Origin of the sequence: Lysinibacillus sp. FJAT-14745, from assembly GCF_001275675.1 — a bacterium.
GTDB lineage: Bacteria > Bacillota > Bacilli > Bacillales_A > Planococcaceae > Lysinibacillus.
In genome coordinates, this window is the sequence record NZ_LITM01000006.1 from 180,382 (window position 1) to 229,789 (window position 49,408).

At 38.3% G+C, this 49,408-nt stretch carries 46 protein-coding genes and 2 riboswitches; of the genes, 39 read left to right on the plus strand and 7 right to left on the minus strand.

Translation table 11 applies throughout. From position 1 onward, the window contains the following. Positions 1–262: 262 nt before the first annotated feature. Positions 263–1,390, plus strand: a complete 1,128-nt coding sequence (locus AMS59_RS10875; RefSeq protein ID WP_053483777.1) for a DUF4261 domain-containing protein — start codon at positions 263–265, stop codon at positions 1,388–1,390. Between the two features lie 390 nt (positions 1,391–1,780). Here AMS59_RS10875 and AMS59_RS10880 read toward each other — a convergent pair whose 3' ends face one another. From AMS59_RS10880 to AMS59_RS10900, 5 genes are all read right to left on the minus strand, one after another. Continuing rightward, positions 1,781–5,278 carry a S8 family peptidase gene (locus tag AMS59_RS10880; RefSeq protein WP_053483778.1) on the minus strand — a complete coding sequence of 1,166 codons (3,498 nt, stop codon included), beginning with the start codon at positions 5,276–5,278 and terminating at the stop codon, positions 1,781–1,783. Positions 5,279–5,569: 291 nt separating this feature from the next. Beyond that, positions 5,570–6,406, minus strand: a complete 837-nt coding sequence (locus AMS59_RS10885; protein WP_053483779.1) for an energy-coupling factor ABC transporter ATP-binding protein — start codon at positions 6,404–6,406, stop codon at positions 5,570–5,572. Beyond that, complete coding sequence (gene cbiQ / locus AMS59_RS10890) at positions 6,406–7,176, minus strand: cobalt ECF transporter T component CbiQ (RefSeq protein WP_053483780.1); 771 nt, start codon at positions 7,174–7,176, stop codon at positions 6,406–6,408. The genes AMS59_RS10885 and cbiQ overlap by 1 nt, the downstream gene beginning before the upstream one ends. A gap of 5 nt (positions 7,177–7,181) precedes the next feature. Beyond that, positions 7,182–7,454: an energy-coupling factor ABC transporter substrate-binding protein gene (locus tag AMS59_RS10895; protein WP_053483781.1), complete on the minus strand. Its 273-nt coding sequence runs from the start codon at positions 7,452–7,454 to the stop codon at positions 7,182–7,184. A gap of 1 nt (position 7,455) precedes the next feature. Further along, on the minus strand, positions 7,456–8,202 hold the full coding sequence (locus AMS59_RS10900) for an energy-coupling factor ABC transporter permease (protein WP_053483782.1): 747 nt from the start codon (positions 8,200–8,202) through the stop codon (positions 7,456–7,458). Between the two features lie 242 nt (positions 8,203–8,444). Next, a riboswitch (cobalamin riboswitch) is annotated at positions 8,445–8,630 on the minus strand. A 228-nt stretch (positions 8,631–8,858) separates the two neighbouring features. Beyond that, a riboswitch (cobalamin riboswitch) is annotated at positions 8,859–9,042 on the plus strand. 138 nt (positions 9,043–9,180) lie between these two features. On the opposite strand from AMS59_RS10900, the gene AMS59_RS10905 reads away from it, so the two are divergent. The 25 genes from AMS59_RS10905 to AMS59_RS11025 all read left to right on the plus strand — a co-directional run bounded on the left by AMS59_RS10905 (position 9,181) and on the right by AMS59_RS11025 (position 32,429). Beyond that, the gene (locus tag AMS59_RS10905) at positions 9,181–9,552 is read left to right on the plus strand and encodes a ferredoxin (RefSeq protein WP_053483783.1); all 372 of its coding nucleotides are present in this window, start codon (positions 9,181–9,183) and stop codon (positions 9,550–9,552) included. A gap of 4 nt (positions 9,553–9,556) precedes the next feature. Next, on the plus strand, positions 9,557–11,227 hold the full coding sequence (gene cobJ / locus AMS59_RS10910) for a precorrin-3B C(17)-methyltransferase (RefSeq protein WP_053483784.1): 1,671 nt from the start codon (positions 9,557–9,559) through the stop codon (positions 11,225–11,227). A gap of 14 nt (positions 11,228–11,241) precedes the next feature. Continuing rightward, the gene (locus tag AMS59_RS10915) at positions 11,242–12,162 is read left to right on the plus strand and encodes a sirohydrochlorin chelatase (RefSeq protein ID WP_053483785.1); all 921 of its coding nucleotides are present in this window, start codon (positions 11,242–11,244) and stop codon (positions 12,160–12,162) included. Continuing rightward, a complete protein-coding gene (gene cobK / locus AMS59_RS10920) occupies positions 12,159–12,920 on the plus strand; it encodes a precorrin-6A reductase (RefSeq protein WP_053483786.1) in 762 nt (253 codons plus the stop codon). Before AMS59_RS10915 ends, cobK begins: the two co-directional genes overlap by 4 nt. A gap of 12 nt (positions 12,921–12,932) precedes the next feature. Beyond that, the gene (locus AMS59_RS10925; protein WP_053483787.1) at positions 12,933–13,592 is read left to right on the plus strand and encodes a precorrin-8X methylmutase; all 660 of its coding nucleotides are present in this window, start codon (positions 12,933–12,935) and stop codon (positions 13,590–13,592) included. Further along, positions 13,592–14,725, plus strand: coding sequence for a cobalt-precorrin-5B (C(1))-methyltransferase (locus AMS59_RS10930; protein WP_053483788.1), 1,134 nt, complete (start codon positions 13,592–13,594; stop codon positions 14,723–14,725). Before AMS59_RS10925 ends, AMS59_RS10930 begins: the two co-directional genes overlap by 1 nt. Beyond that, complete coding sequence (cbiE, locus tag AMS59_RS10935) at positions 14,682–15,902, plus strand: precorrin-6y C5,15-methyltransferase (decarboxylating) subunit CbiE (RefSeq protein ID WP_082337462.1); 1,221 nt, start codon at positions 14,682–14,684, stop codon at positions 15,900–15,902. Before AMS59_RS10930 ends, cbiE begins: the two co-directional genes overlap by 44 nt. Continuing rightward, the gene (cobI, locus tag AMS59_RS10940; RefSeq protein ID WP_053483789.1) at positions 15,895–16,602 is read left to right on the plus strand and encodes a precorrin-2 C(20)-methyltransferase; all 708 of its coding nucleotides are present in this window, start codon (positions 15,895–15,897) and stop codon (positions 16,600–16,602) included. Before cbiE ends, cobI begins: the two co-directional genes overlap by 8 nt. Further along, the gene (gene cobM / locus AMS59_RS10945; RefSeq protein ID WP_053483790.1) at positions 16,602–17,387 is read left to right on the plus strand and encodes a precorrin-4 C(11)-methyltransferase; all 786 of its coding nucleotides are present in this window, start codon (positions 16,602–16,604) and stop codon (positions 17,385–17,387) included. Before cobI ends, cobM begins: the two co-directional genes overlap by 1 nt. Continuing rightward, the gene (locus AMS59_RS10950) at positions 17,380–18,501 is read left to right on the plus strand and encodes a cobalt-precorrin 5A hydrolase (RefSeq protein ID WP_053483791.1); all 1,122 of its coding nucleotides are present in this window, start codon (positions 17,380–17,382) and stop codon (positions 18,499–18,501) included. The genes cobM and AMS59_RS10950 overlap by 8 nt, the downstream gene beginning before the upstream one ends. An 11-nt stretch (positions 18,502–18,512) precedes the next feature. Beyond that, positions 18,513–19,880, plus strand: coding sequence for a cobyrinate a,c-diamide synthase (locus AMS59_RS10955; RefSeq protein ID WP_053483792.1), 1,368 nt, complete (start codon positions 18,513–18,515; stop codon positions 19,878–19,880). Then, positions 19,873–20,511 (plus strand): bifunctional precorrin-2 dehydrogenase/sirohydrochlorin ferrochelatase, encoded by a 639-nt coding sequence (locus AMS59_RS10960; protein ID WP_053483793.1) that lies wholly within the window; start codon positions 19,873–19,875, stop codon positions 20,509–20,511. Before AMS59_RS10955 ends, AMS59_RS10960 begins: the two co-directional genes overlap by 8 nt. Then, complete coding sequence (cobA, locus tag AMS59_RS10965; protein ID WP_053483794.1) at positions 20,508–21,275, plus strand: uroporphyrinogen-III C-methyltransferase; 768 nt, start codon at positions 20,508–20,510, stop codon at positions 21,273–21,275. The genes AMS59_RS10960 and cobA overlap by 4 nt, the downstream gene beginning before the upstream one ends. Positions 21,276–21,315: 40 nt before the next feature. Further along, positions 21,316–21,876, plus strand: coding sequence for a nitroreductase (locus tag AMS59_RS10970; RefSeq protein ID WP_053483795.1), 561 nt, complete (start codon positions 21,316–21,318; stop codon positions 21,874–21,876). 14 nt (positions 21,877–21,890) lie between these two features. Beyond that, positions 21,891–22,427, plus strand: a complete 537-nt coding sequence (locus AMS59_RS10975) for a cob(I)yrinic acid a,c-diamide adenosyltransferase (RefSeq protein WP_053483796.1) — start codon at positions 21,891–21,893, stop codon at positions 22,425–22,427. Positions 22,428–22,544: 117 nt separating this feature from the next. Beyond that, a complete protein-coding gene (locus AMS59_RS25115) occupies positions 22,545–22,868 on the plus strand; it encodes a hypothetical protein (RefSeq protein WP_156304618.1) in 324 nt (107 codons plus the stop codon). Further along, positions 22,847–24,346: a cobyric acid synthase gene (locus AMS59_RS10985; protein ID WP_053483798.1), complete on the plus strand. Its 1,500-nt coding sequence runs from the start codon at positions 22,847–22,849 to the stop codon at positions 24,344–24,346. Before AMS59_RS25115 ends, AMS59_RS10985 begins: the two co-directional genes overlap by 22 nt. Next, positions 24,343–25,179: a class I SAM-dependent methyltransferase gene (locus tag AMS59_RS10990; RefSeq protein WP_053483799.1), complete on the plus strand. Its 837-nt coding sequence runs from the start codon at positions 24,343–24,345 to the stop codon at positions 25,177–25,179. Before AMS59_RS10985 ends, AMS59_RS10990 begins: the two co-directional genes overlap by 4 nt. 99 nt (positions 25,180–25,278) lie before the next feature. Further along, on the plus strand, positions 25,279–26,211 hold the full coding sequence (gene rnz, locus AMS59_RS10995) for a ribonuclease Z (protein ID WP_053483800.1): 933 nt from the start codon (positions 25,279–25,281) through the stop codon (positions 26,209–26,211). Between the two features lie 376 nt (positions 26,212–26,587). Then, on the plus strand, positions 26,588–28,582 hold the full coding sequence (locus AMS59_RS11000; protein ID WP_053483801.1) for a methyl-accepting chemotaxis protein: 1,995 nt from the start codon (positions 26,588–26,590) through the stop codon (positions 28,580–28,582). 98 nt (positions 28,583–28,680) lie between these two features. Continuing rightward, positions 28,681–28,911 (plus strand): hypothetical protein, encoded by a 231-nt coding sequence (locus AMS59_RS11005; protein WP_053483802.1) that lies wholly within the window; start codon positions 28,681–28,683, stop codon positions 28,909–28,911. Positions 28,912–29,201: 290 nt separating this feature from the next. Beyond that, complete coding sequence (cdaS, locus tag AMS59_RS11010; protein WP_082337463.1) at positions 29,202–29,822, plus strand: sporulation-specific diadenylate cyclase CdaS; 621 nt, start codon at positions 29,202–29,204, stop codon at positions 29,820–29,822. A gap of 98 nt (positions 29,823–29,920) precedes the next feature. Further along, positions 29,921–30,364: a MarR family winged helix-turn-helix transcriptional regulator gene (locus AMS59_RS11015; protein ID WP_053483803.1), complete on the plus strand. Its 444-nt coding sequence runs from the start codon at positions 29,921–29,923 to the stop codon at positions 30,362–30,364. A 52-nt stretch (positions 30,365–30,416) separates the two neighbouring features. Next, the gene (locus tag AMS59_RS11020; RefSeq protein WP_053483804.1) at positions 30,417–31,358 is read left to right on the plus strand and encodes a ring-cleaving dioxygenase; all 942 of its coding nucleotides are present in this window, start codon (positions 30,417–30,419) and stop codon (positions 31,356–31,358) included. Between the two features lie 15 nt (positions 31,359–31,373). Next, the gene (locus AMS59_RS11025; protein WP_053483805.1) at positions 31,374–32,429 is read left to right on the plus strand and encodes an LLM class flavin-dependent oxidoreductase; all 1,056 of its coding nucleotides are present in this window, start codon (positions 31,374–31,376) and stop codon (positions 32,427–32,429) included. Between the two features lie 199 nt (positions 32,430–32,628). On the opposite strand, the gene AMS59_RS11030 is transcribed toward AMS59_RS11025, so the two are convergent. Then, on the minus strand, positions 32,629–34,011 hold the full coding sequence (locus AMS59_RS11030; RefSeq protein ID WP_234007736.1) for a sigma-54-dependent Fis family transcriptional regulator: 1,383 nt from the start codon (positions 34,009–34,011) through the stop codon (positions 32,629–32,631). Positions 34,012–34,193: 182 nt separating this feature from the next. Between AMS59_RS11030 and AMS59_RS11035 the strand changes: the two genes are divergently transcribed. The 8 genes from AMS59_RS11035 (at position 34,194) to AMS59_RS11070 (ending at position 42,903) form a co-directional block, all read left to right on the plus strand. Continuing rightward, the gene (locus AMS59_RS11035; protein WP_053483806.1) at positions 34,194–34,970 is read left to right on the plus strand and encodes an SDR family NAD(P)-dependent oxidoreductase; all 777 of its coding nucleotides are present in this window, start codon (positions 34,194–34,196) and stop codon (positions 34,968–34,970) included. Between the two features lie 24 nt (positions 34,971–34,994). Continuing rightward, on the plus strand, positions 34,995–36,386 hold the full coding sequence (gene gcvPA / locus AMS59_RS11040; RefSeq protein WP_053483807.1) for an aminomethyl-transferring glycine dehydrogenase subunit GcvPA: 1,392 nt from the start codon (positions 34,995–34,997) through the stop codon (positions 36,384–36,386). Between the two features lie 21 nt (positions 36,387–36,407). Then, positions 36,408–37,982 carry an aminomethyl-transferring glycine dehydrogenase subunit GcvPB gene (gene gcvPB, locus AMS59_RS11045; RefSeq protein WP_082337464.1) on the plus strand — a complete coding sequence of 525 codons (1,575 nt, stop codon included), beginning with the start codon at positions 36,408–36,410 and terminating at the stop codon, positions 37,980–37,982. 45 nt (positions 37,983–38,027) lie between these two features. After that, complete coding sequence (locus AMS59_RS11050) at positions 38,028–38,780, plus strand: SDR family NAD(P)-dependent oxidoreductase (protein ID WP_053483809.1); 753 nt, start codon at positions 38,028–38,030, stop codon at positions 38,778–38,780. Between the two features lie 172 nt (positions 38,781–38,952). Continuing rightward, positions 38,953–39,771 (plus strand): ABC transporter substrate-binding protein, encoded by an 819-nt coding sequence (locus tag AMS59_RS11055; protein ID WP_053483810.1) that lies wholly within the window; start codon positions 38,953–38,955, stop codon positions 39,769–39,771. Positions 39,772–39,803: 32 nt separating this feature from the next. Then, a complete protein-coding gene (locus AMS59_RS11060; protein WP_053483811.1) occupies positions 39,804–40,469 on the plus strand; it encodes an amino acid ABC transporter permease in 666 nt (221 codons plus the stop codon). Positions 40,470–40,473: 4 nt separating this feature from the next. After that, positions 40,474–41,196 (plus strand): amino acid ABC transporter ATP-binding protein, encoded by a 723-nt coding sequence (locus AMS59_RS11065; protein ID WP_053483812.1) that lies wholly within the window; start codon positions 40,474–40,476, stop codon positions 41,194–41,196. 57 nt (positions 41,197–41,253) lie between these two features. After that, positions 41,254–42,903: a M20/M25/M40 family metallo-hydrolase gene (locus AMS59_RS11070; protein WP_053483813.1), complete on the plus strand. Its 1,650-nt coding sequence runs from the start codon at positions 41,254–41,256 to the stop codon at positions 42,901–42,903. A gap of 222 nt (positions 42,904–43,125) precedes the next feature. On the opposite strand, the gene AMS59_RS11075 is transcribed toward AMS59_RS11070, so the two are convergent. Beyond that, the gene (locus tag AMS59_RS11075; RefSeq protein ID WP_053483814.1) at positions 43,126–44,145 is read right to left on the minus strand and encodes a DUF2332 domain-containing protein; all 1,020 of its coding nucleotides are present in this window, start codon (positions 44,143–44,145) and stop codon (positions 43,126–43,128) included. Positions 44,146–44,266: 121 nt separating this feature from the next. Between AMS59_RS11075 and AMS59_RS11080 the strand changes: the two genes are divergently transcribed. The 5 genes from AMS59_RS11080 (at position 44,267) to AMS59_RS11100 (ending at position 48,742) form a co-directional block, all read left to right on the plus strand. Beyond that, positions 44,267–45,148 carry a LysR family transcriptional regulator gene (locus tag AMS59_RS11080; RefSeq protein WP_053483815.1) on the plus strand — a complete coding sequence of 294 codons (882 nt, stop codon included), beginning with the start codon at positions 44,267–44,269 and terminating at the stop codon, positions 45,146–45,148. A 426-nt stretch (positions 45,149–45,574) separates the two neighbouring features. After that, the gene (locus tag AMS59_RS11085; protein ID WP_053483816.1) at positions 45,575–46,030 is read left to right on the plus strand and encodes an SMI1/KNR4 family protein; all 456 of its coding nucleotides are present in this window, start codon (positions 45,575–45,577) and stop codon (positions 46,028–46,030) included. Positions 46,031–46,789: 759 nt separating this feature from the next. Continuing rightward, the gene (locus tag AMS59_RS11090) at positions 46,790–47,161 is read left to right on the plus strand and encodes a DUF5713 family protein (protein WP_053484147.1); all 372 of its coding nucleotides are present in this window, start codon (positions 46,790–46,792) and stop codon (positions 47,159–47,161) included. A 344-nt stretch (positions 47,162–47,505) separates the two neighbouring features. Next, a complete protein-coding gene (locus AMS59_RS11095; RefSeq protein ID WP_199777726.1) occupies positions 47,506–48,249 on the plus strand; it encodes a hypothetical protein in 744 nt (247 codons plus the stop codon). Further along, positions 48,236–48,742, plus strand: a complete 507-nt coding sequence (locus AMS59_RS11100) for an imm68 putative immunity domain-containing protein (RefSeq protein WP_053483818.1) — start codon at positions 48,236–48,238, stop codon at positions 48,740–48,742. The genes AMS59_RS11095 and AMS59_RS11100 overlap by 14 nt, the downstream gene beginning before the upstream one ends. Positions 48,743–49,408 lie beyond the last annotated feature (666 nt).

The window sequence follows — 49,408 nt, forward strand, 5'->3', positions numbered from 1 at the left end:
TCGCTTCGTTGGCACTACGCTTTCGCACAGACAAAACATGTTGCTGTCGCTTCGTTGGCACTACGCTTTCGCACAGATAACATTTGTTGCTGCCGCTACGCTTTCCTGAAAAAGACATTTATTAGTCTAAAGCCCCAGGCGGAATAGAAACAGAAATAGAAGTAAATTACTAATTTTTAGGGAAATTCTCGATTCATTATTCATCTTCCTAAAAGTTGGTAGTATAATTGTAGAATCATACATTCATAAAGGGGAGAAATTAATGACAGCTCAACAACAAGCAGCAATGCAATCCATGATTGATTGGCTAGCAGATGAACACGAACTTGGGCAAGAACCAAAGAAAATAGAAATTGCAGCAGAATTTGATTTACATGATATGCACTACTATATTTTCAAGTATAAAAAAACAATGCTTGGAAAATGGCTCCTTGGTGTATGCGGAGGCTATGAGGACCCGTCTGACACCGAGCATTGTGGCCATATATTTAGCGAGATGCAACCCTATGACCCTGCGACTGCAGAGCAAGAAGCTGTAAAGATGGTAGAATTAATCCGAGAATACTGGATGCAGCAGGCTGCAGCATATGAAGCTAGCCAATCCATGGAGGACGAGACGGAAACGCAAGACAGTGGATCTGGTATTTTTAATGGGTTCGTTCTGCTTAACTCTGCAGAATGTGATATTGATCAGATAAAAGCCAACCTTTTGAGTGATTGGGACATCTCTTGCTCATCGGCAGAGGATGAGGAAAACGACGAAGAAACAGAGGAAGGAACGTTGGTCTTTGAAGTGGATGACTGCATGTTAGCGGTTAGTTTTGTCGAGGCTCCCGTACCAGATGGTGAGGCTGAGTATTATGCACAGGGCAACTACATGTGGAAGGAAGCGGTGGAGGTGACTCAAACGCATGTAGCTCAAATCATACTGGCTGCATTTACTCGCTCCGGCTCCCCACTGGACAGTGGCAGGCTATACACGAAGCTGGCGGCCAGTTGTTTAAAGCTTCCTAACGCTATAGGGATCTATACATCTGGTACCGTATTCCAGCCTGAACTTTTTCAGGATATGGCTGAAATCATGAAAAATGATGACATGTTGCCTTTACTAAATCTTGTTTATTTCGGCCTGGTCGGAACGGAAAAAGGGGTAGATGGATATACCTATGGGTTAAAAGCCTTTAGTAAGGATGAAATTGAAATTCTGGACAGTCAAGCAACTCCTGCCGAGCTACGTGACTTTTTGATTACAATTTCCGGATATATTGTAGAAGAGAACGTCACTTTAAGGGATGGAGAAACGATCGGCTTCTCAGCAGAGCAAAAGCTGCCAATTTCCCGTTCCGAGGGAGTTTATGTCGATGGGGATACTCTTAAAATCAAATACTAATCTTATTCCAAAAAGGCGCCGTAAAGCTGAACTGCCTCCCAAAATAATAACATGCCCATTGAAATTGGTGTAATTTTCAATGGGCATATATTTTTATTGTCTTTCTTAGAAGCCCTCGTTATGTGAAGGGATAGGAGTGAAGACAGGGCAACTCCTTGGAGATAAGAGAACCAGTAGGGTAGGGGTGCCTTCTTTTAAAGGACTAATGTTCTTTTTTTAATATAAGTTGCTAGACGGGCTCCACCTGTGTTGAATGTATATAGAAAACACTAATGCATAATAAAAAAATCCCCTAGATTTTCATCATCTAGGGGATAATCCTTTTACACTATATTCAACTGAAAATTCTATTTTTCTACTAAGTTCATTTTTTCAGTCAAAAGGTATATCCTACTTTATTTCAAGTGTATACGGTTGAGTACTAGCTTTGCCGTAATATTCACTTACTTCAATATAGTATGTTCCTTTATCCAGTTCGACTGTTCCTACTTCATCATCACCAGCACCGTAAAGATCTAAAGTTTCTACTGTTTTTCCTGATGCATCAATAATACGGATGACGCCATCTAGTGCTTTTTCTGTTTTAAGAGAGAATAACACATCGCGTTTGCTGTCGTTTTTAAATTCAAAATAGTCTTTATCACCAAATGGAACACCTGCATTTAGATTTTGAGTAGCTACCCATTTATCGTCTTTTTTCGTAAGTACAGTTGGCTTTGTCGGAATACCGTTAACTAACTTGGAATCTGCATCTTCATCTGCATTTTTGTGATCAAACAACGTTAAAGTATATGGTTGGATTGATACTTGTCCAATATTGCTTCCGTTAAGAACAATAAAATATCCGTGATCTTTTTTTGCTTTAAAAGAAGTATTTACATCAGTAGTCCCTCCAAGACCGAGTAGCATTTGAATGAGATCTTCACCTTGTCCAAATGGAATTTCTGTTGCCAATTCTTCTGGATCAATATCCATATTACCATTAGTATCTTCAATAATGGAGCCTGAAAACTTTAATTCTTTTTGAAGTTCTTTAGGTAATTGATCTAGCTGTTCTTTTGTAAATGGTTCAGAAGAAACAAGAAGACTCATGACTTCATCTTTGCCCTTTTGTTTATAGTAGTAGAAATCAGTATCATCTTGATAAATGAGATGATCTTTATAAGCGATACCAGGTTTAATCGTTTTTGCAGCTATTGGTGTGTTATGATTTCTACTATCGTCTTCTGGAATTGCTGCCATTTTACTAGTTTTAAGTGTATATGGTTCAGCAGAACGGTCGCCAAGATTCATTACTTTTACAACATAGGTTTTGTCCTTTTTCAATGCAATTGTCTTAGCATCGTTTGGATCACTTGTTGATCCAAAAAGTAGACTCAGGAACCCCATATCATTACTTAATGAAGAAACTGGGATTAATCCATTTGTTTCCTCATCATATTCAAATATAGTACCAGCTGGTTTCTGGTTTATGCCTTTTTGAATTTGGAAACCATATATGGCATCTTCTTTAGCTGTAAATGTGAAGTAATCTTCATCATCTTCAGTTTGGAAGTATGCTTTTTGATCTTGACCAATATCAAAACGAATCGCTTGATCCATGATTTGGCCAACGTCTTCAGGTTGTCCCATAGCATCTGGGTTCATGAACATATTCATAAAATCATTTCGTTGATTACGTTTTTTTGTTTTATATTCAGTTAAAGGTAAAATATCCTTTTGTTTGTTGTTTTCTAGCATTCCTGCATTTAATGGAAGACCGTCTTCGTCTTTAGGAAGGGTAACGACTTCACCTTTTAATGTGTAAGGAATGATTGATTCACTAACAGTTTGTTCAGTATCAATACCGCCGCTAAAGAACATAGCAAGTGAAAAATTGATACGGTTTTTATTAGATACGTTTATTACATACTCTTCACCTGGCATAGCATCGACAACCAAGCTTACTCCATCGCCTTTATCCATACCATAAGATGCTCGGATTGGAAAGGCCTCATGTAAACCTTCAGCATTGTCTTCCTCTGTTGGTACATTCACTAAGTCTTCTTTTCGATAAAGCTCCATGGATGCTGTAACACCTGGAATACCAGATAGATCAAATTTCAATGTCGTTGGTTCATTCACTGAAAATGTAAAATAATCTTGGTCACCTAGGTGATCTTCAGAAAGTAGGGTATAGTTTTTCCCAGCTGTACTGAATGGGAATTTTTCGATTTTATCCATATGTTCCATATCTAATGCATCAATTGGTAATTTTTTAGTCGTTTGAGCTGTAAAAATGTAGTTAGATTCGCCCTTTGAGCTATAGCTACCATTATGATCTTTAACTCCAATCAGAAGGGTACCCTTTTGATCTGCTTCATATAGGTATCCTTCTTGCTTGCCTATGCGAACATCATTGACATTAATTGGTTTTACTTCTTCGTTGTGACCTTCAGGGTAGAAGTATAAATCAAATGCATAATCGTATTTGTTTGCACCTTTTAATGTCAGTTGAGCATATTCATTTGCGTCTAAATCAACCTTGTACCATTTCTTTTCGTCAGGTAACTTGAATTCACCTTTTTCAGTATTTAATGTATCTTTTTTCAGGACTTTTGCGTTTTTTAGACGCTCTTCTTTTGTTTCTGCATACTGTTTAGGTAGGTTTTTAATATTAAACTGTAATGCTTTCACAGGATCTACAAGGCCATGTCCATATGTAAGATCATAGCCCTTGTCACCTAAATCTTTTGCTGACATTTCGAGAATAGCTTCTATTTCATAAGGCTTTAAATCTGGATATTTTGATTTTAATAGGGATGCCACACCTGCAACTACAGGAGAGGCCATCGATGTTCCATTAAATTTTACAAAGGATGATCCTTTTTTCTCATCATGAACTGTACTGTAAATTTCTTCACCAGGCGCTACTAGGTCAACTGATGGACCATAATTTGAATAGCTTGATAGTTTGTTTCGATCATTCGTAGAACCAACACTTATAACGCCTTCGTAAGAAGCAGGGAAGGCGTAATTATCTGTCGATTCATTGCCGGCAGCAGCTACTATGGTAACTCCTTTATCAATCGCTTTCTGAACGGCTTCCCGCATTAATGGGTTATCACCATAGCCACCAAGGCTCATATTGATAACATCAGCGCCTTGCTCGATAGCGTAAAGGATTCCTTGTGCAATGGCGAAATCACTAGCACCATCTTTTCCGTTGAATACATCAATTGGAAGAATCTTGGCATTTGGATTAATCCCATGTCCTCCAATACCATTATCTTTTGCAGCTCCAACAATTCCTGCTACATGTGTTCCATGCTCATTAGGATAAGAAGTATTGGCAGGTGCTGCTGCATTATATGGTGGAAGCACTTGAGATTTTAAATCTGGATGTTTAAAATCCACACCACCATCGATAACTGCTACTTTTACCTCTTTGTTACCTGCTAATTCTAGTGCTTTATCAATTTGAAGAAGATTCAAATGATACATATCCTGTTTCTTTGGATCTACTTTAGTGCCAAAGGAATGATACACGTAGCTTGGGGATACACTTTTAACCCCTTTTTGCTGGGCATAATATGCAACTGCCTTTTCTAGATTTGTTCCTTTGTTAAGTTGGATTACATCGTAACCTAATGAAGGAATAGAGCGGATCACTTTTGAGCCAATTTTTTTGTGCACATTTTTATCAAGACCTGAATGTTTGACAATAATAGTATCCTGACTAATCCAGTCATTTTGATTCTTGACTGTTTGTTCCTTATTGCTAGCTAGTTTCACTAACTCTTGGTTCTTTGCTGTTTTTTGTGGCGCTTCAGCAAAGGCAGAAGTAGCAGGAACCATTAGTGCAGCAGATGCTACTAAAGCGATTGATTTTTTTGACCAGTTTTTCAACTGTTTCCCTCCTTGAGTGTTCCAAATATTTGTGACATCTATACTAATACGAATGAGTGATAGAAAAGTTTCGTAAATACATATATATTTTTACAAAAGTACCATTCTATATTTTACCATATTTGCCCCGTTTTAAAAATATGTAAAAGGGAGGTCAGGTCGAATATCCTCCCAAGACCAAAAAAGAGTCCATTTCCTTAATAAAGGGTACACTTCTACTCTATTTGTGAGATTGGAGTAGGAGCGTGGATTCAATCATAATTGAATAGTACCAACTTTGGTCAAATTGTCTTAAAGTAGCTCAATAAGTTTGTGTAAATCTTCCTTTGAACGAGGCATTTTGATGTTTTTCTCAAATAATTTTTTGTTTTGTAAGGCAATGGCCATTTCAAAGACCCATGGGCGTTCAAGATGGGCTCTTTCAAGCATATCCTCTTGAAAGAACATTTCAACTGGATCCCCATTATAAATAATTCTCCCAGCTTCCATCACGATTATTTGATCTGCCCATTCATAGGCTAATGGAATATCATGCGTAGCCAGTAAAATTGTTCGTTCACCGTTCTCTAACGTAGCTAAATACTGTAAAACTTGTGCACTATAATAATTATCTAGCCCAGCTGTCGGTTCATCTAATAATAAAATGGAAGGTTCCATTGCAAGTACTCCTGCCATTGCGACACGTTTTTTCTGTCCAACACTTAAAAAATGTATCGGTTTATCTAGCAAAGCTTCGACTTCGGTTTGAACGACAGCCCACGCAATTTTCTCTTCCACTTTTTCAGTTGACCAGCCAAGATTCAGAGGTCCAAATGCAATATCTTGCTTAACTGTGCCAGAAAAAAGCTGGTTGTCTGCATCCTGAAAAACAATGCCAACCTGTTGACGCAATTCTTTTAATGCTTTTCTACTATAGTTAAGTTCTTCTCCACAAAAGGATATACTTCCAGCAGTAGGCTTCAAAATACCATTTAAATGCTGGAATAACGTTGATTTTCCAGCTCCGTTATGTCCAAGTAAAGCGATTTTTTTTCCCTTTGGAATTTGAAGTGTAATATCGGTTAAGGCATGAGTTCCATCTGCATAAGCGTAGGATAAATGTGTTAAATCAAAGTATAAATCTGTCATCAGAAAAAACCTCCATAAATGATGAGGAGTATAAAAATAGCAGCAATACCAACCCAATTTTTCGTGTTATAGATAACATCATCTTGCCAATAGACAGTTTCGCCACCACGCGCTTCCATCGCATTGTTTAGCTCACGACTGCGTTGGAACATCTCGACAAATAAAGCTGCAATCAGCATTGATACCGAGCGAAGCCACTGCATAGGGGAGCTATATCCTAAACGAGCCTGCTGGGCAAGATGGATTTTTTGCATACTATCTAAAAAGATAAAAATAAAACGATACGTTAGCTCTACTAGCTCTACAAATAGAGTTGGAAGTCGCCATTGTCGTAGCACGTAACAAATAGATTGAACTGAGGTTGTGAGAATTAAAAAATACAAACAGCTAATGCTACCAAGGACAATGCAAAAAAGCTGTTGCGCTGTCACGAGGCTCGCACTGCCGATAAAAATCGTCCATTTATGAAGAGAAAATGACCAAATATTTGAAGGTAGATTGCTAGTTGTTGGCGCTATAGAAATTAAAATTGACACTAAACTTGATAGTAAAAAAAATCCAGGTAGCAATAGTAATTTTGCGTAATATTTTGTAGGGATTTTTGCACCTAAAATGATAAAAGCACTCATCACAATAAATGTAATGAGTGAAATTCGTTCATCTCTCATGATAAGCGACAAGATAAGCAGTCCAAGGGATAATGTCATTTTTTCTAACGGATGAACAGATGCTAATTTATTCATATAAGCATACTTATCAATGAGTAACATAGCGTTTAACCTTCTTTATGCTTGCCGCGCATTAAGCCGATGAAATAGCCGATAAATCCAGCGCCAATAGCAGCTTGTAGTGCGAATAATAAGCTTTCAATTTCACCGCTTGGTGGCTCCCATAAGCTTTCAAACCATGGCTCGTAGCTAGCATCTATTTCACCAATAGCTGCCTCCGCTTCGCCATCAGCCCCTCCGAATTCTGCGCCCTTTTGAATAAATAGGGGGACGATTGCTAGTAACACAACAATTGCTAAAAGCAGTAAGTTTTTTTTCATTTTAGTGTGCCTCCTTTGCTGAGAAAACACGTAGAGCTTTTAATTCACTCACATTGTATTTTTTCAGGAAGTTCATAACGATCACTGTTAAAATTCCTTCACTAACAGCTAGAGGGATTTGTGTTAACGCAAAAATACCAGCAAACTTTGTAAATGAAGCCATAAAGCCTCCGACCTCGGAAGGGAAGGCAAGAGCTAATTGGACAGAAGTGACAACATATGTACCTAAATCACCAAGCATTGCTGCTAAAAAGACAGCAATGGAAAATGATAGTCCTATTTTTTGTGAGCCCTTAAATACATAGTAAGCGATAATCGGGCCCATAATTGCCATAGAGAAGGTATTTGCCCCTAATGTTGTAAGCCCACCATGTGCTAAAAGTAAAGCTTGGAATAATAATACGATTGTTCCGATAACACTCATCGCTAATGGTCCAAAAAGAACTGTTCCCAGCCCAACCCCAGTTGGATGAGAGCAACTCCCCGTTACAGAAGGAATTTTTAAGGCAGATAGTACAAAGGCAAAGGCACCCGATAGCCCTAATATCATTTTTGTTTCAGGATTTTCATCAATGGTTTTACGAATAGAACGTAATCCTAAAATAATAAAAGGAATCGAAATGACCCACCAAAAAATCGCCCATTCAATTGGCAAAAAGCCCTCCATAATGTGCATCGCAAATGCACGATTTGGCACGAATAAAAATGCCAATAAAAAATAACTAAGCTTCCAACCTGAAAATTTCAAAAATCTCTCCTCCTCATATTAAAATTTTTAGAAATAGTATGCGTGACATCCGCCGGAGGCTTTTTTTCATTCAGTAGGTGTTTTGGTCCTGTTGGAACCATATCTGTACTCATCTACCACCTTGAGATGGCGTTACTTCTGAATAAAAAAAAGCACTTTTCCGATAGTGGAAAAGTGCATAGCTGAAAAAATGCAAATAAAATTCTAATTTGCTAAGCCGCACACCCATCCTCGTAGGTTGAAACGATCACATATTTTTCGGCAGGTCTCCTGGCTTTAGTTCAACGTTTTATAGGCCTTCCCATCCTTTGGACAGTGACATTATCTATAAAACTCTCTAGTACAGTGGCGGGACCGCGCCGGACTTGAACCGGCTTCCCTTTTAAGCGAAATGACGAACAATTCGCACCGAAAAAAGATGAAGTTGTGAGATTTCACGACAAAGTGTAACATGATTTTCCATATATACGCTATACTTTTTATAAAAAAATTTTCAATTGAGGATTTATGTCGAAAATTCGGATAAATCGACAATGGATGTGACTTTTTTCTCTAAAAAATTAATAAAAATGTCACAAATTAAAAAAGAAATATTGAATTTTTTAAATAATAAGATATGATAGAGACAGTTTTCTATTACATTAAATATCATAATTTCATATAAAACATTCATAAGTGCTTGAATATTTTCAAGATAATAGGGAAATCGGTGATAATCCGATACAGCCCCCGCTACTGTAATAGCTGATGAAATCGCGGATGCCACTAGTGAAAACTGGGAAGGCGCGAAAGTAAATGGAAGCTTAAGTCAGGAAACCTGCTTATGTGATGATGCATGCAAACTTTTCGGAGGGAGAAGTTGAAGCGAGAGCGAGTACCTGTATATATTCGTTTTTATTTGGCTTCTACTAAACCTTTACTCTTCGTCTAGAGTAAAGGTTTTTCTTTTTCTTAAAAGTAAATGAGGGGAGAACAACTATGACAACTTGGAATTTAGAGGGGATGAAAACACATCTTTTTATTTGCAATGGTAGTAGCTGTATGAAAAAAGATGCTGAAGATATTACACAGGCAATTCGAGATGAAATACAGTTGCTAGCGCTTGATCAGGAAATACATACAACAAGGACCCGCTGTAATGGTAGGTGTAAGGATGCTTGTGTTGTCATTGCTTATCCTCAGGGGAATTGGTACCGTGTGCCGACAACGGAGCATGCGAAGGCACTCGTACAAGATTTAAATCATGAAGCGTTACATAATGAGCATGTTTTTACATTGCGTGAAGGTTCGCTACAGCGTACAGCACAAACAACGGCCATTAAAGGCATTGAAAAGGTGAAAGAGGGGTAACAAGATGGCGCAAAAGGGTAAGATTTTCGTAGTTGGCTTTGGCCCTGGAGACTTTAAACATATTACGACTCGTGCTGTGGAGGCACTACAACAAAGTGATATGATCATAGGCTATAAAACTTATGTTGAACTAATTCAGGATTTAGTTAGTGCAAAGTCGATTATTAGTACTGGTATGACAGAGGAAGTTTCACGTGCACAGGAAGCGGTGCGTCAAGCAGAGGCTGGAAGTATCGTATCGGTTATTTCCAGCGGTGATGCCGGGGTTTATGGAATGGCAGGATTAGTGTATGAGGTATTAATCGAGCTAGGCTGGACGGAAGCAACTGGTATCGAGGTTGAAATTGTTCCAGGTATTTCTGCAATTAATTCGTGTGCAAGTTTACTAGGTGCTCCCATTATGCATGACGCCTGTACGATTAGTTTAAGTGACCACTTAACACCTTGGAATTTAATTGCAAAACGAGTAGAAGCAGCAGCGATGGCAGATTTTGTTATTGCTCTTTATAACCCAAAAAGTGGACGTCGTACGAGACAAATCGTTGAGGCACAACGAATTTTATTAGAATATCGTTCACCAGATACGCCGGTTGGACTAGTAAAAAGCGCGTATCGTGACCGTCAGGAAATTACGATGACTACTCTAGCAGAAATGCTTGAACATGATATCGGCATGTTAACGACAGTTATTATCGGGAATTCAACAACATTCTTTTATGACAATAAAATGATTACGCCACGTGGCTATCAGCGTAAATATACACTTGGTGAAGAAAAACAACCGTTACGACCACATCAACGACTTAAGGAAGAAAATGAACCGTGGGCAATGAATCAAGAAACAGGAGCGGCGCGTAATGATTTTGCGACCGATCCTAATGCCAATCGTATTAAGCCCAGTTTAGCCATAACACCAGAACCAAAGCCTAAAAAATCATCACTGGAAATGGCGACAGCTGCTCTTGCAATGGTGAAGGGAACGAGCGCTGTGAAGGTATCACCTAAGCGTGTTCAACAAAAAATCGAATCCATTTTTGAATTAGCGGTTAGTCCTGGAGTTGCCAATAAGTTTTTTACTCCTCAACAAATGATGACGTTAGCTGAGGTAGTTGGCGAGGAAGGGACGATGGAGTATACACCAGACCATCAAATTCATTTGAAAATTCCAACGTCTGATCCTGAAGAGATTACCGCTAAGCTTCGTGAAGTTGGCTTTTTACTAGCACCCCTTGGTGACGTGCTATCGTTAAAGGCTTGTGACTTCTGTTATGGAGAAAAATACGATTCGATTCCATATGCAGAAGAGATTCAAGAAAAGCTAGGTGGTATGTCGTTACCGAAAACATTAAATATTGGCTTTAATGGCTGCGGTATGGCGTGTTATCGAGCAGTATTCGATGATATTGGCATTGTGTATCGTAAAAGTAAATTTGATGTTTTTATTGGTGCCAAGCCGGTTGGTCGTACAGCACATGCAGCCCAGCCAGTTGTTGAGGGCTTAGAGCCTGAACAGCTCATACCACTTATCACCGACATTATCGAAGAATATAAAGCAAATGCACATCCTAATGAACGTTTGTTTAAATACTTCAAGCGTGTGAAAAAGATATTACATTTTACGTATCAGGATATGTCTTCAAAAATAAAAGTAGAGCCAGCTCCATGCGGCGACTAGTGAGGGGTAATGAGATGAAAGCAGTTTTATTTGTCGGCCACGGGAGCCGTTTAGCAGCAGGAAATGATGAGGTACGTACGTTTATCGAGCAAATGACACCTCGCATTGATGATAGCTTTTTAGTAGAAACTTGTTTTTTAGAGTTCGCTTCACCAAACATTGAAGAAGGTATTACGAACTGTGTGAAGAAGGGTGCTACAGAGGTGCATGTAATTCCGATTATTCTTCTTCATGCTGGACATTCCAAACTACATATTCCAGCAGAAATCGAACATGCACGTGAGCATTATCCAAATATAACGTTCACATACGGTCAAACAATCGGAATCCACGAAGAAATATTTGCTATTTTAGAAGACCGTTTAAAAGAAATCGGCTTTAATGCTGAAGAAGAACATCAGGATACTGCCATTTTATTAATTGCACGAGGCGGCAGTGACCCATATGCAAATGGTGATTTTTATAAAATAACACGTCTATTATGGGAAAAACTCCCGGTCAAGTATGTGGAAAGCGCTTTTATGGGTGTCACAGATCCACGTGTTGAAGAAGGAATTGAACGTTGTGTGAAGCTTGGTGCTAAAAAAATCATTATGCTACCGTACTTTTTATTCACAGGTATCCTAATGGAACGTATGAATGGCATGTGCAAGCAATTTAACGAAAAATATGCTGACTGTGATATTCAAATTGCTAATTATTTTGGCTATCATGAGCGTTTACAAAATGTGCTATTAGAGCGTATTGAGCAAGCTGTAAATGGTACATCAACAGGTATGCAAGATCTAGAAAATTATCGTGCTTATGCGGCAGTGCATGGACATGCGCATCATCATCACCACCATGAACACGATCATGACCATGACCACCATCACCACGAGCATGATCACGACCATGACCATCATCACCACCATGAAGAGGAGCCAGTGAAATGATTTTCATGTTAGCAGGGACGAGCGATGCTAGGAGTCTAGCACTTGAATTACAGTCAGCAGGTTATGCTGTGACAGCTACGGTCGTTACTGAATCAGCCGCTTCAAGCCTTGCAGAAGTCGGTCTTCCTCATTTAATCGGTCGTTTAACAGCAGAGGAAATGGCGACGATTATCACAGAGCAAGGATACCGTTTAGTTGTAGATGCCTCTCATCCATTTGCTGAAGAAGCTTCAAAAAATGCCATGGCAGCAGCTGAGCAAGCGAATGTTCCGTATATACGCTATGAACGTGCACATGAGCATTATGCCCATCCACTAATTACGGTTGTGAAGGATTATGAGGAGGCTGCCCATTTAGCAGCGGAAAAACGTGGTGTCATTATGCTAACGACGGGCAGTAAAACACTTGCAACCTTTACAAAGGTGTTACATGGCTTAGAACATACACGAGTGATTGCACGTATGCTACCTCGACTCGATAATATGGAAAAATGTGAAGCACTTGGTGTGGCACAAAGAGATATTGTTGCCATACAGGGCCCTTTTTCTAAGGAATTAAACGAAGCACTCTTTCGTCAATATGATGTGACATTGATGATAACGAAAGAAAGCGGCAAGGTTGGCTCGGTGGATGAAAAGCTAGAGGCTGCCCTCGCATGTGGCATTGAAACGATTTTAATCGCAAGACCAAATATAAAATACGGACAGCAATATTCTACATTTGAAGATGTATTACAAGCTGTACAAAACACACTTTAGGAGGCAATACAAATGGACTTTAAAACAGATTTCAAACCATTAACAGTAGACCCAGATAAAATTTACGATTACAGTTTTTCAATTATTGCAGAGGAAATGGGCGAGCATAATTTCTCAGAGGATGAGTGGAAAGTTGTACGTCGCATCATTCACGCGTCTGCAGACTTTGAATTAGGACGTAGCGTTATTATTACACCAGGAGCACTTGAGGCAGGTATTAAATCAATCCTTGCTGGTCGCCATGTCATTGCAGATGTGCAAATGATTGAAAGTGGTTCAGGGAAAAAACGATTCCAAAAGCATGGTGGCGATTTACACTGTTATATTGCAGATGAAGACGTATCGATTGAGGCGAAAAAACAAAACACAACGCGTGCGATTATCTCCATGCAAAAGGCAGCTAAATTACACGAAGGTGGCATTTATGCAATCGGTAATGCACCGACAGCATTGCTTGAATTAATTCGTTTAATTAAAGAAGGCTTAGCGAAACCAGATTTAATTATCGGTATGCCAGTCGGTTTCGTTTCAGCTGCTGAATCGAAGGAAGAGTTATTAAAACTAGAAGGTATTCCGTATATTACAAATGTTGGTCGTAAAGGCGGTAGTACAGTGACGGTTGCCGCATTGAATGCTGTCTCACTTTTAGCGGATGAACAGGCGAAAAAATAATGGAGCGGAAGCCTAAAAAGGATCCTAAGGACATGCGTCACGGTTATACAACAGGATCCTGTGCGACTGCAGTAACAAAGGCTGCATTACTTGCTTTAATTACAAATGAAGAGCAAGAGACTAGTACCATTCATTTGCCGATTGGGCGAGATGCGACCTTTACGATAGAAAAATGTACATTTCAGCAGGATGCTGTCAGCTGTGAAACGATTAAAGATGCTGGTGATGACCCAGATGCAACACATAAAGCACTCATTATCGGCACAGTAAGCTGGTCGGATATACCAGGTATTCATTTGGACGGCGGAATTGGTGTCGGGCGTGTAACAAAGCCCGGCTTACCAGTACCTGTCGGAGAAGCAGCCATCAATCCAGTACCACGGAAGATGATTCATAGTACTGTACAAGGCGTACTTGATGAATTTCAAATTAAACGAGGCGTTAACGTAGTTATTTCCGTCCCTAAAGGTGAGGAAATTGCTAAAAAAACGTTAAATGGAAGACTTGGTATTATTGGAGGCATCTCCATTTTAGGCACAAGGGGAACCGTCGTGCCTTTTTCAAGTTCCGCTTATATGGCTAGTATTGTCCAAGCGATTAGTGTTGCAAAAGAGGCTGGTTGTGAGCATTTAGTCGTTACGACAGGTGGCCGCAGTGAAAAGTATGCGATGGCACAGTACCCTCATTTGCCAGAGGAAGCGTTTATAGAAATGGGCGATTTTGTAGGCTTTACATTAAAGCATTGTAAACGACTAGGTATGAAGCAAGTATCACTTGTCGGTATGATGGGGAAATTCTCGAAGGTGGCACAAGGTGTCATGATGGTGCACTCCAAAAGTGCGCCTATTGATTTTAACTTTTTAGCGCAATTAGCAGTGGATATAGGTGCAGATGAAGAAACCGTTACGAACGTACGAGAGGCAAACACTGCTTCACAGGTCGGAGAAATTATGGCAGAAAAGGGCTATGATGCATTCTTTAACCACTTATGTGAAGCTTGCTGTTATTCATCATTACATCACATTAAGAGCGGTTTAACGCTTTCCACATCGATTTATTCGATGCAGGGACAATTATTAGGAAGGGCTGATGACATTGCATCGATCGATGAAATTGATTGGGATCGGGGATAACGGACTAGAAAGCTTGCTACCGCAATATGTACAGTGGATTGAAGACTGTGAGGTGCTTGTTGGTGGAGAGCGTGTTCTAGAATTTTTCCCGAACTTTACGGGTGAAAAAGTTTTGATTAAAGGTGGTCTTACAGCACTAGTTGAAAGATTATCTGCAGAAACAAGAAATACTGTTATCCTAGCGTCAGGTGATCCATTATTTTATGGAATTGGTGGTTATTTAGCGAAAAAGCTAGACATTGACGTTTATCCATATATGAGCTCAGTACAGCTTGCTTTTTCAAAGATGGGGGAAAGCTGGCAGGATGCTTATGTCACAAGCATTCATGGGCGCTCCATGAAAGGCTTAGCACAACGAATTGATGGTAAAAAGAAAGTGGCATTGCTAACAGATGCAGAGAATAACCCAAATGCGCTAGCAAGTTATTTAAAGCATTTTGGTATGACAGAATACCGTGCATTTGTGGCAGAAAATTTACAGGGTACAAATGAAAAATACGGCTGGTATTCACTTGATGAATTAGAAATGGCTGATTTTTCTCCGTTAAATGTTGTCATTCTACAGCAAACTTCAGTACCGAAACGCTATGCACTCGGTATCGCTGATGAAGAATTCTCACAGCGTAAGCCAGACAAAGGGCTAATTACGAAAAAAGAAATTCGTGTTTTAAGTTTACAAGCGATGCAGCTACAAAAGGATAGCACGATTTGGGACGTTGGTACATGTACGGGTTCGATGGCCATTGAGGCCGGCAAGCTTGCGCCTGAAGGTCAAATATTTGCAGTGGAGAAAAATGCTCCTGATTTAGAAAATTGTCTGCAAAATCAGCAAAAGTTCCGTGTAGATATTACAGCTATTCATAGTAAAGCGCCAGCAGGACTTGAAAACTTCCCTGATCCGGATGCGATTTTTATCGGCGGAACAGGAGGAGAAATGGTAGAGCTATTACAATTATGCTGTACACGCTTAAAGCCGAATGGTCGTATTGTCTTGAATGCTGCAACAATTGAAAATTTATATAAGGCAGTCGAAGCGTTTAAGTCTTGTGGCTTTGCTGTAGACATATTACAGGCACAGCTTGCGCGCAGTAAACCAATATTAGATATGACACGTTTTGTCCCATTAAATCCGATTTACATTATTTCTGCACATCGAAAGGAAGAAAATCATGAGTAATCTTGGTATTTTATATGGCTTGGGCGTAGGTCCTGGCGATCCAGAGTTAATTACAGTTAAGGCATTCCGCATCATTCAGGAATCGCCTGTTATTGCCTATCCGAAAAAACTAAAAGGCAGTAAAAGCTATGCCCATCGTATCGTAGATGTCTACATTAACCCAGAAGAAAAGGATATGCTTGGCCTAGTATTTCCAATGACAAAAGATGAGGCTGTATTAGAACGCGAATGGACGAAATCAGTGGAACTTGTCTATGAAAAATTAAAAGAAGGTAAGGACGTCGCATTCGTAACAGAAGGTGACCCATTATTATATAGTACGTTCATTCATATGATGAAGCTTATGCAGGACATGCACCCTGACGTTGAAATTCAAACAGTTCCTGGTATTTCTTCGTTCAATGGTTCAGCATCCCGACTTGGCATTGCGCTAGCAGATGGCGATGATCGTGTTGCGATCGTCCCTGCCCATGATGACTATGATGCAATGCGTGAAGCGATTGAAAGTCACGATGCAGTGGTGTTCATAAAAGTAGCGAAGGTTATTGATTTAATGCTTGAGGTGCTACGTGATTTAGATTTACTTGATAAGGCATCAGTCGTAACAAAGGTAACGTCAGACGAGGAAATTATTTGGGATGTACAAGAGCTAGACGGTGTCGATTTAGAATATTTAACGTTAATGGTGGTGCGTAAATAATGAAGAAAATATATATTGTCGGTGCTGGTCCTGGTGATCCAGATTTAATTACAGTTAAAGGTTTACATATGCTACAAACAGCAGACGTTGTAATGTATACAGATTCTTTAGTGAGTGAGGACCTTATTGCAAAGGCAAAACCAGATGCAGAGGTTATTCGTACAGCAGGTATGCATTTAGAGGAAATGGTAGCGGTCATGGTAGATCGTGTCAACGCGGGTAAAGTAGTAGCTCGTATGCATACAGGAGACCCTGCGATGTACGGAGCCATCATGGAGCAGGTGGCCCTATTAAAAAAAGAAGGCATTGGCTACGAGGTTATTCCTGGTGTTAGCTCTGTCTTCGCTTCTGCTGCGGCAATCGGAGCAGAATTAACAATTCCTGACTTAACACAAACACTTATTTTAACGCGTGCCGAAGGACGTACACCTGTACCAGAATTTGAAAAGCTACGTGATTTAGCGAGTCATCATTGTACAATTGCCTTATTCTTGAGCGCAACGCTAACAAAGAAAATAGTAAAAGAATTACAGAATGCTGGCTGGTCTGATGATACACCAGTAGCTGTTATTCAACGAGCTTCTTGGCCAGATCAAAAAATCGTACGTACAACATTAATTGAACTGGATGAAGCAATGCGTGTGAATGGTATTCGTAAGCATGCGATGATTTTAGCTGGCTGGGCATTAGATCCGACTATTCATGATAAAGATCAATATCGTTCGAAATTATATGATGCTACCTTTACACATGGCTTTAGAAAAGGCGTGAAGACAAGTGATTGAGTTACAAGAGGGTGTATTACCAGAGGTTGACCAACGAAATCCTTATGCGGTTGTAGCCATTACAAAGCACGGTGTTCAAATCGGACGTCGCTTGCAGCATACTTTTGCTGCGAGCGATTTATATTACATGAGTAAATTTGAACAGGGTGATGAAGCAGAAAAGCATATTCAAATGTTTACAGGTACTGTGCGCTTACTGCTGCCTACTCTTTTTAAGCAATATAAAGGCTTAATTTTAATCATTTCACTAGGTGCAGTTGTACGCATGATAGCACCGATTTTAAAGGATAAAAAGACGGACCCAGGCGTAGTTGTCATTGACGACCGTGGAGAAAACGTGATTAGCGTGTTATCGGGACATTTAGGTGGCGCGAATGAACTGACACATGAAGTAGCTGCAGCACTTGGAGCAAATCCAATTATTACGACAGCCTCAGATGTACAAAAGACCATTCCTGTTGATTTATTTGGTGCCCGTTTTGGCTGGGTATGGGATAGTGCCGATAAACTGACACCTGTCAGTGCCTCGGTTGTCAACGAGGAGCACGTTGCAATCGTGCAGGAAACGGGGGAACTTGACTGGTGGATGCGTGATACAGCTATGCCGGAGCAAATTAAAATGTATCCTTCAACTTATGCTGCAATTGAAGCAAAACCACACGCGACATTGCTAATTACTGATCGCATCATTGATCCAGAAGAAGAAGTACTTCTTGAAAATGGTGTTATTTATCGACCAAAATCGGTCGTGCTTGGCATGGGCTGTAATCGTGGGACATCAGTGGAAGAAATTGAGCAAGTCATTGATGAAACCCTTGCAGAGCTGAAGCTTTCGAAAAAAAGTGTGAAAGCGCTATGTACGATTGATTTAAAGAAGGATGAGCAATGCTTCCTAGAAATAACAAAGAAATACGATTGGGAGTTTGTAACATATTCACCGGCGGAATTAAATGAAATTGATTTCCCATCCCCTTCGGAAACTGTTTTTAAATATACAGGAGCATACGGGGTGAGTGAGCCTGCAGCAATGCGTTATGCGCAGGTGAAGTCGCTTGTGCTAGAAAAGAAAAAATCGGGCAATGCTACAATCTCTGTTGCTAGATTAACATTTTAAGGAGGAAGCCTATGCAAACAAATCGTTTTGTACTTGCAGGTACTGGCAGTGGGGTTGGTAAAACAACCTTTACCATTGGACTCATGAAAGCATTACAAGAAAAGGGCAAAATTGTGCAGGGCTTTAAATGTGGTCCCGATTATATTGACCCTACCTATCATACTGCCGTAACAGGAAGGGTATCGCGCAATATCGATAGCTGGATGTTTTCACAGGAAGCAGTGCGTGAAATTGTCGCGCGCGCAAGCAAAGATGCTGATGTTTCCATTATTGAAGGAGTTATGGGCTTTTATGATGGCAAAAGTCCGCTATCGGATGCTGGCTCTGCAGCAGACATTAGTGTTGTCACAGAGAGCCCTGTTATTTTAATTGTCAATTGTGCAAGTATGGCACGAAGTGTAGCAGCAGTTGTGAAAGGTTTTCAATTGTTGTCGGATCAACCGAATATCGTTGGTGTTATTGCCAACCAAGTTGGTAGTGTCGGTCACTATGAGATTGCGAAGGCTGCTATTGAGCAGGAATGTGGAATTCCTGTTATCGGCTATTTGAAGCGTGAGGAAGGGATTGATATTCCTAGTCGTCATTTAGGATTAGTCCCTGCAATCGAACGAGGAGAACTCGATACATTTTTTAATAAGCTAGGCTCTTTAATGGCAGAGACCATTGATTTAGATCAATTGCTTGCATTAACAAAGGCTCCTGTTCTACAAGAATCAGGACAACTATTTGCGGAACAACCATCTCAAAATATTTGCATTGCCGTAGCAAAGGATGCCGCGTTTAACTTTTATTATGAAGAGAATTTGGATTTACTGCGTGCAAAAGGAGCTAAGCTGCAATTTTTCTCCCCACTTGCGAATGAGCCTGTCCCAGCTGAAGCAGACGGATTGTATATAGGCGGAGGCTTCCCAGAGGAATTTGCAAATATTTTGGCGGAAAATTCGGAAGTTAAAAAGTCTATTCGTGAAGCAGTTGCCAAAGGTTTACCAACATTAGCTGAGTGTGGAGGCTTTATGTATTTGACGGAGGCTATTACGAATAGTAATGGTGACCGTTATGACATGGTTGGTGTTATTCCGGGAGAAGTAGCGATGCAAACAAAACTAGCGGCTCTCGGCTACCGTGAAATTTTTGGCACACCAAATAATTTTTTAATTGGTACGGATGAAGAAGCAAAGGGGCATGAATTCCACTATTCAAAATATAGCGGGGCACATAATACACCGGCCTATGAAACGAAGGGGCGCTTTGGTAACAAACAAGAGGGTTACCAAGCAGGTAATTTAGTAGCTGGCTATACGCATTTTCATTTTGTATCTAACCCAAAGCTTGTTGACAATTTGTTAACAGCTTGTAAGAAGGTGAAAAATCATGACTAATTATTTTCCTATTCATATTAATGTTGAATATAAAACTGTAGTAATTGTTGGTGGAGGTCACGTTGCAACACAGAAGGTAGCATCATTGCTTCCAGCTAAAGCAAATATTGTCGTTGTTAGTCCAACTCTAGATGAATCATTACTGCCTCTTGCTGAGTCAGGGCAAATTACGTGGCGTGAAAAAGAATTTGAAGCGCGTGATTTAGATGATGCATCACTCATCATTGCGGCGACAAATGATACGTCAGTAAATGATGCTGTACAAGAAGCAGCACAACATTGGCAGCTCATCAACCGCGCAGATGCACAGGCTGAAAGCGACTTTATAACGCCAGCAACAGTGCGCCGTGGTCCTTTAGTGTTAACAGTTTCAACGTCAGGTGCCAGTCCAGCATTAGCGCGTAAAATCAAAGCTGATCTCGAAGAGCAATTTGATGACGTTTATGATGACTATGTATGCTTCCTACAGCAAGCACGTTTAATGATTGCTGCGAAGTTTGAAAAAGGTCCAGAAAGACGTAACGCTTTACAAGCATTACTTGAACCAAGCCTACTAGAATGGACACGTAATGGAGAGATTGATAGACGTGAAGCATTTTTACAACAAATACTGATGGGAGAAACGCGATGAAAGACGGAATAGTGTATTTAGTTGGAGCTGGACCAGGAGATCCAAAGCTCATTACAGTGTACGGGCTCGAATGTATTCAAAAGGCTGATGTCATTGCATACGACCGTCTTGTGAACCCGAAATTGCTAGAGTATGCGAAAAAAGATGCTGAGCTTGTGTACTGTGGTAAATTACCTGGTAAGCATCACTTAATTCAAGATGAGATTCATACATTACTTGTCGAAAAAGCGCAGGAAGGCAAGATTGTCACACGTTTAAAGGGTGGCGATCCATTTGTTTTTGGTCGCGGTGCAGAGGAAGCGGAAATCTTAAAAAATCATGGTATTGCATATGAAATTGTACCTGGTATTACAGCAGGAATTGCTGCTCCGGCGTATGCTGGTATTCCTGTAACACACCGTGATTTTGCAACGAGCTTTGCCCTTGTAACGGGGCACGGTCGTGAAGAAAAAGGACAGGATTTTTTAAATTGGCCTGCCCTTGCAACAGGTATCGATACAGTCGCCTTTTATATGAGTGTTGGCAATATTGCTTATATTTCTAAAAAGCTCATTGAAAATGGTCGTAAAGCAACTACTCCTGTCGCCGTTATTGAGTGGGGAACAACAGAGCAACAGCGTACCATTACAGGACAGCTTGATGAAATTGCTAGCATTATTGAACGAGAAGGCTATCATAATCCTTCCATGATTGTCGTTGGCGAAGTCGTCAAAGTACGTGAGAAAATTCAATGGTTTGAAGAGCGAGGACTTACCTTATCATAAAGGGGTAAAATTCAAAGTTTGAGCATAGGGAGGAAACAACATGACAGTAATTGAGGCTTTAAAAAATCGTCGAGCGATTCGCAATTACACGACACAGCCTGTTGAAAAAGAAAAAATCGAGCAAATTTTACAAGCAGCAACTTATGCTCCAAATGACCGTATGCGTGAGCCTTGGCACTTTTATGTAATTCAAGACGATGCGATGAAACGCTATGAGGAAATGGCAAGTGCTTATTTACAGGAGCGATTCCCTACAAAGCCCAATTTAGTAGAAAGCTCATTAAAGGTTGTTCAAACAACGCCTGTTGCCATTGTAGTTACTGCAGATATTGTAGAAGGCGATGCAGATGCGACAGCAGATAATGTCTTTGCTGTAAGTAGTGCCATTATGTCTATGTGGCTTGCCGCCGAGGAGCTAGGGCTTGGCTTTGTATGGCGTACACGCGGAGTAGGGCTTGTTCATGATCCACGTATGCATACATTCATAGGTGCAAACGACTCACAAAAGGTAGTAGGAACGATCTTTATTGGCTATCCAGAAGAGCAGGAGCTTAAAGACAAGAAACGTACCCCGTTTGAAGAAAAAACAACATGGCTTTAAGGGAGGCTTGAAGAATGGCAAGAAAAGGCTTGTTTTTAGTTTACACAGGTGAAGGGAAGGGCAAAACAACGGCTTCTCTTGGCGTCACATTGCGCGCAGTTGGTCGAGGACTTAATGTGCGTTACATGCAATTTATTAAATCACCAGAACGTACATACGGAGAGCAAATTGCTCTTCGTAAGCTAGGCGTAGAAATGGAGCAAATGGGTATCGGCTTCACTTGGACAAAAACACCCGAGGAGCATCGTGCTGCGTTAGCAAAGGCATGGAAAAAAACAAAGGCCGCCCTGCAAGACGACAGTATTGATGTACTCGTATTAGATGAGCTCAACAATGCGCTTGCTATAACAAAATTCCCAATCGATGATGTGCTCCCATTAGCCGAAGTCATTGAAGCTATTCAGCAGCGCCCATCTACAATGCATTTAGTTGTAACAGGACGTAGCGCCAATCCAGCGCTAATTGCAATGGCCGATTTAGTATCAACAATCGATGCGACAAAACATTATTATGAAGAAGGAATTCCAGCTGTTAAAGGGCTAGAATTCTAATTTGATTCTCTCGTATCGGTGGGTACTCGCGCTTTCGGGGGAAATACCCGCGAAAGCAAGAAGAATACCCGCGCTTTGGAGGGAAATACCCGCGGAAGCAAGGAGAATACCCGCGCTTTGGAGGGAAATATCCGCGGAAGCGAGGAGAAACCCCGTCGCTTTGGAAGGAAATACCCGCGGAAGCAAGGAGAATACCCGCGCTTTGGAAGGAAATACCCGCGAAAGCAAGAAGAATACCCGCGCTTTGGAGGGAAATACCCGCGGAAGCAAGAAGAATACCAGCGGAAGCAAGGAGAATACCCGCGCTTTGGAGTGAAATACCCGCGAAAGCAAGAAGAATACCCGCGCTTTGCAGTGAAATACCCGCGAAAGCAAGAGAAACCCCGCACTTCAACTATAAATAAAGGAGGGAAAAGACTATGCCAGCAAAATCTATCATGATTCAAGGAACGGCTTCTGATGTAGGGAAAAGTATGATTTGTACTGCGCTGTGCCGTATTTTATCTGATGATGGGCTAAAGGTAGTACCGTTTAAATCGCAAAATATGGCCCTTAATTCGTTCGTAACTCAAGATGGCGGAGAGATTGGCCGTGCACAGGGTGTACAAGCAGAGGCAGCACGTGTTGTCGCAACTACTGATATGAATCCTATATTGCTTAAACCAAAGCAGGATATGGTATCGGAAGTAATTGTTCATGGCAGACATTTTTTAAATATGGACGCCAAAAGCTATCGCAATCAATTCGTACAAGAAGCGATGCCGATCGTTGAAAAGTCTGTACGAACTTTACAAAATACATATGATGTTATTGTCCTTGAAGGAGCGGGAAGCCCGGCAGAAATCAATTTAAAGGATCGTGATATTGCAAATATGCGCATGGCTCATTTAGCAGATGCAGCTGTTGTGCTAGTTGCAGATATCGATCGAGGTGGCGTATTTGCATCGATTGTTGGAACACTCGCATTACTTGACGATGCAGAGCGTGCACGTGTAAAAGGGCTGATTATTAATAAGTTTAGAGGGATGCGTGAATTACTTGATGATGGTATTGAATGGGTAGAGCGAGAAACTGGCATTCCTGTACTTGGTGTTGTGCCGTATGTAGATGTCAATATTGAGGCTGAGGATTCGCTAGCACTATCTTCCTTACGCTTTAAAAAGCCAAAGTCTGGGGAATTCTCAGTGGATGTAGCTATGATTCGCTTGCCGCGCATTTCCAACTTTACGGATGTGGATCCATTTTTTGATGAGCCAGAGGTTGGTGTACGTTTAATTGGCAATGTCAATGAGCTTGGTACGCCTGACTTACTTATACTACCTGGAACAAAAAGTACGATGGATGATTTAGCGTGGTTAAAGGCACAAGGCTTCGATCAAGCGATAACTAATTTACGCGAACGAGGCACAAAAATTATAGGTATTTGTGGTGGCTTCCAAATGCTTGGCGAAACGTTACTAGACCCAGATGCAGTAGAAGGAAATGGTGATTCAGCGCAAGGTCTAGCATTATTACCAATGGAAACTGTTTTTATTGGCGATAAAAAAACAGTGCAAATGACAGGAACAAGAGGACGAGATACGTTTACTGGCTATGAAATTCATCTTGGACGTACAAAAATTTTACGAGATGAAGTTTCACCATTTTTACAGCTTGCAGATGGGCGGGTAGATGGGGCAGTGAGTACTGATGATCAAGTGATCGGAACATATTTCCACGGCTTATTCCATAATCGCATCTTTACACGACAGCTCATCAATGACATTCGCGTGAAAAAGGGGCTCGCTACTTTACCAAGCGATGTAAAAAGTGACGCAGAACGTAGAGAGGACGCTTACAATATGCTGGCAAAGCATGTGCGTGCGAATCTCGATATGAAAAAAGTATACGAAATCATGAATATAGAGGTACCTGTATGACAAGAAAAGGACCGTTAGCCATTAATTATGAGGCATTATGGCAGGAAGGTATGAAGGATTGGCATGGTCATATGCCTGAAAGAATGGTCAATGATCAATTAGAGGAGCAGTTTTGGGCGCAGTCAATCGCACGTAAAAAGACAGGACAAACAGATCCTTATGCTGCAAAAATTTTTCAAGAAATTAAAAAAAGTATTCAACCAGAGCATTCGGTATTGGAAATTGGTCCAGGCTGGGGCAATTATACATTTCCATTAGCTGATCATGTGCGAAAGCTAACGTGTGTAGATAGCTCAGAAAGTATCCTTAGCTATTTAGAAAATTGCATGGAGGATCAGCAACATGTGTCTTATATACATGCAAAATGGGAAAGCCTTGCTGAAGATGAGGTAGAAGCGCACGATATAGTCATCGGTGTCAATTGCTTTTATCGTATGTATGAAATCAAATCAGCACTTTACCATATGAATCGTCTAGCTAAAAAGCGTGCTATTATTGGCATGACAACAGGACCGATTCAACCCCATTATGAAATTTTGTACGAAAAGTATGGCTACGATATTAAGTTTCCACGAAGAGATTATATAGAATTTTTAAACTTGCTCTATGAAATGGATATTTATGCAGATTGCAAAATCATCCCATTACAACGAGTGTATGAATATGAAAGCTATGAGCAGCTTGTTACAACACAAAGTAAAAAAATATTAAATAATACTTTTAATAGAGAGCATGTTGAGGAATCGCTCTTGCCGTTTATTGAGGAAAAGAACGGGCGTTATTATTATCGTCATGATTTCCATGCGGCACTCGTATCATGGGAGCCGAAATAATTATGAAACCTTTGGACAAAACTAGTGACCAAAGGTTTTTTTTATTAGGAGCGATAGGGTACAATAAAGCGATATAGATATAGAAGTGAGGTGGCATATGTGCAACTACATTTTTTAGGAACAGGCGCAGGAATGCCTTCAAAGGACCGAAATACAAGTGCCCTAATGGTAAAGCTTTTAGATGAAGTGGGGGAAATGTGGCTTTTTGATTGTGGAGAGGCGACCCAACATCAAATTTTGCATACTTCGTTAAAGCCACGTAAAGTAACGAAAATATTTATTACACATTTACACGGCGACCATATTTTTGGATTACCTGGCTTTTTAAGCTCTCGTTCATTTCAAGGTGGGGATGAGCCATTAACGATATTTGGCCCACAAGGTTTACAGCAATGGATTGAGCAAACCTTAGCCTTGTCAAAGACGCATTTAACCTATCCATTACAATTTGTTGAAGTCCATGAAGGTGTAATTTATGAGGATGAACATTTTACAGTGAGTGCAAGTGAATTGCGACATGTAGTTCCATGCTTCGGTTACCGTATTGAGCAAAAGGATTTGCCTGGCGAACTGTTAATGGAAAAAGCACAAGCTCTTGGTGTTCCGAAAGGTCCTATGCTAGGACAATTAAAAGCTGGGAAAGATATTGAGCTCGCGGATGGCACCATTGTTTATGCGAAAGATGTTGTCGCTCCACCGAAAAAAGGCTTTACGCTCACTATTTTAGGAGATACTAAATACTGTCCAGAGGCAATTTCATTGGCTAATGGAGCAGATATCGTTATTCATGAAGCGACCTTTGATGGTACTACGACAGATTTAGCAGCGAACTATGGACACGCTACAAATGTCGAGGCGGCAAAGGTGGCACAACAAGCAGAAGCCAATTATTTACTGCTAAACCATTTAAGTGCCCGCTTCCTACCTCGCGATTTACCACTATTTTTAGCGGAAGCACAAAAGATTTTCCCACAGACCTACTTAACATCCGATCAATTAGTGTTTACATGGCACAACAATAAATTATCCTAGAATAATATTGTCAATCAGAAAGAACCTTTTAGATGATACGTCATGTAAAAGGTTCTTTTATTATAAATAGCACTATAAGACTAGTGTATTTATTTCATTTATTATTAAATCTTTTTGTTTAAAGGCGTATTAATTATGGTGCTCTATTGTCTTTATACACTTTATTCTCTTTTGAGGAATTGTTTATATTATAGTCTTTTTTATCTAAGCTTTTTCTCCTGATTCTAAAAATAAAACAATTGTTACGAATTTGTGACGATTTTTTTTATTATTAAAAATTATTATTGTAAATTCATAAGAAAAGTAATGAAACATTTAAAATTGATATTGTATGATGAAATGGAAATAATCGCATATTTTAGGGGGAATTGTCGAGATGGGAAAAACAATGAAATGGAAAATGATGCTAGAAATCATGTGCATTGTCGTAATTATTATCGGTGCATTTTCTATTTACATTTATCAAGCGACATATAAAAGTGTAAAGAATAACGGGGAGGCGCTCGCTAACGCCATTGTTATGGGAATGGAGGGTGCTATTCAATCAAGAGAAAAAGCGGAAGAAATAATGGAAAAGGAAATGATTGCTGAATCAGTAATGGCTTCTTATATTCTCGATAAAGGCGCTACATATGAAGATTTGAAGAAGATTGCTGAACGCGGCGGCATTGATGAAATATGGAGTACGGATGATAAAGGAAATACAACTGTCACTTCTGTAGCACCGAAAATTGATTTTAACTTCGGTTCTGATCCAAAAGGACAAGCGGCAGAATATATGCAGCTATTAGATGGACGTGCAAAAGAAATTGTACAGAAGGCGGAAATACGTGATGTAGACGATAAATTTTACAAGTTCGTAGGGGTAAGTAGTTGGAATCCAGCAACACCTCAAATTGTACAGGTTGCTCGACAAGGACAGCAGCTATTAGATTTAGAGGCTAGTATCGGTAGTGAATATTACATTAATCAGCTTAAAGAATCCTTATCCTCAACGGTCCTTTTTGCAGCTATTGTGAATGACAAAGGAGAAACAATAGCAGCTACAGAGGACAGAAATCTAGCAGATATTGGTTTTTTACCAGCGGAATTTTCATCGCAAGAAGCATCTGACTTTTCGGGACGTTATGATGGAACACGTGTTACGCAATACGTAAAACCGTTATCAAATGGTACATATTTAGCTATCACTGTTTCAAATGAAGTACTTTCACATATTTTAGTGGGAACAATTGTTGCTTCATTAATCGTTGTCTGTGTTATTTTCTTCATTACTGGATTTTCTATTTCTAAACAGGTTTCTCGAATTATAAGTGTACGCGATTCACTTGAGGAAATTAGTAAGGGCGAAGCAGATTTAACAAAGCGAATAAACGTAAACTCTAAGGATGAGATTGGACAATTAGTAGCATCATTTAACGGAATGATGGAGAACTTTCAATTCATAATGCGTGAATTGAAGCAGGAAGCTAGCCAAATTAAGGAGGCAACATACATAATTCAAGAAAATGCTCATCATACACTTGATTCATCCGAAATCATTCAGGGAGAATCTAGTCAGGTTGCTCAAGCATCTTTTGCGCAACAGCAAAATACAGAAGACAGTGCACATTCGATGGAAGAATTGGCAAGTAGTATCCAACATATTTCCGAATCCATTGTTGAGATTTCTACCATTTCTCGCAATACAGAAGAAAATGCGAATAATGGCTTACAAATTATGAACAAGTTACAAAAGCAATTAGTAGAAGTTCATGAAAAGACAAATCTTTCAGTAGTAAGTACACAGGAATTAGAAAAATTATCTGACATGATCGGTGAGTTTACAAATGTCATTACTGGAATTTCAGAACAAACAAACTTATTAGCGCTAAATGCATCTATTGAAGCGGCACGAGCTGGTGAAGCGGGTAAAGGATTTGCTGTAGTAGCAGAGGAGGTTCGCAAATTAGCAGAGGATTCAAAACTAGCGGCTGAGCGTATTTCTCAAGTTGTGATGAATGTACAAAGGGAGACAGCTAACATTGTATCGGTCATTTATTCTACTGCTGATGTATTAAAGGCTGGTCGATCTATTGTCCATGAAGCACAGCAATCTTTTGAAGGCATTAATAATAGTGTCCAAGTAATAGCAGACCAAGTAGATTTAGTATCGAGTTCAACAGAGGAAATCGCAGCCAGCACTGAGGAAGTCACGGCAACGATGGAAGATGTATCATTATTGGCAAAACAGACTTCAGCAAGTGTTGCCGATGTCGCGCAAAAGGCTAAAAATCAAGCAGTAAGTATGAATGAAATGACATCGATTATTGATATGTTAAATGCAACAGCAGACAATTTACAACAATCAGCAGGCAAATATAAAGTCTAAATGAAATAGATAGTGAAAACGAAAATTTGGAATATTAAAGAAATATAATGCGATTAATAGTAGATTTTCGTATAATTGAATAAAGGGGTGTGGTTTATATGAATCAGCAAAAAATGCCACCAGCACTATTACGTTTAATCGTTATTTTTCCAAATGTGCTGAGTTATTTATTACTATTTGGACTTATTGTTTTTGTTAAAACTAATTATGACACATTAAAAGCAACCGACAACTTAACGGTTTGGCTTATTTTTATCGCAGTGCTTGCACCAGCTGCTGCCTACACAACATTCAGCATTGTGAAGAAAATTCGTGCTGGACATATGTAAGTTAAATTACAACACGTGTATTCGTCAGATATCTAATGGCTACACGTGTTTTTTTTCCCTATACGCTAGCTCTCTGAGGTATATATTAATCTAAAAAAGAGGAGATATGCGAAATTAAGTAAAGGTAATTTCACGATTCCTTTTTTTGTGTGTTTGTCAGGTTACTTTATTTCATGAGGACTACATTTTCGGAACGTAACTATGTTTATCTAATGCGAATAAAAAAATTCCAGCTAGGGAAACTAAAGAGAAGAGGAGTTTCATTACATTTATAGAAAGGGGTGTTTTATGTGGATCCAACAAATTGCGATTTTTCACCAATGAAACAAACATTAAAGGAAGAGCTTCTGCAGGTCATTCAATCATTACAGCAAAGTGTAGAAGCAATGGATACTGATGCAAACTGTCTTCTTGGGAATTTTGAAAAAATTAAAGAGAAATATGTAATGATTGAAATGAAAGCTGCAACATTTTATTTAAATTGCTATCTTTCTCCGTTTACTGAAAAATATCCTGAGCTTTCAGATTGCGTACAAAATATGTCTAAAAAGAGACACGGTGGACTAATTGTTATTGAGCGGGAGGATTCTGTGGCATCGATTATACAGCCTGGTATTCATATTGGCGCAGAAGTAACGCATTCATTATTAGAATCTATATTTTTTCCTGGAAATCCACTTCATGATGGGGCAGTTTTAGTAAGCCAAAATCTAATTGAGTCAGCAGCAAATGTACTGCCACTGTCAGAGATATATACGGGGGAAAAGAAATTGGGCACAAGACATCGAGCAGCATTAGGGTTAAGTGAAGTAAGTGATGCGCTTGTCCTAGTAGTGTCTGAAGAAACAGGGAGAATTTCGTTTGCCTTTAAAGGAAACTTATATCCAATTACGACGCATGGCATTATATAGTGTGAGCTTCACACTGGAAAATATCTTGAATTCGAGATATTTTTCTTGCTCATTTATCATTTGCCATGTAAAGTGATGAATGAGAGGAGGAGGAAGCGATGCGAAAACACACACTCGGATCACTGACATGGATTCGGATGATGCGCTTTACAAATCAAAGTAACCAGCTATCCAATGAGTTTTTAAAGCGCTTTGACTTAACGACTGCACAATTTGATGTCCTAATACAAATAAAGACATATGCACCGTTAACGCAATCCCAATTAGCAGAAAAAGTGATAGTGACGCAAGGTGGTATGTCTCGGATGCTTGCTCGTCTTGAAAAAGAGGGACTTATTGAACGCAAGCAAAAGTGGAAGACTAAAACAATCTCACTAACAGCGAAAGGCGAGCAAATGATTGATGCGGCAACTCCAAGTCAGCTACAATTTCAATCTTCATTGTTTGAAGAAGTATTAACAGAAGAAGAAATAAAAACTTTAAATATATTAATGTCGAAATTAGAGAAGCATAGTCGTGAAAAAAAATTACCGCCAGCGTGATTTTTTTACACTATCACTTGCTTAGTCAAGTGAAAACGAGGAGGAAACATTCATGAACAAATTAAGTGGTCATCATCATATATCAATGCTAACGAAAAATGGTAAACGTAATAATGATTTTTATACAAAAATTCTCGGCTTACGTCGTGTAAAGAAATCAGTAAATCAAGATTCGCCTTCCATGTATCACTTGTTTTATGGAGACTTAACAGGAGCACCGGGTACAGAATTAACATTTTTTGAAATGCCCGTAGCAGGACGTACAGTTCGAGGTACAAATGCCATTACACGTATTGGATTACTAGTGCCAAGCTATGACAGTCTGCAATATTGGAAAAATCGCTTTCAACAGTTAGACGTTGAACATAGTGAAATTACCACATATGCAGGTAAAGATGCCCTGTTTTTTGAGGATCATGAAGGGTTACGAATGGTGCTTTTAAATCATCATGGTCAAGAAACGCCAGCCGATTGGCAATCATGGGACGGCTCCGAAATCCCTGCAGAACATCGCATTTTAGGGATGGGTACAGTTGAAATGACAGTTCGTTATTTGCAACGCACAGTAAGCTTATTAAAAGAGCTATTTGACTACACAGTTGTTGAAGAAAGTGAAAAAGAAGCAGTATTGCAATCCATTCCTGGTGAAGTACTAGGAGAGATTGTTGTCAAAGAATTAGAAGGGCCAAGTGAGAAGCCCGGTCGTGGTAGCATTCATCATCTTGCGCTACGTGTTGCAAACGCCCAGGAATTACAGGAATGGGATGCCAAAATTAAGGAGCGGGGCTTAGATAGTACAGGAGTAGTGGATCGTTATTATTTCCAAAGTCTTTATTTCAGAGATCGTAATGGAATTTTATTTGAAATGGCAACAGATGGCCCAGGGTTTACGGTTGATGCGGCAGTAGAGGATCTTGGTAAAAAGCTCGATCTTCCACCATTTTTAGAAGAAAGACGTGCTGAAATTGAGGCTATTTTAGAGCCATTAGATTAAGGAGTGAACTACTACATGGAAAAATATCGTATTGATCAATCGAAAGGCATCGAATTTGGCTTGTATTCACTAGGGGATCATATTCCGAATCCATTAACAGGTGAACGTATTTCAGCTCAGCAACGTATTCAGGAGCTAATAGAAGCCAGTCAGCTAGCAGAACAAGCAGGTATTGATGTCTTTGCTGTTGGTGAAAGTCATCAATCATACTTTACTACTCAGGCACACACTGTTGTTTTAGGAGCGATCGCACAAGCTACATCAAAAATCAAATTAGCAAGCTCCGCGACGGTACTAAGTGTCTCTGATCCAGTACGTGTATATGAAGATTTTGCGACGATCGATTTAATTTCAGATGGACGTGCAGAAATAGTCGCAGGGCGTGGCTCTCGAGTTGGTGCATATCAATTACTAGGTATTGATTTAAAGGATTATGAAGAAATTTTTGAAGAAAAATTAGAGTTACTGAAAAAAATAAATGACAATGAATTGGTCACTTGGGAAGGACAATTCCGTGCGCCACTTCACAATGCGCAAATTTTGCCACAGCCTAAAAATGGCTCGTTGCCAATTTGGCGAGCGGTCGGTGGACCACCTGCAAGTGCCATTAAAGCAGGTTACATGGGCATTCCAATGATGCTAACGACTTTAGGTGGTCCTGCAGTTAACTTTAAGCCATCAGTAGATGCCTACAGAGAAGCAGCAGAGAGAAGTGGCTTTGATCCGCAAGAGTTACCGATTGCTACAACAAGTTTATTCTATGTTGCTGATACGACAGAAGAGGCACTACAAGGGATGTACCCCCATTTAAATGGGGGATTCCAAGCAATTCGTGGCGCAGGTTATCCAAAGCAACAATTTGCGGAAGCACCAAATACACGAGACGCCTTAATGGTCGGCAGTAAGGAGCAAATTATTGAAAAATTACTGTATCAATACGAGCTCTATGGCATGCAGCGATTTATGGCACAAATTGACTTTGGCGGTGTGCCATTCGATAAATTAATGAAAAATATTGAAATTATAGGGCACGATATTTTACCTGCCATCAAAAAATATACAGCAAAATAAAAGCGATTTATGTAGCAATCCCTAATATATGTATAAATCCAAGAGGTGTGGAAAAACTGTTTTTTGCCTAGTGTTACTGTTGGATTCAGCACATGATGTCAAATCCGCATCAATTGTTGAAACCCCTCACTTACATTTATAGTAGATTAGTAGGTGAGGGGTTTCTTATTGAAGTAAACAAAGTTAGGCGACTGTTAATTCAAATAGTGTAGGTTTGAATCTTTCTATACAATGAACGAACACTTATACCTAAATCATCCGCTACTTTTTGCTTGCCAGCACGATCAGAGCCATATTCATTTAACTTTTGAAGGATCAGTTCCTTCTCTGCTTGTTTCAGTGAATTAGCAGGATTTTGTTGAGGCGTATGTTGAGTGCTTTCTAAAATATAAGGTGGCAAGCTAGCAATTGAAAGCTCCATCGAGTTCTCCATAATCATGCTGTATTCAATAACATTTTCTAACTCTCTTATATTCCCGGGCCAATGATAACTTTGAAGCAGTTCAAAGTAGGTAGGGCTATAACTTCGAATAAATTTACCAGTACGATTTTGAAGCTTGTCCATTAAAGTGTTCACTAAATCGTGCAAATCTTCTTTTCGATTCCTTAATGGAGGTAGGGAAAGAGGAATAACATTTAAACGATAATATAAATCCGCACGAAATTCCCCCTTTTTCACTAATTCCTCTAATGGACGATTGGTGGCTGCGATTATTCTAATATTTACTTTTTTAAAGTTTGTACTACCGACTCGTCTTATAATGCCATCTTGCAATGTCATTAATAGTTTAGCTTGGAGATGGATAGGCAACTCGGTAATTTCATCTAAAAACAATGTCCCTTTATCGGCTAATTCGAAATAGCCTAGTTTCCCTTTTTTACGTGCACCAGTAAATGATCCTTCTTCATAGCCAAATAATTCACTTTCAAACAATGACTCTGGAATACTCGCACAGTTAATTTCAATAAATTCTCCTTTTTGCACCAAACTATGCTCGTGAATGTATTTTGCCAATAGACTTTTGCCTGTTCCTGTTTCCCCAGTTATGAAAATTGACGAAGCACTGTTTCTAATATTTTTTAATGTCGTGTGAATGTGAGAGAAATTATCTCCAAGTATATAAGGGATAGCTTTAAGCGTGCGTTTTTTTAGTGGTTGATAATGTCCAAAGCTTTTTTGTAAATCAATCAGTATATCTCCTAGTTTAGTTAACCAGTATTGATAGGTACTTTGTTGACTAAGTAATTGTGTTTCCCCATCAGACGTAAAACTTACAAAATTGAGATAACCGTAGTGATTTTCATCTTGAATAAGATTTTTTAATATTTCAACTTTCGAAGGACAGTTATTTTGAAAATGGCAACCTTTACACATACTCATATGTCCAGGCTTTTTAACATCAATAAATGAGTCAGCTTTATATTTTTGAAAGTATGGAAGGTGTACCTTTATGCCTTTTTTTTCTTTATAAGCAGTTGTAGCTACGAGAAGTTCTCCTTCTGAACTAAAAAAAGCAATGTCAATCATTAATAATTGAGAAAAAGTTTCAATTATTTTTGAAATAGTGTTATAGAATGTCAAAAATAATCCCCCCTATACGTATTAAAAAACATTTTAAGTCTGAATATTCGAAAATGTCAATGTTTTGACGAGAATGACAATTGTTGGACCTATAAATATAAAGGAAGCCTAGAAATAGCTGAAGAAAGAATTTGGCATGGTTTTTGCTTATATAGTTAGTAACAAACAGAAAGGAGAATGGAATGATTAATCACTATTTTAAATTACATGACAAGGTTGCAGTCATTACAGGAGGAGCATCTGGAATAGGCTTTGCATCAGCCAAACGCTTAGCTGAAGTTGGAGCGAAGGTAGTGTTACTAGATATTGATGAAGAAAAAGGGAATGATGCTGCATCCAAATTGCAAATGGAAGGATATCCAGCTTGGTTTGTTAAATGTGATGTAACAAATGCAAGAGATTGCGAGACAGCAGCAAATTATATCAAAGAGCAATTTCAAAATGTGGATGTGTTATTTAATAATGCAGGCATCATTCGGCGTAAAACGGTTGTGGAATTAACGGAGAGTGAATGGGATGCAGTTATAAATGTGTCATTGAAAGGCGCTTTTTTACTATCTAAATATGTGATTCCACTGATGAGTGAAAGTGGTGGTGGCAGTATTATCAATACTGGCTCAGGTTGGGGACTAAAAGGTGGAGATAAGGCGGCCTCCTACTGTGCAGCAAAAGCTGGAGTAGTGAATTTAACGAAGGCAATGGCTATTGATCATGGACACCAAAATATTCGTGTGAATTGCATTTGCCCAGGCGACACTGATACGCCTCTTTTAAGAGGTGAAGCAGGGCAATTAAATATAGAAGAACGTGCATTTTTGAAGGATTCAGCCATTAATCGTCCCCTAGCGCGACTTGGTACACCAACTGATATTGCCAATGGTGTATTATTCCTTGCGAGTGAATTGTCTAGTTGGGTAACAGGAACAACGTTGACCGTAGATGGCGGAGGATTAGCATAAATAAAAATTTTAGGAGGTTATTGAATGACTAAAAAAGTCCATCCATATATCCCAAATATGGTATCAGAAGTAAAACAAAAAATGTTAGAAGAAATCGGTGTAAATTCGATAGAAAATCTATTTGAATGTATTCCTAAAGAACTTCGGTATCAAGATGATTTGAATATTCCAAAGGCATTAACAGAATACGAATTACGACGTCATATTGAAGGTTTATTAAATAAGAATATAAGTTCAACTGAATACTTAAATTTCTTGGGAGCTGGATGTTCGCAACATTTTGTACCGGCAGTGTGTGATGAAGTAAATCAACGGTCTGAGTTTTTGACAGCATATGCAGGCGAGCCCTACGAAGATCATGGTCGCTTTCAAGCTCTTTTTGAATATCAAAGTTTGATGGCTGAGTTAGTAGATATGGATGTTGTAAGTGTACCAACATTTGATTGGGGCCAAGCTGCTTCGACGGCTATTCGAATGGCTAGCCGTGTTACCAAAAGAAATAAAGTGTTACTTGCGAATACTGTTTCACCAGAAAGAAGAAAAATTATAACAAATTATGGTACTCCACAATTGTCGTTTAGTGGGGTGGCGTTTGATATTAATACGGGGTTATTAGATTTGGAAGATTTAAAAAGTAAATTATCCGATGAAGTGGCTGCCATTTATTTTGAAAATCCATCTTATTTAGGATTTATAGAAACTCAAGGACAAGAAATTTTTAAATTGGCTAAAGATTTCGGTGTATTAATTGTCGTTGGAGTAGATCCCATTTCGTTAGGTGTTTTAGTACCGCCAAGTCACTATGGTGCTGATATTGTATGTGGGGATTTACAGCCTCTAGGCATGCATATGAATTATAGTGGCGGTCAAGCAGGGTTCATTGCTACACAAAATGAGGAAGTCTTTATTAATGAATATCCTTCAAGATTATTTGGGATTGTTCCTACAAAAAAAGAAGGAGAGTATGGCTTTGGTGATGTAGCATATGAACGGACATCCTTTGCTTTACGAGAAAAAGGAAAAGAATCCGTTGGTACACAGACGGCATTATGGGGCATTACTGCTGGTGTATATCTCTCTTTGTTGGGACCTGATGGGATGTATGAAGTAGGACAAACAATTATGCAAAATAGTCAATATGCAGTGCAACAGTTAAATCAGATTGAGGGGGTAAATGGATCGCGTATTGTTTCTACATTCTTTAAAGAATTTATTGTTGATTTTAATGATACAGGCTTAACAGTAGCACAAATTAATAAAGAATTATTAATAAGAAATATCTTCGGTGGGAAGGATTTATCAGAGGAATTCCCAGAGTACGGACAAAGTGCATTATATTGCGTAACTGAAATTCATACAAAAGAAGATTTAGATTATTTAGTAGCCGCAATTAAGGAAATTGTAGAGCAACAATAAGTGAGAGGAGAGAAGATAACTGTGAAAAAAATAAAAAGATTAGCGTTGAAAGTAGATTTTCATCAAGCGAAATGGAATGAGCCCATTATATTTGAATTACATCAAGCTGGTGAAAGAGGGGTAGAGATTCCTTTAGCTTCAGAACAGGTTGTAAAGGCAGTTGGTGATGGCCTCTCTACACTTCCTCACAACATGTTACGTGCTAATAAGGTGAATCTTCCCGAAATAGCGCAAGCTCGTGTGTTACGCCATTATGTTAGATTATCACAAGAAACACTAGGCTCAGATTTTAATGTAGAAATTGGCCAAGGCACATGTACGATGAAATACATTCCTAAAATAAATGAGCTATTAATTCGAAATCATAAAATAATGGAGTTACATCCATTACAGGATATCAGTACCGTGCAAGGAATGCTTGAAATTATTCATAATTTAGATTTAGCTATGCGAGAAATATCAGGATTAGACTTTTTTTCATTTCAGCCAAGTGGAGGAACGCAAGCCTTATTTGCGATGGCATCTATCGTACGGAAATATCATGAAGCACGTGGAGAAGGGGATCAACGTGATGAAATTATTACAACGATTTTTTCACATCCATCGCAAGCTGCTACAGCTGCAGTAAAAGGATATAAAATCATTACCTTGTATCCTGACAAAGATGGCTTCCCGGATATTGATAGATTGAAGGAAGTACTTTCTGAACGGACTGCAGGTTTTGTTGTTGCTAATCCAGAAGATACAGGGATTTATAATCCTAAGATTAAAGAATTTACAAAACTTGTCCATGAAGCAGGTGGAATTTGTTATTACGATCAGGCCAATGCAAATGGCTTATTAGGCATAACAAGAGCGAAAGAAGCTGGATTTGATATGTGCTTTTTCAATTTGCATAAAACATTTGCAGCACCACATATGTGTGGTGGACCAGCGACAGGTGCATTAGGTGTTACGAGAGAGTTAAAAGAATACTTACCTGGTCCAATCGTTGAGAAAAATAAAGAGGGTTATTATTTAAATGATACTTTGACACATTCTATTGGAAAAGTAAGGGCCTTTCATGGCGTAGCACAAACTATTCTACGATCGTATGCTTGGATTAGATCCTTAGGGCCGTCTGGTTTAAAAGCTGTGGCACAGACTGCTGTGTTAAATAATAACTATCTATATAGCCGTGTTCAGAAAATTCGAGGAGCAAGTGCACCTTATGTAAAAGGGCAACGTTTAGAGCAAGTACGGTATAGTTGGGAGCAGTTGACACAAGAGACAGGTATAACGACAGAAGACGTCCAACGAAGAATGACTGATTTTGGCTTACATTATTGGACAAGTCATCATCCTTATATCGTCCCAGAGCCATTCACATTGGAGCCGACAGAGTCTTACTCCAAGGCAGATTTGGATGAATATATTGCGGCTCTTGAGCAAATTTCCAGAGAAGCATATGAAACACCGGAAATTGTTAAGAATGCCCCATATAATAGCACCATCCATCAGCTAGACGAACAAGATTACTTGGATAACCCAGATAAATGGTGTCTTTCGTGGCGTCTTTATCAAAAGAAGACCCAAGAAGTGAATGTCCTGAAATAAATTATTTGTCTAGTTATAAAACTATAGCTGTGTGGGAGGCAGTTGATGAATAAAGATGCATTTTTCGATAGTTTAGCAACTAAAAGAGTAGTAATCACTGGAGCAGCAAGTGGTATTGGGCTAGCTACAGCAAAACGGTTTGTTGCTGAAGGAGCAAAGGTAGTAATTCTAGATATAAATAAGGAAGCCATTCAAGCTACGCTATCAGAAAACCCAGGTATTTTCGCAGGTTTTTCAGTAGATGTTAGCAATGCAGAACAAGTGAATGAGATATTTAATAAAATCGTAGAAAAGATGGAGGGAGTAGATATATTTATTGCGAATGCTGGCATTAGTGTTCGTGCAAATTTTCTAGATATTTCACCAGAGCAGTGGAACAAAGTGATAGATATTAATCTTACTGGCGTGTTCTATACAAGCCAAGCAGCTGCTAAATTAATGATACAACAAAACGCTGGTGTCATCTTGATGACAGCTTCAACCAATGGGATAACAGGTCACCCCTATTATGCTGATTACAACGCTTCAAAAGCAGGAGTCAATCTATTGGCTAAGACAATGGCACTAGAGTTGGCTCCGACGATTCGTGTCAACACAATTTGCCCAGGATATGTCTTAACGCCAATGCAAAAGGCTGAGTATACTCCAGAAATGTTAGAGCAAGTAAATGCCGGTATCCCGTTAAAGCGACATGCACTACCAGAAGAAATTGCAGCCCTATATGCATTCTTGGCTTCAGATCAAGCAGCTTATATTACCGGTCAAAATATTTCGATAGATGGTGGAGAACTGGCATAAGCATGGTAAAACAAAACCGACAAATGCCTTTTGTTAGGGAGCTCGGTTTTGTTTTTCAAAACAATAATGATCCTGATGAAAACGCTTTACTACATGATTATCCGTTTCACCGAACAGTATGATAAGTGGGTTATGTGAAAACAAAAACTAAAAGGTAGATGGAGGCGTAAGGATGAAAATTAACTTATTGAAATCTGGATATGTAGTAGCCATATTTATTATAGTGTTAACACTTCTAGGATGCGGACAAAAATCGGACAAACAAGTAGCGACTAGTACAGAATCGAATGGAAATAAAGAGATGCAATTGGTGAACGACGGAAAATTAACATTTGCCATGAGTGGATTATTAAAACCATTAAATTATAAAGAGAATAATAAATTAGTTGGTTTTGATGTTGAAATAGGTGAAGAAATTGCTAAGCGTATAGGTCTTGAAGCCAATCCTGTAACCAACCCATGGGAAACGATAATTCAAGGTTTAAAGGGCCATAAGTACGATGCCATTATCGGGAGTATGACAGCAACAGAGGAGCGTGCGAAACAAGTAGATTTTTCAAAACCATATTATATTTCAGGTGCCCAAATTTTTGTGGGGGAAGATAACACTACTATTCAAGTAAAAGATGATTTAAAAGATAAAAAAATTGGTGTAATGCAAGCGAGCACATATGAAGAGGATGCAAAACAATATACATCATCCATTAAACTTTTTTCTAGTGATATTTATGCTTTACAAGATATCCCAACTGGTCGTCTAGATGCAGTGATAACAGATCGTATTGTTGGTTTGTCCATTATGAATGAGACAGGATTAAAGGTAAAAGCTGTAGATGACGTAATCAAACGAGAAGAAATCGCAGTTGCGGTGAATAAAGGAAATGAAAAACTCCTAGAAGCGATTAATCAAGCTATTGCTGATATGGTTGAAGATGGAACTTACGAAAAAATTAGTATGAAATGGTTTAATGCTAATTTACTAGAAAAATAACTTTCACTATACTTTAACGTTGGAGTGATGTTATGGAATTTATAGAGAAAATACTCTATATATTTGAGAAGCATGGGATTGAATTTTTAAAAGCTGCGTGGATTACGATTGAATTAACTTGTGTGTCCTTAATTATTGCGACAATGATTGGTTTATTATTTGCTTTCTTTAAAGTCTCAAATATGAAGATTCTAGAAAAAATCGCAGATGTTTATATTTTTATTGTTCGTGGAATGCCTTTAATTGTTCAATTAATGTTCTTATACTATGGGATATCGAGTGTATTTGTCCTTTCAGATTTTACAGCTGGCGCATTGGCGTTAGGAATCCATTCTGGCGCATATATCGCAGAAATCTTTAGAGGTGCCATTCAATCCATTGATCGAGGGCAAGTGGAAGCTTCACGCTCATTAGGAATGTCATATATGCTGCTTATGAGGAGAATCATTTTACCGCAGGCATTTAAACGTTCTATACCCTCTTTATGTAACCAATTTATCATAGGTTTAAAGGACTCTTCTTTAGTCGCCTATATAGCTGTTTCAGAATTGTATAATCATGCATTATCGGCTCAAGCCTCCAACTATATGCCACTTGAAACATATTTCGTAGTGGGTATCTATTATCTGATTCTCGTTTTAATATTTACTCTTATTTTCAAAAAGGTAGAAAGAAAATTAGATGTAGGAAAGAGATGATAAGATGATTAAAATAAAGAATTTACAAAAGTCATTTGGTGATTTGCAAGTCTTAAAGAATATTACATTGGACATTCAATCATCACAAGTGGTTGTATTAATTGGCGCCAGCGGATCGGGAAAAAGTACCTTGCTTAGATGTATGAACTTTTTGGAGGTGAAAGATGCTGGTACAATTGCCATTGATGGAAAGGAGATTAATGCGGAAAAGGATAACTTGAATTTGATAAGGCGAGATATGGGGATGGTTTTTCAACACTTTAATCTATTTCCTCATCTATCCGTTATTCAAAATATTATAGAGGCTCCTGTACAAGTGAAGAAAATCAAAAAAGAAGTGGCGATTGAGCGAGGACTAGCATTACTTCAAATGGTAGGGTTAGCAGATAAAGTAGATTATTATCCAGATCAATTATCAGGAGGTCAAAAGCAAAGGGTAGCAATTGCTCGTGCTTTAGCTATGGAACCCAAAATCATGCTTTTTGATGAGCCAACTTCAGCACTCGATCCTGAACTCGTAGGAGAAGTTTTAGAAACGATGAAAAAATTAGCGAAAGAAGGGATGACTATGGTTGTTGTCACTCATGAGATGAGTTTTGCTAAAGAAGTGGCTGATCGTGTTATCATGTTATCTGAAGGAGAAATTATTGAAGATGGTTTGCCGACGGAAATTTTTACTAACCCTAAACACGAAAGAACAGCTAAGTTTTTACAACAAGTTTTATGAGGAATTGATAGACATATACTCAAAAAATACTGAAAATTCAGAAAGTGGGTTGTGGATGTGTTAAAAAGCTATGAGACAGTCTTAGAGGTAACAAATAACTTAGTACAGGTTGAGAGTGTAGTAAACACTCGGGGTGAAATTGAAATTGCCAATAAATTGTACAACGAGATTGAAAACCTAGCATACTTCAAAAATAATCCTAGTCAAACTTTCATCTCACAAACACGAAATGATGATATTGAAAGATATAATGTTTTTGCTTATGTTAAGGGGACCAAAGGTAAATCCAATAAAACCGTTATATTAATGGGGCATATTGATACAGTTGATATTGAAGATTATCATCATTTAAAAAGTAAAGCTTGCTCACCAAATGCATTAAAAGAGGCATTGAAAAGTGAACACTTACCTGATTTAGTGATGGAACACGTACATTCTGATAATTGGCATTTTGGTCGAGGTGTACTAGACATGAAGAGTGGTGTTGCTAGTCATTTTTATCTGTTGAAGTATTATGCTGAACATCCTGAAGAGCTTAATGGCAACCTTGTGTTTTTCGCAGAATGTGATGAGGAAGATAGTTCGAATGGTGTTTTATCAGGTTTACATGACTTAAAGAGATTGAAACATGAACAGGGCTTTGACTATGTTGCTCTTATCAATTCGGATTTTGTAGCGCCACGTTACGTTGGAGATCCCAATCGCTATATTTATAAGGGGTCTGTCGGGAAACTGTTACCTTCTTTTTTGATTATAGGTGCAGAGACACATGCTGGGTCAAGCTTTGAAGGGTTAGACCCGAATTATTTGGCTGCTGAATTAACTTCCCATATAAGTTATAATCCTATTTTTTGCGATCTATCAAAAGGTGAAGCACCGATGCCACCCGTGTCATTAAAACAAACGGATTTTAAACCAACTTATACCATTCAGACAGCATTATCTACTTATGTGTATTACAATTTCTTCATACAGTCGTGGACACCAAGGCAAGTATTATCCTTGCTGAAAGAACAAGCAAAGATTGCATTTGATCAAGCATTATTAAAATTGAAACAACGACATAAAATCTACTGTGAACTAAGTAACAGTCCGTATGTTGAACTGCCTTGGAAAACGAGAGTCATTTTGTATGAAGAAATGCAACAGCAATTAGTCGCTGAGTACGGTTCAGAATTTACGAAACATATGCAGAAATTTAAAGAAAATTTACTATTAGATGAATCATTAGATGTAAGGATGTTTTCTGCTAAAGTAGTGGAAGAGGAATGGAAATGGATGAAAGACAAGAGTCCTGCTATGATTCTTTTCTATTCCTCATTGTATTCGCCTCGAATAGATTTAGATGATTCAAACAACAAAGAGGCAAATTTAATACATGCATTAGATCAGGCAATTAAAAACGTACAACCATTTTATCAATACCCGATAACAGCCAAAAATTATTTTCCTTATGTATGTGATATGAGTTGTGTGTCTATTAATGATGATGAAAAAGGGATTGAGGCCGTTATGGATAATAATCCAAGTTGGGGCTCGAAACATTTTGTAGATTACGATGCGATAAGAGAGCTAAATATTCCTACTATTAATATAGGGCCATATGGTTATGATGCTCATAACCGTTACGAACGTGTTGAACTCGATTATTCGATGAAAATAGTACCCAATATCACAAATGAGGTTATAAAAAATCTAATAAATTAAATGGAGTAGATTGGTTCGCAGTGAAATGAGATGGTTGAATTAATATAAAAGCTGATTTCCACAATGTATAGGGGAAATCAGCTTTTTTCATCAAATTATATTGGATTTTTTTGGAGAAAATAATCCTTAACGGTGCTTGTTTTACTGAAAAGTAATTGAAATAACTATCTACCGATGCAAGTTCTCGTCAGGATATTACGTGACATTTAAATACTTTTTTGATTACTTAGCCCACTTGAACCATCGCGCATGACCATCAGGACGTTCCATACTACGGATTGATGTTATTTCTCCTTGATTAATAAAATCTTGATGCAGTTGCATATCAAATAAATTGTTATAACAATGGTAGAGAGGTCGTTCCATACTGATCTCTTTTAACTTTTCAATTAGTTCAATGCGTAATTCCATTGGGATTTGATTGGCCACATGCGTATGATAAACAACTAACATCGCATCTTCATTAATATCTCTACTAATATCTTTTATAAGTTTAATAGCATCTCCTTTAATCAGTTGTAAATCAAGCTCTTTTAAAATAGGGAGTGCTTGATTTAACAATATTCTTCGCTCTTCATGCTCTGGCCAAATTAATGCTTGGAGCCATCGGAGCTCTTCCTCATTATGAATGTCAATAGGATTTAAATCGATACCAACTCGCTGACAAACAACTGGCGCATTTGAAATGGAAGCTGGAAGCGGTTCTCCTCGATTTTCTGAGGACAAAACGAAAGCACTATTTGAATTGTTTATACGAAGCTGTTGATTATAGCAATAATTGTATTGATCCATTCCAAGTTGAAGCCCTGCACTTGCCCCGATTTCAATGAAGGCTAGTGGTTTTTGATGGCGTTCATAAATTTCTGTCATCATCGGATAAAGGTAAGAACAACGGCGAATTTCATTTGTCTGAACAAGTTTTTCTTGAAATAAAGTCTTCAACTCTTCTGAATGGGATAAGACGAATGCTTTAAAAACAGGATACACTTCATTTATTGCTTTAAGTGTTGTCGTTAAAGATGGATAAAAATGAACTAAATCGTCGTTTGATGATGACAGCAAATAATGAACACCAGCTAATAATAAATTAGGTGCAGGTTGTCCTTGAGGTATAAATATAGCAACTTTTAATAGTTCATCATCATCAGCAATCCTATTCGCTAAATGTTCATACAACGGACTTGAGTTTTCACATTCATTTTTTGCAAAAGCACGGAATTGGTTACTTAATTTAGCTAACATACGATTCTCCCCTTTGTGTAAAAGTAATCGATCTAATTTTAGTTTATTGTTGTTGGATAATTTAGTAAATTAAATATAGCTAATGAAATTGATTAAAAAGATTAATGAATGGGGTGGAATTTTGGATTATAAATGGATACATTCTTTTGTAGTAGCCGCTAAATCTTGTAATTTTAGAATAGCAGCAGAAAAACTACATTTATCGCAGCCAAGTATTACAGTTCATATTCATCAGTTGGAACATTTCTTAAATGTAAAATTATTTAAACGTGAAAAAAATCGTGTGCAATTGACGGAGGCAGGGCAGGTCTTTCTAATAGAAGCTCAGCAAATCATTCATCAATGGGAAAAAAGTATTGAACGTTTTCAGTTAGCAACAAAGGGAATCGAAGAAAAGCTAATTATTGCAATGACTCCTTTAATGGTGGAAACGGTATTGCCCCATGTTATCTATCAGTTTATCAATGAAAATCCTAACATTGAAATATCGATTCTAGTGGAGGATTCTGCAAAAATTGAGGATTTAATAAATAGTGATAAGGCGCATATCGGTATTTCCTTATTGCCAACACGTTACCGCCATTGGCACCAAGAGCTTCTTGTAGAGAGTCCTCTAGAATTGGTCATTCCCTTGGATGCTTTCGATGATGAGACAGGAGCATATATTGATTATGAGGAATTATTTCAAACCTACACTTTATTTACACACCATCATCCAACTATTTGGGAGGATTTATTACATAAACTACAGGAAAAATATGTAGTGACCAAGCAAGTGTCCATATCCCAATCCTATGTGGTAAAGCGCTTAATAAAAGACGGATTAGGTATGTCATTTTTACCACGGATGATTGTGAGAAAAGAACGTATGGAAGGGAGGTTCAATATCGTTCCCATCGATGAATTAGCATTACCAAGTATTCCTGTATATCTTTTTTATAAGGATTCAGTACAAATTCCAGAAGAGTTGTTATGTTTATTGCAGACGAGGGATTATTTATGAAATAATTGTCAACCATTTCGAAAATTACTTATCGACCTCATAACTTTATTAATGGTTCATATGTGAAGTCATTTGTAAAACCTATGCTATTTAAGTGTATCTTCGTTCCGATTGGGTAAATTTCTGGACTAGGGTTATCCATTGTCAGGCTGCTAGCAGAAAAATTAGGTGGAAGTGCAACAGCCAAAATAGAAGATGGCATGATTGAGTTTTTAGTGTGTATAAAAAAGAATTTGTAATAGTAGTAGCCAAGAAGCTTATTGCAATTTGGCTACTACTATTACATATAACGTTTACAACAATGTTATAACCACTGTGGAAATATAAAACTATTTATGGTAATTATAGTATATGCAGTAATGGTTATGTTGGTGGCGAAATAATCATGATTATACTGATTTTTAGTATAAGGAGAGAGTGCTAATTATGGATGCCAATCTTATTAGTAGAATTGAATCTTTTTTGAACAAAAGTGAGTTCAAAGGGTTTAAAGGAATACCAGCAACCGACGAAGAAATTTTGAATGCTGAACAAGTATTAAATGTAAAGTTTAACAAAGAGTATGTACAATTTATTAAATTATTTGGAGGTGCATGTGTCGGCTTAAGTATACATGCGTTTAATAACGGAAGTTTTATTGGGAAAAGTACTGTAGTCGAACTTACACAATGGTTTCAAAAAGATGGGGAAGATACAATCCCACAAGAATTAAAAGGTGCCTATGTTATTTCAAATGATGGCTCAGGGAACCCAGTTTTAATGAATGAAGATGGTAATATATTTATCTTTTGGCATGATTCATGGGAAGTGGAATTACTACATAACTCCCTGCAGGAAATGTTACTGAAATATTTCCCACAATCAGGAGGTTATTATGTGTAAATTTACTAGTATGACAGATACATGTTAAAGGTTATTTAAAGCCCTTGTAGATAGGAGAAAAGAAAATCTTCTTAATGGATGAATTAAATCATATTTTAGATAAGATTCTAAGAAACTGATAACACACATACTAGTTGAAAGAATAGTCTGACTTACAAAAAAATAAGAATGGGTGTAGTGATGTTAAAAAGGTTTAGCTGGAAGAAAAACGATATTCATTCAATACAATTAAAAGAGAATTTATTCATCATTGCTCAATTAATAGAAAGTCCATATGTTGCATTTTTTAATATTACGAGTGAAAGTAATAATTTTGATGAGAAGCCACTTGACCTAAATGATTTAAAACCTTTTGGGGTATGTATGGTTTTAAAAGATTTTTTTAAAAAGTGTTCTGTCGGAAAGGTAAGAGATGTAAAACCTTACTTGAATATCCCTATACCCGAGATCTTTATTAGTAGTGACAGGGGACAGTGGGGAAATCGATCGGAATTTAGTGATGATGAACTTATATATAATTTGGTGAGAATTGATCCAGCAGTAGGAGATCAGGGTATTATGGGGAATGAAATTGTTCACTATAATATTGACAGGAAAGATCCAAATATTTTGAATAACTATGAAATTACTGGATATAACACTGGTTACGAATTTATACGTCGCTTAATTTTATCGATTGAGAATAGCCGTTGGATTGACCCATTAAAAGAACAACGATTGCTTGGCAGAGATAACTATCCGTTAAAAACAGTAGAAGAAATGTGGCGCTCTGGGGTTCCGAAGTATATCAAAGGAGGAAAAATTGTGAAGAAACTTGATTCTGAATTCAACTATCTAGAGGATATGTATGAAGATTCTTTCTTTCCATCATTTTTAGTCGATAAACTTAAATCTCATATTGTGAATGTAGTACATTTTATTGAGGAGAACACTTATACAGTAGAAGAGATTCAGGGAAGATTAGACGAAATGACTATAGCAATCAATGAGCTACAGAATGAGTTTTATGAAAATGACAGTGAAATTGAAACGTTTGCACGGGATTCAATTGGATTAACTGTAGAAAAGATTTTACATTATTTTGAGATTGATATCGATATTGAAGAAGCTCTTAGAGAACGAGATTGGTGAAAATACGTTTGTTGACATTTGATAAGGTCTCCACTTGGTTATCCTATTATGAGAGAGAAAGTTCCTGATAAATATTATTTTTGTTGTATGAATGTTCTAAATTAGAATAGCGCTCTTCGAAACTCTGGTTTGGTCTGAAATGGTATTAATGAACCTGGCAACGTTCGGCTGGCTTTGATTCGGGTGATAGTCAAGCAGGACAACTGTATATTTATGCTGTATTCAGCGAAAAGCTTCTTCTTTACGATTTGCTTTAATACGAAAACATACTGACAGACTGTGTTAATGCAGCACGGTCGTCTTTGAGAAGGATGTGAGAGAACAAGATGCACTGGGAGAGGTATTTGCTGGACGACAAAGCTCCTGTTTCCGATTATGCTCATTTGGGCGTGATAGAGGGGACTCGGAGAACGGAGAACTTTGATCTTGCAACATTGGAAGAAGATACTCGGATTGTTGCATTATCGACACCTCTGAAGAAATTCAAGAAGAAATATGTGAATTATGAATCGTTAGTCGGTAATCAAATGGTAGAAGGTATTTACCTCACTGATCTAGATGAAGAGCGATTACAAATATTTTCTACATTGCCAAATCTAAAGTACTTGCATATTTCCTCTGGTAAGATGGGGAATATCCCCAATTTGTCATGTTTACATAGCTTAGAAGTGTTGATTCTGGCAAATTTGCCCCAAGTAAAAAATTTGAACTTTCTAATAGGGTTACAGAACCTGCAAACATTATATATCTTTGGTATGAATCACTTGTACGATTTAACGGCGCTTGCCACTTTATCGAATTTGAAGGAATTAAGTCTTAATCATGGACGAATGAGCGGGACTGGAAAGCCAGTCAAAAGCTTTGAGCCTGTTGGAAAATTAGTGAAATTAGAATATTTATCTTTGATCCTAGTATTAGAGAATAAGAGCCGAGATATTACGCCTATTCTAAAATTGAAAAATATAAGAAAACTTCATCTATTGCCACGATACACAAAGGGAATGGCGGAAACAATTACAACCAGTTTTCCCAATTTGCTAAACAAACAAGACTTTGGAGGTGGCCAGAAAAACGATGATGTACATTGAGCGATGGTGGGGAGAATATATCGGTGGAACCGATGATACATACACTTTGATCGACTATTTAGTTGACAGAGAATTTGAGTCGGATATTCCAACTGAAATAAACGTTAAAAATATTTTGCAAGACTTTCAACTAAATAATACTCGGGAAATTAAAGACTTACGCCAAACGAAAGACATTTACTATATTATAGAAAAAGAGTTTTTTCAAGATATAGGCTGTGTAATTAATTTGTTGATAGATGTTACGGCTATTATTCTGGAATGTCAAAAAAACGGTAAGGTTCATCTGACGGATTTAGCTGGCGGTATCATGGACAAAAATGCTGTTATTACTTTAAAAGTGGAAAAAGAAGAAATGGCTTTTTTGAGGAGAGTATTGGAAGATTTTATTCATCACCCTTTAAGTTATGATTTGGCGGAGTTTTGCCCGGAAGATGATATGCGAGAAATTGCAAAGGTATGCAAGGAGATTTTAACAGAGCTAGAAATGTAAAATCACAATTAAAAGCAACGGAGGAATGAAGGTAATAAACAACAAGAAATCGCCAGGTTTTTGAGCCATCCGTCTGTTGGATGCATTGGAACTAGGTGGTTGGAACGTTTGATGGAACATCCGCACCTAAATCAAATTTTAAGTTAACAATCGATGCCTGTTATCTACGAATCTTTCAAGCAGGTGGGATTGAGTTGCTACCTAAGACAATCGAAGATGTGCGGGGAAAAGTTAACTAAATTAGAGGAGAGAATTAGTGTTTTGTGATCTCCAAGTCGAAACAAGTGTGAAAAATATACTGAATATTTAAATGAATTAATAAACAAAGTGATGCTATTTATAAAGCAGTTAAATGATAAAGAGCAAAATTCTTAGTAGATTTAAGATAAAATAAGCAAAGTAGTTGAATTAGCCTTTGTTTTTAAATAAATGAAGGGTGTCTATACTTGCAACAAATCTAATTGATAAATGATAGTAAGGGGAATAAAACCATTAAAAAGGGTTTATTGCGCTTTGTTTTTGCAACTCAGTATGGAAATTACAATAGAACTTATATTTTAAGAGATGAAAGGTAAGTTTCTTGAATTTAGGCTCATCACCATAACTTGGGGTTGACCACAAAAAATTCAATAAATTTCCATTAAAGTATAGAAAAAAAGTGAAAAC

Coding starts and splice junctions, on each gene's coding strand:
- AMS59_RS11090 (WP_053484147.1), top strand. CDS start 46,790: ATGTGGCGCTCTGGGGTTCCGAAGTATATCAAAGGAGGAAAAATTGTG.
- AMS59_RS10915 (WP_053483785.1), top strand. CDS start 11,242: ATGAAAGCAGTTTTATTTGTCGGCCACGGGAGCCGTTTAGCAGCAGGA.
- AMS59_RS11085 (WP_053483816.1), top strand. CDS start 45,575: ATGGATGCCAATCTTATTAGTAGAATTGAATCTTTTTTGAACAAAAGT.
- AMS59_RS11075 (WP_053483814.1), bottom strand. CDS start 44,145: ATGTTAGCTAAATTAAGTAACCAATTCCGTGCTTTTGCAAAAAATGAA.
- AMS59_RS10975 (WP_053483796.1), top strand. CDS start 21,891: ATGGCAAGAAAAGGCTTGTTTTTAGTTTACACAGGTGAAGGGAAGGGC.
- AMS59_RS10990 (WP_053483799.1), top strand. CDS start 24,343: ATGACAAGAAAAGGACCGTTAGCCATTAATTATGAGGCATTATGGCAG.
- AMS59_RS11035 (WP_053483806.1), top strand. CDS start 34,194: ATGATTAATCACTATTTTAAATTACATGACAAGGTTGCAGTCATTACA.
- AMS59_RS11005 (WP_053483802.1), top strand. CDS start 28,681: ATGAATCAGCAAAAAATGCCACCAGCACTATTACGTTTAATCGTTATT.
- AMS59_RS11015 (WP_053483803.1), top strand. CDS start 29,921: ATGCGAAAACACACACTCGGATCACTGACATGGATTCGGATGATGCGC.
- AMS59_RS11060 (WP_053483811.1), top strand. CDS start 39,804: ATGGAATTTATAGAGAAAATACTCTATATATTTGAGAAGCATGGGATT.
- AMS59_RS10985 (WP_053483798.1), top strand. CDS start 22,847: ATGCCAGCAAAATCTATCATGATTCAAGGAACGGCTTCTGATGTAGGG.
- cbiE (WP_082337462.1), top strand. CDS start 14,682: ATGACATTGCATCGATCGATGAAATTGATTGGGATCGGGGATAACGGA.
- AMS59_RS10925 (WP_053483787.1), top strand. CDS start 12,933: ATGGACTTTAAAACAGATTTCAAACCATTAACAGTAGACCCAGATAAA.
- AMS59_RS11065 (WP_053483812.1), top strand. CDS start 40,474: ATGATTAAAATAAAGAATTTACAAAAGTCATTTGGTGATTTGCAAGTC.
- AMS59_RS11055 (WP_053483810.1), top strand. CDS start 38,953: ATGAAAATTAACTTATTGAAATCTGGATATGTAGTAGCCATATTTATT.
- AMS59_RS10930 (WP_053483788.1), top strand. CDS start 13,592: ATGGAGCGGAAGCCTAAAAAGGATCCTAAGGACATGCGTCACGGTTAT.
- cobI (WP_053483789.1), top strand. CDS start 15,895: ATGAGTAATCTTGGTATTTTATATGGCTTGGGCGTAGGTCCTGGCGAT.
- AMS59_RS10875 (WP_053483777.1), top strand. CDS start 263: ATGACAGCTCAACAACAAGCAGCAATGCAATCCATGATTGATTGGCTA.
- cobM (WP_053483790.1), top strand. CDS start 16,602: ATGAAGAAAATATATATTGTCGGTGCTGGTCCTGGTGATCCAGATTTA.
- cobJ (WP_053483784.1), top strand. CDS start 9,557: ATGGCGCAAAAGGGTAAGATTTTCGTAGTTGGCTTTGGCCCTGGAGAC.
- AMS59_RS11025 (WP_053483805.1), top strand. CDS start 31,374: ATGGAAAAATATCGTATTGATCAATCGAAAGGCATCGAATTTGGCTTG.
- AMS59_RS10955 (WP_053483792.1), top strand. CDS start 18,513: ATGCAAACAAATCGTTTTGTACTTGCAGGTACTGGCAGTGGGGTTGGT.
- AMS59_RS10970 (WP_053483795.1), top strand. CDS start 21,316: ATGACAGTAATTGAGGCTTTAAAAAATCGTCGAGCGATTCGCAATTAC.
- AMS59_RS11050 (WP_053483809.1), top strand. CDS start 38,028: ATGAATAAAGATGCATTTTTCGATAGTTTAGCAACTAAAAGAGTAGTA.
- AMS59_RS10895 (WP_053483781.1), bottom strand. CDS start 7,454: ATGAAAAAAAACTTACTGCTTTTAGCAATTGTTGTGTTACTAGCAATC.
- cobA (WP_053483794.1), top strand. CDS start 20,508: ATGAAAGACGGAATAGTGTATTTAGTTGGAGCTGGACCAGGAGATCCA.
- AMS59_RS10905 (WP_053483783.1), top strand. CDS start 9,181: ATGACAACTTGGAATTTAGAGGGGATGAAAACACATCTTTTTATTTGC.
- AMS59_RS11000 (WP_053483801.1), top strand. CDS start 26,588: ATGGGAAAAACAATGAAATGGAAAATGATGCTAGAAATCATGTGCATT.
- AMS59_RS11020 (WP_053483804.1), top strand. CDS start 30,417: ATGAACAAATTAAGTGGTCATCATCATATATCAATGCTAACGAAAAAT.
- cobK (WP_053483786.1), top strand. CDS start 12,159: ATGATTTTCATGTTAGCAGGGACGAGCGATGCTAGGAGTCTAGCACTT.
- cbiQ (WP_053483780.1), bottom strand. CDS start 7,176: ATGTTACTCATTGATAAGTATGCTTATATGAATAAATTAGCATCTGTT.
- AMS59_RS10960 (WP_053483793.1), top strand. CDS start 19,873: ATGACTAATTATTTTCCTATTCATATTAATGTTGAATATAAAACTGTA.
- gcvPA (WP_053483807.1), top strand. CDS start 34,995: ATGACTAAAAAAGTCCATCCATATATCCCAAATATGGTATCAGAAGTA.
- AMS59_RS11100 (WP_053483818.1), top strand. CDS start 48,236: ATGATGTACATTGAGCGATGGTGGGGAGAATATATCGGTGGAACCGAT.
- AMS59_RS10885 (WP_053483779.1), bottom strand. CDS start 6,406: ATGACAGATTTATACTTTGATTTAACACATTTATCCTACGCTTATGCA.